This is a genomic window from Acidimicrobiales bacterium, from assembly GCA_016794585.1.
GTDB lineage: Bacteria > Actinomycetota > Acidimicrobiia > Acidimicrobiales > DATDAH01 > JAEUJM01.
Genome location: JAEUJM010000033.1, coordinates 1 through 56,834, shown reverse-complemented (window position 1 = coordinate 56,834; position 56,834 = coordinate 1). Strand labels below are relative to the sequence as shown.

57 protein-coding genes and 1 tRNA gene (1 of these 58 running past the window's edge) are annotated in these 56,834 nt (G+C 72.2%); 36 read left to right on the top strand and 22 right to left on the bottom strand.

Annotated features, from left to right (window positions below; genetic code table 11):
- Together JNK12_17650 and JNK12_17645 are read left to right on the top strand one after the other, a co-directional pair.
- On the top strand, positions 1-608 hold the 3' portion of the coding sequence (locus JNK12_17650) for a GGDEF domain-containing protein (protein MBL8777771.1). The gene continues 79 nt to the left of window position 1, outside the view; 608 of the gene's 687 nt are visible here — the last part of the coding sequence; its start codon lies off the left edge, out of view; it ends in the stop codon at positions 606-608.
- 38 nt (positions 609-646) lie between these two features.
- Positions 647-1,372, top strand: coding sequence for a class I SAM-dependent methyltransferase (locus JNK12_17645; GenBank protein MBL8777770.1), 726 nt, complete (start codon positions 647-649; stop codon positions 1,370-1,372).
- Here JNK12_17645 and JNK12_17640 read toward each other — a convergent pair.
- Positions 1,369-1,791 (bottom strand): ATP-binding protein, encoded by a 423-nt coding sequence (locus JNK12_17640; protein MBL8777769.1) that lies wholly within the window; start codon positions 1,789-1,791, stop codon positions 1,369-1,371. The two genes, JNK12_17645 and JNK12_17640, sit on opposite strands and share 4 nt — an antisense overlap.
- 32 nt (positions 1,792-1,823) lie before the next feature.
- Entirely contained in the window at positions 1,824-1,967 is a 144-nt protein-coding gene (locus JNK12_17635) for a hypothetical protein (GenBank protein ID MBL8777768.1), read from the bottom strand.
- Between the two features lie 353 nt (positions 1,968-2,320).
- Here JNK12_17635 and JNK12_17630 point away from each other — a divergent pair, with 353 nt between their 5' ends.
- The 5 genes from JNK12_17630 to JNK12_17610 all read left to right on the top strand — a co-directional run bounded on the left by JNK12_17630 (position 2,321) and on the right by JNK12_17610 (position 5,854).
- Positions 2,321-2,539, top strand: coding sequence for a hypothetical protein (locus tag JNK12_17630; GenBank protein ID MBL8777767.1), 219 nt, complete (start codon positions 2,321-2,323; stop codon positions 2,537-2,539).
- Positions 2,540-2,650: 111 nt separating this feature from the next.
- Positions 2,651-3,913 carry a SpoIIE family protein phosphatase gene (locus JNK12_17625; protein MBL8777766.1) on the top strand — a complete coding sequence of 421 codons (1,263 nt, stop codon included), beginning with the start codon at positions 2,651-2,653 and terminating at the stop codon, positions 3,911-3,913.
- A 48-nt stretch (positions 3,914-3,961) separates the two neighbouring features.
- Positions 3,962-4,402, top strand: coding sequence for a hypothetical protein (locus JNK12_17620; GenBank protein MBL8777765.1), 441 nt, complete (start codon positions 3,962-3,964; stop codon positions 4,400-4,402).
- Entirely contained in the window at positions 4,395-5,201 is an 807-nt protein-coding gene (locus tag JNK12_17615) for a SigB/SigF/SigG family RNA polymerase sigma factor (GenBank protein ID MBL8777764.1), read from the top strand. The genes JNK12_17620 and JNK12_17615 overlap by 8 nt, the downstream gene beginning before the upstream one ends.
- A gap of 275 nt (positions 5,202-5,476) precedes the next feature.
- Positions 5,477-5,854, top strand: a complete 378-nt coding sequence (locus JNK12_17610; GenBank protein ID MBL8777763.1) for an ATP-binding protein — start codon at positions 5,477-5,479, stop codon at positions 5,852-5,854.
- Positions 5,855-5,890: 36 nt separating this feature from the next.
- Here JNK12_17610 and JNK12_17605 read toward each other — a convergent pair whose 3' ends face one another.
- On the bottom strand, positions 5,891-6,226 hold the full coding sequence (locus tag JNK12_17605) for an STAS domain-containing protein (GenBank protein MBL8777762.1): 336 nt from the start codon (positions 6,224-6,226) through the stop codon (positions 5,891-5,893).
- A 196-nt stretch (positions 6,227-6,422) separates the two neighbouring features.
- On the opposite strand from JNK12_17605, the gene JNK12_17600 reads away from it, so the two are divergent.
- Both JNK12_17600 and JNK12_17595 read left to right on the top strand, forming a co-directional pair.
- Entirely contained in the window at positions 6,423-6,629 is a 207-nt protein-coding gene (locus tag JNK12_17600; GenBank protein MBL8777761.1) for a hypothetical protein, read from the top strand.
- Positions 6,630-6,659: 30 nt separating this feature from the next.
- Entirely contained in the window at positions 6,660-7,037 is a 378-nt protein-coding gene (locus JNK12_17595) for an STAS domain-containing protein (protein ID MBL8777760.1), read from the top strand.
- A gap of 6 nt (positions 7,038-7,043) precedes the next feature.
- Here JNK12_17595 and JNK12_17590 read toward each other — a convergent pair whose 3' ends face one another.
- Positions 7,044-8,600 carry an FAD-dependent oxidoreductase gene (locus JNK12_17590; GenBank protein MBL8777759.1) on the bottom strand — a complete coding sequence of 519 codons (1,557 nt, stop codon included), beginning with the start codon at positions 8,598-8,600 and terminating at the stop codon, positions 7,044-7,046.
- 121 nt (positions 8,601-8,721) lie between these two features.
- On the opposite strand from JNK12_17590, the gene JNK12_17585 reads away from it, so the two are divergent.
- From JNK12_17585 to JNK12_17570, 4 genes are all read left to right on the top strand, one after another.
- Positions 8,722-9,735 (top strand): iron-containing redox enzyme family protein, encoded by a 1,014-nt coding sequence (locus tag JNK12_17585; GenBank protein MBL8777758.1) that lies wholly within the window; start codon positions 8,722-8,724, stop codon positions 9,733-9,735.
- Between the two features lie 252 nt (positions 9,736-9,987).
- Positions 9,988-11,127: a YbdK family carboxylate-amine ligase gene (locus JNK12_17580; protein ID MBL8777757.1), complete on the top strand. Its 1,140-nt coding sequence runs from the start codon at positions 9,988-9,990 to the stop codon at positions 11,125-11,127.
- Between the two features lie 9 nt (positions 11,128-11,136).
- The gene (locus JNK12_17575) at positions 11,137-11,811 is read left to right on the top strand and encodes a methyltransferase (protein MBL8777756.1); all 675 of its coding nucleotides are present in this window, start codon (positions 11,137-11,139) and stop codon (positions 11,809-11,811) included.
- Entirely contained in the window at positions 11,808-12,284 is a 477-nt protein-coding gene (locus JNK12_17570; protein MBL8777755.1) for an SRPBCC family protein, read from the top strand. Before JNK12_17575 ends, JNK12_17570 begins: the two co-directional genes overlap by 4 nt.
- A gap of 147 nt (positions 12,285-12,431) precedes the next feature.
- Here JNK12_17570 and JNK12_17565 read toward each other — a convergent pair whose 3' ends face one another.
- The 6 genes from JNK12_17565 to JNK12_17540 all read right to left on the bottom strand — a co-directional run bounded on the left by JNK12_17565 (position 12,432) and on the right by JNK12_17540 (position 19,582).
- Complete coding sequence (locus tag JNK12_17565) at positions 12,432-13,613, bottom strand: glutathione-dependent formaldehyde dehydrogenase (GenBank protein ID MBL8777754.1); 1,182 nt, start codon at positions 13,611-13,613, stop codon at positions 12,432-12,434.
- A gap of 155 nt (positions 13,614-13,768) precedes the next feature.
- Positions 13,769-15,382: a DUF222 domain-containing protein gene (locus JNK12_17560; GenBank protein ID MBL8777753.1), complete on the bottom strand. Its 1,614-nt coding sequence runs from the start codon at positions 15,380-15,382 to the stop codon at positions 13,769-13,771.
- 143 nt (positions 15,383-15,525) lie between these two features.
- The gene (locus tag JNK12_17555; protein MBL8777752.1) at positions 15,526-16,530 is read right to left on the bottom strand and encodes a hypothetical protein; all 1,005 of its coding nucleotides are present in this window, start codon (positions 16,528-16,530) and stop codon (positions 15,526-15,528) included.
- Positions 16,527-16,994 carry a hypothetical protein gene (locus JNK12_17550; GenBank protein MBL8777751.1) on the bottom strand — a complete coding sequence of 156 codons (468 nt, stop codon included), beginning with the start codon at positions 16,992-16,994 and terminating at the stop codon, positions 16,527-16,529. Before JNK12_17550 ends, JNK12_17555 begins: the two co-directional genes overlap by 4 nt.
- Before the next feature lie 97 nt (positions 16,995-17,091).
- Entirely contained in the window at positions 17,092-18,501 is a 1,410-nt protein-coding gene (locus JNK12_17545) for a CCA tRNA nucleotidyltransferase (GenBank protein MBL8777750.1), read from the bottom strand.
- A 31-nt stretch (positions 18,502-18,532) separates the two neighbouring features.
- On the bottom strand, positions 18,533-19,582 hold the full coding sequence (locus JNK12_17540) for a histone deacetylase (protein ID MBL8777749.1): 1,050 nt from the start codon (positions 19,580-19,582) through the stop codon (positions 18,533-18,535).
- Positions 19,583-19,740: 158 nt separating this feature from the next.
- Between JNK12_17540 and JNK12_17535 the strand changes: the two genes are divergently transcribed.
- The 13 genes from JNK12_17535 (at position 19,741) to JNK12_17475 (ending at position 33,198) form a co-directional block, all read left to right on the top strand.
- Positions 19,741-20,541 (top strand): GNAT family N-acetyltransferase, encoded by an 801-nt coding sequence (locus JNK12_17535; protein ID MBL8777748.1) that lies wholly within the window; start codon positions 19,741-19,743, stop codon positions 20,539-20,541.
- The gene (locus JNK12_17530; GenBank protein ID MBL8777747.1) at positions 20,538-22,694 is read left to right on the top strand and encodes a hypothetical protein; all 2,157 of its coding nucleotides are present in this window, start codon (positions 20,538-20,540) and stop codon (positions 22,692-22,694) included. The genes JNK12_17535 and JNK12_17530 overlap by 4 nt, the downstream gene beginning before the upstream one ends.
- Positions 22,695-22,832: 138 nt before the next feature.
- Entirely contained in the window at positions 22,833-23,663 is an 831-nt protein-coding gene (locus JNK12_17525) for a DegV family protein (protein MBL8777746.1), read from the top strand.
- An 85-nt stretch (positions 23,664-23,748) separates the two neighbouring features.
- Positions 23,749-25,377 (top strand): serine/threonine protein kinase, encoded by a 1,629-nt coding sequence (locus JNK12_17520; GenBank protein ID MBL8777745.1) that lies wholly within the window; start codon positions 23,749-23,751, stop codon positions 25,375-25,377.
- Positions 25,378-25,402: 25 nt separating this feature from the next.
- Complete coding sequence (locus tag JNK12_17515) at positions 25,403-25,981, top strand: RNA polymerase sigma factor (GenBank protein ID MBL8777744.1); 579 nt, start codon at positions 25,403-25,405, stop codon at positions 25,979-25,981.
- Positions 25,982-25,998: 17 nt separating this feature from the next.
- Positions 25,999-26,898: a hypothetical protein gene (locus tag JNK12_17510; GenBank protein MBL8777743.1), complete on the top strand. Its 900-nt coding sequence runs from the start codon at positions 25,999-26,001 to the stop codon at positions 26,896-26,898.
- A gap of 64 nt (positions 26,899-26,962) precedes the next feature.
- On the top strand, positions 26,963-29,164 hold the full coding sequence (locus JNK12_17505; protein ID MBL8777742.1) for an MMPL family transporter: 2,202 nt from the start codon (positions 26,963-26,965) through the stop codon (positions 29,162-29,164).
- Between the two features lie 46 nt (positions 29,165-29,210).
- A complete protein-coding gene (locus JNK12_17500; GenBank protein ID MBL8777741.1) occupies positions 29,211-29,552 on the top strand; it encodes a hypothetical protein in 342 nt (113 codons plus the stop codon).
- Positions 29,553-29,616: 64 nt separating this feature from the next.
- The gene (gene trxB / locus JNK12_17495; GenBank protein MBL8777740.1) at positions 29,617-30,594 is read left to right on the top strand and encodes a thioredoxin-disulfide reductase; all 978 of its coding nucleotides are present in this window, start codon (positions 29,617-29,619) and stop codon (positions 30,592-30,594) included.
- A 140-nt stretch (positions 30,595-30,734) separates the two neighbouring features.
- Positions 30,735-30,890, top strand: a complete 156-nt coding sequence (locus JNK12_17490; GenBank protein ID MBL8777739.1) for a hypothetical protein — start codon at positions 30,735-30,737, stop codon at positions 30,888-30,890.
- 20 nt (positions 30,891-30,910) lie between these two features.
- A complete protein-coding gene (locus tag JNK12_17485) occupies positions 30,911-31,612 on the top strand; it encodes a PH domain-containing protein (protein ID MBL8777738.1) in 702 nt (233 codons plus the stop codon).
- A 129-nt stretch (positions 31,613-31,741) separates the two neighbouring features.
- The gene (gene trxA, locus JNK12_17480; GenBank protein ID MBL8777737.1) at positions 31,742-32,068 is read left to right on the top strand and encodes a thioredoxin; all 327 of its coding nucleotides are present in this window, start codon (positions 31,742-31,744) and stop codon (positions 32,066-32,068) included.
- A 125-nt stretch (positions 32,069-32,193) separates the two neighbouring features.
- A complete protein-coding gene (locus JNK12_17475) occupies positions 32,194-33,198 on the top strand; it encodes a peptidoglycan-binding protein (protein ID MBL8777736.1) in 1,005 nt (334 codons plus the stop codon).
- 194 nt (positions 33,199-33,392) lie between these two features.
- Here JNK12_17475 and JNK12_17470 read toward each other — a convergent pair whose 3' ends face one another.
- From JNK12_17470 to rpmH, 8 genes are all read right to left on the bottom strand, one after another.
- Positions 33,393-34,307, bottom strand: a complete 915-nt coding sequence (locus JNK12_17470) for a ParB/RepB/Spo0J family partition protein (GenBank protein ID MBL8777735.1) — start codon at positions 34,305-34,307, stop codon at positions 33,393-33,395.
- A gap of 34 nt (positions 34,308-34,341) precedes the next feature.
- Positions 34,342-35,115, bottom strand: coding sequence for a ParA family protein (locus JNK12_17465; GenBank protein ID MBL8777734.1), 774 nt, complete (start codon positions 35,113-35,115; stop codon positions 34,342-34,344).
- Between the two features lie 275 nt (positions 35,116-35,390).
- Positions 35,391-36,002: a class I SAM-dependent methyltransferase gene (locus JNK12_17460; GenBank protein ID MBL8777733.1), complete on the bottom strand. Its 612-nt coding sequence runs from the start codon at positions 36,000-36,002 to the stop codon at positions 35,391-35,393.
- A gap of 12 nt (positions 36,003-36,014) precedes the next feature.
- Positions 36,015-37,049, bottom strand: coding sequence for a Jag N-terminal domain-containing protein (locus JNK12_17455; protein MBL8777732.1), 1,035 nt, complete (start codon positions 37,047-37,049; stop codon positions 36,015-36,017).
- A 2-nt stretch (positions 37,050-37,051) separates the two neighbouring features.
- Positions 37,052-38,200, bottom strand: a complete 1,149-nt coding sequence (yidC, locus tag JNK12_17450; protein ID MBL8777731.1) for a membrane protein insertase YidC — start codon at positions 38,198-38,200, stop codon at positions 37,052-37,054.
- A gap of 38 nt (positions 38,201-38,238) precedes the next feature.
- On the bottom strand, positions 38,239-38,460 hold the full coding sequence (gene yidD / locus JNK12_17445) for a membrane protein insertion efficiency factor YidD (protein ID MBL8777730.1): 222 nt from the start codon (positions 38,458-38,460) through the stop codon (positions 38,239-38,241).
- Positions 38,460-38,795 carry a ribonuclease P protein component gene (rnpA, locus tag JNK12_17440; protein MBL8777729.1) on the bottom strand — a complete coding sequence of 112 codons (336 nt, stop codon included), beginning with the start codon at positions 38,793-38,795 and terminating at the stop codon, positions 38,460-38,462. The genes yidD and rnpA overlap by 1 nt, the downstream gene beginning before the upstream one ends.
- A gap of 9 nt (positions 38,796-38,804) precedes the next feature.
- The gene (gene rpmH, locus JNK12_17435; protein ID MBL8777728.1) at positions 38,805-38,939 is read right to left on the bottom strand and encodes a 50S ribosomal protein L34; all 135 of its coding nucleotides are present in this window, start codon (positions 38,937-38,939) and stop codon (positions 38,805-38,807) included.
- Positions 38,940-39,453: 514 nt separating this feature from the next.
- Between rpmH and dnaA the strand changes: the two genes are divergently transcribed.
- From dnaA to JNK12_17420, 3 genes are all read left to right on the top strand, one after another.
- A complete protein-coding gene (gene dnaA, locus JNK12_17430; protein ID MBL8777727.1) occupies positions 39,454-40,956 on the top strand; it encodes a chromosomal replication initiator protein DnaA in 1,503 nt (500 codons plus the stop codon).
- Positions 40,957-41,231: 275 nt separating this feature from the next.
- Positions 41,232-42,326, top strand: a complete 1,095-nt coding sequence (gene dnaN / locus JNK12_17425; protein MBL8777726.1) for a DNA polymerase III subunit beta — start codon at positions 41,232-41,234, stop codon at positions 42,324-42,326.
- A gap of 10 nt (positions 42,327-42,336) precedes the next feature.
- Positions 42,337-43,428 (top strand): DNA replication/repair protein RecF, encoded by a 1,092-nt coding sequence (locus JNK12_17420; GenBank protein ID MBL8777725.1) that lies wholly within the window; start codon positions 42,337-42,339, stop codon positions 43,426-43,428.
- Positions 43,429-43,485: 57 nt separating this feature from the next.
- Here the strand turns inward: JNK12_17420 and JNK12_17415 are convergent, their stop codons facing one another.
- Positions 43,486-44,145, bottom strand: coding sequence for a 1-acyl-sn-glycerol-3-phosphate acyltransferase (locus JNK12_17415; GenBank protein ID MBL8777724.1), 660 nt, complete (start codon positions 44,143-44,145; stop codon positions 43,486-43,488).
- 132 nt (positions 44,146-44,277) lie between these two features.
- Between JNK12_17415 and JNK12_17410 the strand changes: the two genes are divergently transcribed.
- Positions 44,278-46,533, top strand: a complete 2,256-nt coding sequence (locus tag JNK12_17410; protein MBL8777723.1) for a hypothetical protein — start codon at positions 44,278-44,280, stop codon at positions 46,531-46,533.
- 175 nt (positions 46,534-46,708) lie between these two features.
- Here JNK12_17410 and JNK12_17405 read toward each other — a convergent pair whose 3' ends face one another.
- The gene (locus tag JNK12_17405) at positions 46,709-48,313 is read right to left on the bottom strand and encodes a carboxypeptidase regulatory-like domain-containing protein (protein MBL8777722.1); all 1,605 of its coding nucleotides are present in this window, start codon (positions 48,311-48,313) and stop codon (positions 46,709-46,711) included.
- 108 nt (positions 48,314-48,421) lie between these two features.
- On the opposite strand from JNK12_17405, the gene JNK12_17400 reads away from it, so the two are divergent.
- The 6 genes from JNK12_17400 (at position 48,422) to JNK12_17375 (ending at position 55,060) form a co-directional block, all read left to right on the top strand.
- Positions 48,422-48,715, top strand: a complete 294-nt coding sequence (locus tag JNK12_17400; GenBank protein MBL8777721.1) for a DUF721 domain-containing protein — start codon at positions 48,422-48,424, stop codon at positions 48,713-48,715.
- A gap of 207 nt (positions 48,716-48,922) precedes the next feature.
- Positions 48,923-50,860 carry a type IIA DNA topoisomerase subunit B gene (locus JNK12_17395; GenBank protein MBL8777720.1) on the top strand — a complete coding sequence of 646 codons (1,938 nt, stop codon included), beginning with the start codon at positions 48,923-48,925 and terminating at the stop codon, positions 50,858-50,860.
- Positions 50,857-53,328: a DNA gyrase subunit A gene (gene gyrA / locus JNK12_17390; GenBank protein ID MBL8777719.1), complete on the top strand. Its 2,472-nt coding sequence runs from the start codon at positions 50,857-50,859 to the stop codon at positions 53,326-53,328. The genes JNK12_17395 and gyrA overlap by 4 nt, the downstream gene beginning before the upstream one ends.
- A gap of 130 nt (positions 53,329-53,458) precedes the next feature.
- Positions 53,459-54,130, top strand: a complete 672-nt coding sequence (locus JNK12_17385; GenBank protein MBL8777718.1) for a M15 family metallopeptidase — start codon at positions 53,459-53,461, stop codon at positions 54,128-54,130.
- The gene (locus tag JNK12_17380; protein ID MBL8777717.1) at positions 54,106-54,957 is read left to right on the top strand and encodes a DUF3566 domain-containing protein; all 852 of its coding nucleotides are present in this window, start codon (positions 54,106-54,108) and stop codon (positions 54,955-54,957) included. The genes JNK12_17385 and JNK12_17380 overlap by 25 nt, the downstream gene beginning before the upstream one ends.
- A 26-nt stretch (positions 54,958-54,983) precedes the next feature.
- Positions 54,984-55,060, top strand: a tRNA-Ile gene (locus tag JNK12_17375).
- Between the two features lie 62 nt (positions 55,061-55,122).
- Here the strand turns inward: JNK12_17375 and JNK12_17370 are convergent.
- On the bottom strand, positions 55,123-56,307 hold the full coding sequence (locus JNK12_17370; protein MBL8777716.1) for a hypothetical protein: 1,185 nt from the start codon (positions 56,305-56,307) through the stop codon (positions 55,123-55,125).
- 85 nt (positions 56,308-56,392) lie between these two features.
- The coding region (locus tag JNK12_17365) for an HNH endonuclease (GenBank protein MBL8777715.1) at positions 56,393-56,834 on the bottom strand (442 nt) is incomplete at its 5' end.

Below are 56,834 nucleotides of genomic sequence, written 5' to 3'. Positions count from 1 at the left end.
GCCGCCTCCTGCGCGCCCCGACGGTGGTCGAGGCCAACCGGGCCCTCGAGGACCCCCGTCTCGAGCGCTTCAGCGAGGACACCCGGTCGCTGATCGCCGAGGAGGCGGCGCTCGTGGTCGAGCGCCTGCGCGAGCGCACCCGTCTCGCCGCCGAGGCCGAGAGCGAGCCGCTGACCGGGCTGGCCAACCGCCGCAGCTTCACCCGGGCGCTGCACGCCGCGCAGCACGGCGACACGGTCGTGATGATCGACCTCGACGGCTTCAAGTCCGTCAACGACCGCTTCGGCCACCCGGTGGGCGACGACGTGCTGGTGGCGATGGCCGACTGCCTGCGCCGCACCTGCCGTGAGCGCGACTGCATCAGCCGCTTCGGCGGCGACGAGTTCGCGCTCGTGCTGCGGGGATGCGACGAAACCGCCGCCCGGGACATCGTCGAGCGCCTGTCGCGATGCTGGGCGGAGACCGAGCCGTTGATCGCGTTCTCGGCCGGCGTGGGTGCCTGCCTCCCCGACGAGGACCCCTACCGCGCCCTGGACCGGGCCGACGCCGACCTGTACCGCTCGAAGCGCGCCGGCCGCCCCGCCGTCCTCCTGCCCATCGAGCCGTAACCCCCGGAACGGGGCGGCCATCGGCCAGAATGCGGGGCATGGCCCCCGCGTCCGATCCCCCTCCCCCGCGCGAGGTCGTGCGCTACGGCCCCGAGATCCCCACCGAGGACGACCTGCGCCTCCTCGGCACCATGGCCGACAAGCGGGTCCTCGTCCTCGGGCTGCACAGCCCCTCGGCCTGCATCGCCCTCGCCCAGCAAGGCGCCAAGGTCGTGGCCGTCGACCCCGACCAGGCCAAGATCGAGCGGGGCCGGGCCGCCGCGGAGCAGGCCGAGGCCAAGGCCGAGTTCCGCCAGGCGGACCTGGCCGGGCTGGCCTTCCTGTCGGGGGACTCGTTCGACCTCGTGCTCAGCATCTACACCCTTGCCGGCGTCGACGACCTCAACCGCGTCTTCCGCCAGGTCCATCGGGTGCTCAAGGCCGGCGGCGCGCTCGTGCTCTCGCTGCCCCACCCCGCCTACGCCATGCTCGACCAGGCCGAGGCACCGCGCCTCCCGGGTGACCCCGTCGCGCTGGCGCGCCCTTACGCCGGGATCGACGGTGCCGCGACGAACGGCGGCGCCGGAGGTCTCGAAGGGGACGAAGCCCGCCGGACCCACCCTCCGAGCGACGCCTTCACCGCGATGCACCGCGCGAAGTTCCGCCTGGACGGCCTGCTCGAGCCGGCCGCGGCCACCACAGGCCCCCGGGGCCCGCAATGGAACGAGCTCATGCGCTGGGTCCCGCCCACCCTCATCCTCCGCGCCCGCAAAGAGGGGATCTAGCCCTCGGCGGCACCGTCCGCCGCCATCGTCTCCGGCGCCGCCGCAAGGGCGGGCACCTCGAACCAGACGGTCTTCCCTGTGGCCACCTGCTGCACCCCCCAGTCTGCGGCGAGGGCGTCGACGATGCGCAGGCCCCGGCCCGTCTCGGCGCCCAGCGCGTGGGGCCGAACCTCCACCGGCTGGTCGCTCCGATCGGTGACCTCGACCCGCAGGCAGCCGTCACGCACCGACACACTCACCAGCGCCTCCGTCCGGGCGTGGAGGCCCACGTTGGTGACCAACTCGCTCACCATCAAGGCGACGTCGTCCTCGTCGGTCTCCACGCCCCAGGCGCGGACCTGCTCGCGGACGAAGCGTCGAGCCAGCCCTGCGCTCTGTGGCGCAGGGGTGAGCTCGACCGTCGCCGCGCGCGTGGTCATCGCCGTCGTACCGCCGGGCCGCCGCTAGTGGCTCACGTGAAGATGCTCGCACCGCCAGGGCCGACCAACAGACCGACGATGATCAGCACGACGCCGTACAGCACCTGGCGCCTCACGATGGCGACGACGCCGGCCACCACGAGGATGACCGCCAAGAGCCACAGAAGGAAGTACATGAGGATTTCCGCTCCTTCACCCGACACGGGACGTTCGGATGTGGACGCTGCTCTACCCACGGGTACGGGCCTCAGAACCTCGAGCCCGGGAGGCCCGTCCGAATGTGCCCCGAACGTGCCCGGCCGGGGCCAAGGGACCCCATCGTGGGAAAATCCCCGCCGCGGGTTCTAGGCTCTGGGTCGGCGGGTACGAATGGAGCAGTACGGCTCCACCACCCGCCGGAGGCCGCCAGCGTTGTCAGGGGGCGGGACCGCTACCGCCCAGTGGTCCCGTCCCTTGAGAGCGCTGGCGGTCTCGGCGTTTTGGTGGCGCTGCGTCCCTGACCTCGACCCTCGACGCCCGGAGGCCCCCAATGGCCCCGTCCTCTCTCCGCCACCCCACCGCCACCGTGCTGCCCGACCCCCCGTCGGAGCCAGAGCCCACGACCATCATCCCGGACCCCAACCCGAACCCCGAGCCCGCGCCCGTCATCCCGGACCCCAACCCCAACCCGGAGCCGGCGCCCATCGTCCCCGATCCTTCCCCCGAGCCCTCGCCGGAGACCGAGCCGGCGCCGCTCGCCGTCGCCTGATCCCCACGATGCCACCGGGCGGCGCAGCGTGACCCACCGGGCGACGAGCAGGGCCCGGCACCGGGCGACGAGCAGGGCCAAGGGTGGGACGACGTCACTACCATCGTGCGAGTGGCGGAGTCCTTCGAGTCGGACAGCGACGGCACCCCGTCCCGGCGATCCGGGTCGACGGGCCGCCGTCAGGTGCTTCCCATGATGGCGAGCGTCCGCTGGGGGCGCCGGCGCATCGCCGGGATGTTCGTCGGCCTGGCTGGCACCCTGCTGCTCACCCTGGCCCTGTCCACCACCGACACCCCGGGGACGTACCGCCCGGCGGCGTGGTACCTCGTGATGGTGGCCGTCGCCGCCCTCGTCGGGGGGGTCGGCGCCTTGGCGGTGACCCTCGTCGCCTGCGTGGTGGGCATCTGGTACACGCTCGTCACCCCGGTCCACACCTTCGGTCCCCTCGGAGGGGACGACCTGGGGGGGATGTTGGGGTTCATCGTCGCCGCGGGCGCCATCGGTCTGCTCATCACCCGCATGGAGGCGGCCCTGCGCGAGCGGGACCTCGCCGTGCAGGCCCGTCTGAAGGTCGAGGCCGACGCACGGGCCCGGGCCGAGCTCGACGCCACCCGCGCCGAGCTCTACGTCAGCGAGCTGCAGCGCCTCCGGGCGTCCCGCATCGTGGACGCCCTGCAGGAGGCGATGCTCCCCCAGGAGCTGCCCGTCGTGGACGGCTTCGAGCTCGACGCCTCGTACACGCCCGCGACCCCCGACCTCGCCGTCGGTGGCGACTGGTTCGACGCCTTCCGCCTCGACGACCGCACGCTCGCGCTGGCCGTCGGGGACGTCTCCGGGCACGGCCTGAGCGCCGCGGCCCTGATGGCGCAGCTCCGCAACGCCAAGCGTGCCTTCATCTTCGAGGACCCGGCACCGGGTCACGTCCTCGGACGCCTCAACCACTACCTCTACCGCCTCGAGACGGGCGACTTCGCCACCGTCCTCTACGGGCTCCTGGATCTCCCCACCGGCGACTTCCGGTGGGCCGTCGCCGGGCACCCACCCCCGATCTTCTTCCGCGAGGGCTCGGCCACCGCGGTCGAGGAACCCGACGCCCGCGGCCCGCTCCTGGGTTTCCAGCCGGGCGCCACGTACGGCGAGACCGTCCGGCGCCTCGATCCGTCCGGTGGGGTGCTGCTGTACTCCGACGGCCTCGTCGAGCGCCGAGGAGGTCATCTCGACGACGGGATCACCCTCGTCGCCGATCTGCTGGCCGGTGCCGGCGGCGACCCGGTGGAAGGAATGTGCGAGCGGCTCGTGTCCCGACTCGACGGGGGCCACGAAGGCCGCGACGACGTCTGCCAGCTGCTGGTCCGGCGGACCGCCGCCGCCTGATCCCCTCCCGAAGGCATACTCCGATCACCAACGGGGTACAGAGAGGGCATGGCGCTGATCATGGGCGAGGGTCGAGTGTCGAGCGCGCGGTTGCAGGTGCCAGCGGTCCCATCGTCACTGCGACTGGCACGGCTGACGGCGTCGAGCCTCGCGGCCGACCTCGACTGGTCGTTGGACGACATCGAGGACCTCCGCATCGCGGTGGACGAGCTGACCGCGCTCCTGATCGCCGGCGCCGATGACGCCACCCTCGAGCTGGACTTCGCGCACGACGGCCGATCGCTCCTCGTGGCCGGCGCCTGTGCCTGCCCCGCCCCCCTCGGAGCACTCGACCCGCTGGCGCTCGAGCTCCTCGGCCTCACCACCGACCGCTACGCGGTGGAGAGCACCGACGGGCGCCGCCGCTTCGAGATCGAGAAGGGCCCGACGTCCGAGGGAGCGCCGATCGACGAGAGCGACGCCGCGCCCCGACCGCCGGACGATGCCTGACACCGAGACCCTTCGGGCCAACACCGCGATCTGGTTCGAGGAGTACCAGCGCACCGGTGACCGCGAGGTCCGCAACCGCATCGTCGAGGCGCATCGCCACATCGCCGACTACTACGTGCGACGCTACGAGCGTCGCGGTGTCCCCCACGACGACCTCCTCCAGGTGTCGCTGCTGAGCATCGTGCGGGCCGCCGAGCGCTACGACCCCGCCCGCGGTGTCGAGTTCTCCACCTTCGCCGGCCGCACCATCGAAGGTGAGCTGAAGCGCTTCTTCCGGGACCGCACGTGGTCGATCCGCCCACCCCGGCGGGTGCAGGAGCTCCACCTGGCGCTCCGGCGGGCGCAGGAGGAGATGGCCCAGACCCTCGGCCGCTCACCCACCGTCAAGGAGCTGGCCCGCTTCTGCGAGGTCTCCCAGGACGACGTCCTCGAGGCCCTCGAGGCCAGCGGTGCCCACCAGGCCGCCAGCCTCGACCGCTCGCGCACCGCGGAGCCCGACGACTCGGCCGGCTCGCTCGGCGACCGGGTGCTCGCCGCCGACGAGGCCGGCTTCGACCACGTCGACCGGCGTGACCTCGTCCAGGGCCTGCTGGCCGACCTGCCCGAGCGCGACCGCCAGATCATCGAGATGCGCTTCTTCGAGAACATGACCCAGCCCGAGATCGCCGAGCGGGTCGGGGTGAGCCAGTCCTACCTCTCCCGGGTGCTGCGCCGTACCCTGCTGGACCTCCGCGAGAAGCTCGCCCACCAGCTCCCCGACGAGGACCTGCTCGTCGAGCGGAGCCCTGACGTGGTCTGAGGACCAGCGGCAGTCCGGCCTTTCGGGCCACACGCGGCATCCGGGGAGGCAGGGGCGCCTGTCGGCGACCCGAGCAGGCGGGACAGGGAGGACCGACCGGTTCGGTTCACGCTGGCCGTGACGCGGGGTACGTAAACGGCCAACCACGAACCAGCCCAGACAGCCGAGGACGACCGACGCCACCCGCGCTGCTCCCGCCCCCGAGCCAACAGGTCCGATCCCCGATGAACTCCACGATCTCCGAAGCTCCCCCACCGGCCCCGCCCAGATCAGCGGTGACCAGGTTGCCCCCCGATCGTCAGAGCCCCCGCCTGGCCCGCCGCTTCGTCGCCGAGCGCCTTGCCGCGTGGGGGTGTGCCCACCTGGAGGAGGTGACCACCCTGCTGGTCAGCGAACTGGTCACCAACGGGGTGACCCACGCGGCCACCCCCGTGGCCATCGCCGTGGGAAGCGACGGCGACACCGTGGCCGTCGCCGTCACGGATGGAGTTGCCGGTGGTGTCGACCCCGAGGGGCACGGCCGGGCACGACCGAGGGGCGCGCCCTCGGGCCGAGGGCTGCACATCGTCGACGCCCTGGCCGACCGCTGGGGCGTGTCGGTCCACGAGGGCGGCAAGACCATCTGGTTCGAGGTGGCCGCCCGGCCGACCTGAACCGCCACCCTGCTCACCGGTGCGGCGAGAGGTTGTTCAGCCCGCGGAGTCGGACGCGGCCTCGATGGTCAACTCGTCCGTGAGCCCGGTGATCTCGAGCACGCGCAAGGTCGACGGGCGCGGTGCCCGCAGCACGAGCGATCCCGATGCCGCCTCGGCTTGTCGTTGCGCACGGATCAGCGAGCGCAGGCCGGCGGAGTCGATGAACGTGACACCGCCGAGGTCGAGGACCAGGCGGGAGTCGGCGGCGAGTGCGTCGTCCACGGCGGCGTCCAATTGCTCGGTGGTGTGCGGGTCCACCTCGCCGTCCAGGGTCAGCGTCGACCCGCCCTCGTCCGTGCTGGCCTCGATGGTGAGGCGGCCGTCGGTCATCGTTCGTGCCTCCCGGCAGTCGTTGACGTGGCCCCGTCCCGCCGTGGCGACGGGCAGGGGATCACAAGGTCTCTTCCCCGCTCCGACGTGGGGCAGAACCACCCAGCGGGGTCTCGCCCGCACTCCCCGAGGGTAGAGCCGTGGTCCGGGCCTGCGGCTCCTCGCCGCTGGCATCCCCCACCGAAGGAGCACTCCCATGGCCGATCCCACCGAGGACCAGGTGACCGACGACACCGTGCGCGCCGACGAGGCCGACGCCGCCGCGGCGCACGACGCCGACCGCCCGCCCACCCCCGAGGAGGAGGCCGCCGCTCCCACCGAGGTCGACCCCCAGGTGGCCGAGGCCTACGAAGCGGCCATGGAGCGCGGCGCCGCGGTCAAGGGCGAGGGCCAGATCGACTGACGTCGACGCCCCCTGGGTAGAGGGCCGTCCATGTCCCCGCACCCCGAGCCGCACCCCGAGCTGAAGGTGGTCTGTGCCTGGTCCGACGAGGACTTCCTCGCCTCGCTCCAGGGTTCGTTCGCAGGCGAGGCCGCCGTGCACTTCGGCGAGATCCTGCTGCTCGAGTCCTGGCGGGGGCTCGCTCGCATCGCGCTCGATCTGGCCGCCGTCGACGAGATCGACCTCCTCGGGCTCACCGCGCTCTGGCGCGTGGCGGAGTCCATCCAGGACCTCGGCGGGGTCCTGGAGGTGCAGGGCGTCCCCGACCCCGTGGGACGTCGACTCACCACCTTCGGCATCACCGAGCGGGTGCTGACCGGCCCCGACGGCGAGGTCCGCTCGCTCCTCGGGACCGGCCCGCTCGGCTAGTCCCCGCTAGTCCTCCCTAGGGGGGCGGGCCTCGAGATCGTTGACGGCCGGCCCCTGGAGCAAACGGCCCTCGGCCGAGAAGCGCGAGCCGTGGAGGGGGCAGTCCCACGACCGCTCGAGCGGATTCCACGCCAGCACCCCCCCGAGGTGGGGACAGATCCCCGAGACCCGACAGGTCCGACCGTCGACCCGGGCCGTCGCCGTCCCCCGCACGACCCGTCCTTCCTGCTCCGCGGCGCCGCTCCGGGCCAGGGCCGAGGAGGCATGCCCGGCCACGAGACGCCCCGCGACCTCGCTGTTGAGGGTGACGAAGCGCCGGGCCGACCGGGTGAGGTCGACTCGGCCCGCGTCCAGCGCCCCCGCCCAGCGAGGGTGCGGCCGGCCGAGCACGTCGTCGGCGAGCAGCCGGCCGGCCAGGGTGGCGTTCGTCATCCCCCACTTCGCGAAGCCGGTGGCGACCCGGACCCCGTCGGGCAGTCCCCGAGCGCCTCCGACGTACGGCAGCCCGTCGAGGGTGGCGTAATCCTGGGCCGACCACCCCGCGACGCGCCGGCACGCCCCGAACGCGGCGTCGACCCACGTCAGGAGCTCGGCCTCCCGTCCGCGGGTGTCGCCGCCCCGACCCACCGGATGGCCGGCGCCGCCGACCAGCAACAGCTCCGCACCCTCGGGACCTGGCGCGGTGCGGAGGGAGCGCACCGGTTCGTCGACGCTGATCGACATGGAGCGGGGCAGGGCCCCCTCCACCTCGACCGCCACCAGGTACGCCCGCAGCGGTTCGAGCCGAGCGAAGAAGAAGCCCCGGTCGACGAACGGCGTCGCCGTGCACACGAGCACATGGTCGGCACGGACCGGCCCCTGGTCGGTCTCGACGACGAGCCGCCGGCCGCCGGCGCCGAGGCCCAGGGCCCGGGTTCCCTGGTGGACCGTGGCGCCGGCCGCGATGGCGGCGGCCGCCAGCGCCTCCAGGTAGCGCAGAGGGTCGAACTGGAACTGCCCCTCCTCGAGGACGACCGCCGCGGCGATCGGGAAGGGGACGTCGAGGGAATCGGTCAGACGCGCGGGGAGGCCGGCGGCCACGGCGGCCGCGTGTTCCTCGACGATCACGTGACGGTGGCGCTCGTCGCGCGTGTAGGTGACCGCCGGGCGGTGCTCCAACGCCACGTCGACGCCGAGGTCGGCGATGCACTGCTCCATCCACGCTCGGGCCGCCTCGTTGCCGGCGGCGTAGGCGGCAGCCGTCTCGGTCCCGTGCCGGCGCACGAGCGCCCGGTAGGTGGCGCCATGGAGGGAGGTCACCTTCGCGGTCGTCGCGCCGGTTGCTCCCGCACCCACGGCCCGGTGCTCGAGAACCCGCACGGACCTCCCGGCGCGGCTGAGCTCGAGGGCCGCGGTCAGTCCGGCGAGGCCGGCCCCGACCACGACCACCTCCACGTCACCCTCCACACCCGCCACACCCGCCTCCGGCGAGCTGGTCGCCGCCGCAGGGTCATCGGGGAGCCGGCCCGTCATCCAGAGAGGACGGCGGTCGTCGGGTCGGTCGTCGGTCGGGGATGGGGTCACGGGCCCGCTCCTACCCCGCTGCTGCCCGGGTGCGCTCGGCCACCACGCACGGTCCCGGCCCCGCAGCTGGGATTCCCGGACCCGAGGACCGGTGGACCCGCCGAAGGGGTAGGGAGCCAGGATGCGAGCGGACGCCCCACCTCCCCTGCCGACTGCCCGCGGTCCCCTCACGACCGCTCTCTTCGCCCTGCTCCGCGGCGAGGACCGACACCTGCTCGTGCCGTCCCTCGATGCCGATCCGCTCACCGACGACGACCGGCAACTGGCGCTCTACGCCTGCTACGAGCTGCACTACCGCGGCTTCGCCGGCGTCGACGACCGCTGGGAGCGCGACCCCGCGGTGCTGCGCCTGACCGCCGCACTCGAGGACTCCTTCGAGCGCGCCCTCCGAGACGAGACCGGGCTTCTCCCCGTCCGCCCGGACACGGTCCATCAGTGCCTGCGCGAGCTGACCGAGGCCGAGGGTGGCCCGTCGCTGTCGCGCTTCGTCGCCGAGCAGGCCGACCGCGAACAGGTGCGCGAGCTGGCCATCCACCGGTCGCTCTACCAGCGCAAGGAGGCCGACCCGCACAGCTGGGCCTTCCCACGACTGAGCGGGCGGGCCAAGTCCGCACTGGTCGAGATCCAGATGGACGAGTACGGCGAGGGTCGACCCGGTGCGTCGCACGCCGAGCTCTTTTCCGACACGATGCGGGCGCTCGACCTCGATCCGACCTACGGCGCCTACCTCGACGTCGTCCCCGGCCTCACCCTCGCCACGGTCAACCTGATCAGCCTCTTCGGCCGCCAGCGGCGCCTCCGCGGGGCGCTCGTCGGCCACCTGGCGCTGTTCGAGATGACCTCGGTCGGGCCCATGGGCCGCTACGCGGCCGGGATGCGCCGGCTGGGTCTCGACGCCGCCGCGCCGTTCTACGACATCCACGTCGAGGCGGACGCCCACCACGAGGTGGTGGCCGGTCGCGACCTCGCGCAGGGGCTGGCCGACGACGAGCCGGCCCTGGCCGGTGAGATCCTCTTCGGTGCGCAGGCCCTGATGGCAGTCGAGGGCCGGTTCGCCGCGATGGTCCTCAGCGCCTGGGAGCGCGACGAGTCCTCGCTCCGGCACGGGGCTCCATCGTTCGCCGTGGCCTCCTGACGACACCTCCTGATCGAACCGGTCGGGGGCCGGCGCGTCTGCCGCGGTGACCGACGGGTAGGGGTGCGTCATGCGAATCCTGCTCCTGCTCCTGATCGTCCTCGTCGTGCTGCTGGTCGTGGGCGGAGTCGGTTTCCGCGGCCGCGGTCGGCTCTGACGAGCGGCGGCGGTCGGCCGGCTCGGGCGGAACCGTTGCGGCACGCGCCGGGAGGGACCACGGCGGTGGTGGACCCGCCGCACGCGGACGGTCGGGTGGAGTGGTCCGCGGAAGCGCTGCGGGAACGGTTCGACGCCAACGAGCCCTTCACCGTCGGTCTCGAGGAGGAGGCGCTGCTCGTCGACGCCACGAGCGGTCGGTTGGCGCCGGTGGCGGCGCAGGTCGTCGCCTCGGCGGGAGTCCCCGCCATCAAGACCGAGCTCCCCGCCTGTCAGGTCGAGGTGCTCACCACACCCCACCGCACGGTCGCCGGAGCGGCGGCCGATCTGGTGGAGGGCCGGCGGGCACTACTCGGCGCGTGCGGGGACGGCGTCCGGCCGGTGGCGGCCGCCGTCCATCCCTTCGACCAGGCCCGCGATCACCCCGAAGCGCCGGTCGCCTGCTCGGATCGCGCCGCGAGTCTCTTCGAGGAGTACGGCCACGTCGCGCGCCGCCAGCTCGTGAGCGCACTCCAGGTGCACGTCGCCGTGGGTCACGCCGAAGCCACCCTCGCCGTGTTCAACGCCCTGCGCGGGTACCTCCCCGAGCTCGCCGCTCTGGCCGCGGCCGCGCCCTTCCACGAGGGTCGGGACACCGGTCTCGCTTCGGTGCGGCCGCTCATCGCCGGGCAGCTGCCCCGCCAAGGGGTGCCCCCGATCATCCCCAGCTGGGAGGCGCTCGCCGATGACCTCTCTTGGGGAGCGCGGTGCGGCGCGGTGCGGGACCCGGGCCGCTGGTGGTGGGAGCTACGCCCCCACCTGGCCCACGGAACCCTGGAGGTGCGAGTGCCCGACGTCCAACCGACGGTCACCGCCGCGGCGGCGGTCGCGTCGGTCATCCAGGCCCTTGTCGTCCACCTGACCAGGCGGGCGATCGCCGGCGAGCCCCTCGGGGCGCCGCCGACCTGGCGGATCGCCGAGAACCGCTGGGCCGCGCTGCGCGGCGGCGTCCACGGGGACCTGGCCGACCTCGAGACCGGCGAGCGCCGACCCACCGCCCGGCGCCTGCACGAGCTGCTCGACGAGATCGAGGCGTGCTCGCTCGGCGGACTCGACGCGGCCAGGCCGCTGATCCACCACAACGCCGCCGACGAGCTCCGTTCGGTCGGCCTCGAAGGCGCCGTCGCCTGGTTGACCGAGGCCTATCGAGAGGGAATTCCGGTCCCCCCGGTGCCGACGGCCGCTCGCCAGGGGTAGGGCACGCCCGTGCTCACGCTCCCTGGGGTCTTCGCCCCGATCTCCGACTCCTGGCAGCTCGCCGACGCCGTCCGACGCGAGCCTCTGCTCGCAGGGTCCACCGCACTCGACCTGTGCACGGGCAGCGGCGTCGTCGCCGTCGCCGCCGCCGAGCGCGGCGCCTCGGTCACCGCCGTGGACGTCAGCCGTCGAGCCCTGCTCGCGACCTGGTGGAACGCCCGCCGCAACGGCACACGGGTGCGCCTCCGACGCGGTCGGCTCTTCGCGCCGGTGGCGGGAGAGCGCTTCGACCTCATCAGCGCGAACCCCCCGTATGTCCCTGCCGATGGGGAGGCCCTGCCCACGCACGGTCCCGAGCGGGCGTGGGCAGCCGGCCCTGACGGCCGCGCCGTGCTCGACCGCATCTGTGACGAGGCCCCAGGTCACCTTTGGCCGGGGGGCGTGCTCCTCGTCGTGCACTCGTCGCTGATCGACGTCGACGCCACCGTCGAGCGGATGGTCGCCGCCGGGCTCGTCGGCGTCCGCGTGACGGACCGTCGCGTCGGCCCGCTCGGCCCGCTCATGCGGGAACAGCAGCGAGCGGGCAGGATCGACCCCGACGTCACCGAGGAGGCCGTCGTGGTCGTCCGCGGCGTCAACCCCAGCCGCAGCTCCTCCTCCGCCCCACACCGGACCCGGCGATGAGCGGCGCTTCGGGCACCGCGGCCGCCGGCGGGGTGGTCTCGGAGGTCGACCTCGCCGTCGCTCCCGACCGGGTCTTCGACGTGCTCCTCGACCCGGTGACCTATCCCGACTGGCTGCGCGGGGCGAAGCGGATCCGCGCCGTCGACGACTCCTGGCCCCTCCCGGGCGCGGCGTTCCACCACGTCGTCGGAGCCGGTCCCCTGACCCTCGCCGACAAGACCACGGTGGTCTCGCACGATCGGCCCCACCACCTCGAGCTCCGCGCCGGCGCTCGACCGCTGGGCGTCGCCGCGGTCGTCTTCACCCTGACGCCCGTCGGGACCGGCACCCACCTGACCATCACCGAGCAGCCGCACGCCGGCCCGATGCGCTTCCTCTGGGACCACGGCGGGCGGCCCCTCCTCGCCCCCGCGCTCCGTGCCCGCAACGACGATTCGCTGCGCCTGCTCGAGGAGCTGGTCGAGCGCACCTAAGACCCCCGCACCGTCCCGCCGCCCCCGGACTGACCCCGCCCGGACGCGCCGCGGGACCGCCCGCCCGGGCGGTCCCGCCGGATGGTCGAGTCGTGTCGCCCGCCAGGGCCCCGCTGGGGACCGGCCGAGATGGCCTCGACGGGACCGTCAGGGCCGGAACACGACCTTGACGGCGCCGTCGCGCTTCTCCTGGAACATGGCGTAGGCCTCGGGCGCCTCGGCGAGGGGCAGGTGGTGGGTGGCCAGGTCGTCGACGCCGAGGGGGTCGTCGTCGGTGAGGAGCGGGAGCAGGTCGTCGACCCAACGGCGGACGTTCGCCTGCCCCATCCGCACCGTGAGCTGCTTGTCGAACATCTGGAGCATCGGCAGCGGGTCGACCATGCCGCCGTAGACCCCGCTGATGGACAGCGTGCCGCCGCGGCGCACGATCTCGATGGCGGCCAGGAGGGCGGCCAGCCGGTCGAGGCCCGCGGTCTCCATGGCCTTCGCCGCGAGGGGGTCGGGCAGCAGGCCCACCAGCGCCTGGGCCGTCTTGGCCGGACCGGACCCGTGGGCCTCCATGCCGACGGCGTCGATCACCGCGTCCGGGCCACGGCCGGCGGTCCGGCCACGCAGCTCCTCGGCCAGGTCGTCGGTGGCGTTCAGATCGATCACGTGCACCCCGTGGGCGGCCGCCGCGGCGAGGCGCTCGGGCACGAGGTCGACACCGAAGACGCCGCCGGCGCCCCGGTGCAGGGCGATGCGGGCCGCCATCTGCCCGATGGGGCCGAGGCCGAGGACGGCGACGGTCCCGCCCGGGGGCACGGCGGCGTACTCGACCGCCTGCCATGCCGTGGGCAGCACGTCGGAGAGGTAGAGGAAGCGGTCGTCGGCCGGCCCCTCGGGCACCTTGATCGGCCCGTAGTGCGCCTGGGGCACCCGCAGCAGCTCGGCCTGGCCTCCCGCCACCTGGCCATAGAGCTTCGTGTACCCGAGGAGCGAGGCGCCGGTGCCCTGCTCGTGCACCTGGGTGGTCTCGCACTGCGACTGGAGGCCGTGGTCGCACATCCAGCAGTGGCCACACGACACGTTGAACGGCACCACCACCCGGTCGCCCGGTGCGATGTGGGTGACCTCCGGGCCCACCGCTTCGACGATCCCCATCGGCTCGTGACCGAGGATGTCGCCCTCGTCGAGGAACGGCCCGAACAGCTCGTAGAGGTGCAGGTCCGACCCGCACAGCCCGGTCGAGGTGACCCGGATGATCGCGTCGGTCGGCGCCTCGATGGTCGGATCCGGCACCGTGTCGATGCGGACGTCGCGCTTGCCGTGCCAGGTGAGTGCTTTCATCCCCGCGACCTGCCCGATCGCCGGGCGGCGCAGAACCCCGGGCCACGGCGGCCCGGCGCACCGCGGCGCCGCCGAGGCACCTCGCGACCGGTTGGACGTACGAGACGATGGTGCCGAGCGTCGGGTCGGCGATGGCGGGCCGCGGGCGGTGCCCGCTACGGCATTCGGTCGCCCTTGAGGCGGTTGGCGGTGCCGCACTTGCACTCGCCGTTGGTGGCGGCGGTGGGGCCCCCTCTGCTGCGGGGGACGCGATGGTCGATCTGGCAGTCGCGGCCGGGGAGGCCGCAGCCGTCGTCGCGGCAGAACCGGTCTCGGATGATGATCGCTTCTCGGAGGGGGCCGTGGAAGTAGTCGACGGCTTGTCCGAAGTCGAGGATCTGGCTGTCGGGGCCGAAGACGATGCGGCGGATGGTGCCGGCGAGGCCGAGCGAGATGGCGGTGCGGGCCGCGAGGGGGGTGCAGTCCTCGAGCTCGCACATGGTGTCGTAGAAGCGGGTGTCGACGAGGCCGGCGCCGGGGCGCAGGTCGATCGACTTCCACCAGTCCGGCAGCGGCCGCGGCGCAACGGGCCCGGCGGCGGTGTCCTGTTCGTCGTGGTCGAGCGCGTCGGGAGCGTCGACGTCGGTCGAGGCGGTCGGGTCGCTCGCGCCCGGGGCGCCGACGTCGGCGCTCCCTTGGTCTCCGAGGTCGGTGTCACGATCGTCGGCGTCCAGATCGTCGAGATCGAGGTCTGGGTGGGCGCCGAGGTCGTCGGTGTCGAGGGCCTCGGTGTCGAGGTCGTCGAGGTCATCGTCGTGGGCGTCCTCGTCGTCTGCGTCCGCAGCGGCGTCGTCGGGGCCGCGGTGGCCGCCGCAGCAGGGGCAGTGGTGGTCGCCGGTCTCGCCGGCGAGGGCGGCGAGCTCGTTCCAGAAGGTGGCGTAGCCGACCATCACGTTGAGGACCCACTTGGGGGGTTGGCCGGGGGTGTCACAGGTGGCGGAGCGCCGGGCCATCTCGACGAGGGCATCGGCGCGGCGTTGCTCGGCGGTGCGGACCAGGTCGGACGCCTTGGCGTGGTCGCCGAGGCGGGCGCGGGCCTCGGCCCAGTCCGCGGCGAACAGCTCCTTTTCGAGGCGGCGGAGCTCGGCGAGGAACTCGGTGCCGCCGATGGCGTCGAGCCAGGCGTCGATGCGGACCATCCCGTCGAAGGTCCGCGACGCGTGGGCGCGGCGTCGTTCGTCGGCCTTGCGGGCGCGTTCCTCGGCGCCGTCGGGGTCCACGAAGTCCATCCAGGCGCGCACCGCCCGGACGAACAGATCGAAGTCCAGGGTGCGGGCCGCGGCGACGAGCTCGGCTTCGGCCTCGGCGAAGAACTCGGCGGTGTCCGCGTTGACGGCCCGGCTGAGGGTGGCGACGTGCTCGAAGCCGATGGTGCCCTGCCGGTAGGCGTCCTCGGTGAGGGGCATGGTGCGGGCCTGGCGGGCCACGCCGATCTGGTGACGGACCCGCCGGCGGTCGGCTTTGGTGTTCGCCGCCATCCAGGTGGCGGCCGACGGTTGGCCGTCGAAACGGTACTGCCCGGACGCGTCGAACGCCGCCAGCGCGCCAAGCTTGGCCGCGCCGACCATCCGCTCGATGCGCGACAGCTGCACCAGGTCGTCCCCGAGACCGGACTTCGCCCGGTTCGCCCACGCGGTCCGGGCCACCCCCGCGGCGATCACCTCGAGCCGATCCAACTCGGACTCCGATGCGAACCCCGGGGCGACGAGGTCGTCGAGGACAACAGACACGCGCTTCCACTCCCAACCCGCACCCACCAACGGGGTGCGAACACGAACGATCAGATTGGCTTTGGGGAAGCGACAGCCGGCGTGCTCAACAGGGCTGCGATCTGTTGTCCGTCACCGTAGTCGAACTGGTGTTCGTGTGCAAGTCACGGTGCGTACCGCGGTACCGGCACGCAATTCGGCGTCTCGTCGCCGGCGAGCAGGCGGAAGGTGGCCACCTTGGTCTCCGCGAAGTCGCCGACGAAGGTCCCGGTCGACAGCGAGTCGAGGGTGAAGGTGCCACCCTCGAAGCGCTCGTCGGCGGGCTGCCAGCTGCGGGGGTCGCCATCGACGAGCACCCAGATACCCGACAGCTCGAAGGCGAGGCAGTCGAGGTCGACATCCACGTAATACCCGACACCCGCCGCCAATGAGGCGATCGACGTGGTCGTCATCGGCGCCTCGGTGACGGGCCCCACCGAGGTGGTGGTGAGCGGCATCGTCGTGGTCGGCGCCTGGCTCGTGTTCGTCGTGGTGGGCGGGTCGGTCAAGCGGCGCAGGCAGTCATCGGCCTCGTCGAAGAGGACCTCGACGGCCACGGTCTCGTCGGGTGCCACCTCGACCTCGAGCGAGCAGGCGAGGTCGCCTTCGAGGTCCGGGGGCACCGGAGGGGGGCCGGCCCCGATGGACACCTCCGCCCGAACCACGACGGGGCCGGCCTGCACCTCCTGGGTGAGGACCGAGTCGTAGTAGGCGCCCATCGAGTCGTCACCGGACGCCTCCACGAAGTCCGACCAGAGCGTGGACCCGATGACCTCGCCGTCCGCCGTCTCGAAGCGCAGCCCCACCTCGAAGCCCTCCCTGAAGCAGCAGACGTCCGGCTCGAGCTGCACCGTGATGCTCCCGGGTCCGTCCTCGCTGCCGGCGGCGGGTCCGGTCTGGACCACGACGTCGTCGCCGCCGCTGCGGGCCAGGATCGCCGCGCCCAACGCCACCGCGACGAACACGCACGCGGCGGCAAGGACCCAGCCCCGACGACCACTGTCGGCGGCGGCGACGTGAACTCCGCCGCTCGCAGCCCGGGCGCGCACCTCGGCGCCGCCGATCGGGTCGCGGCCGGGATCGGTGGACCGGGCCCAACGGCCGACCAGGTCCTGCGCATCGTCGCTCACAGGGTCACCTCCATCTGTCGCCGGAGCTTGGCCAGCCCCCGGTCGGCGTGGTTGCGGACGCTCGACACCGAGATCCCGAGCAGATCGGCGACCTCGGGTACCGGCCAGCGACACCCGTGCACCAGGTAGACCGCCACGCGCTGTCGCTTGGTGAGCGACGCCAGCAGCTTCACGAGCGCCGGTTCCACCGAAGGTTCGACGTCCGGCCCGGCGAGGTCTTCGGTCAGGCGGTCACCGAGGGGACGGTCGAAGCGCACCCGGCTCCGGGCGACCGTGTAGAGGTAGCCGGCCGGGTTCTCCATGGCCGCCACCCGGTCCCAGTGCTGCCAGAGGTAGACGAGGCCGTCGGTGGTCGCCTGACGAGCGGCATCGGCGCCGGCCAGTGGGGTCAGGGCCCGCCGCACACGGTCCTGCGCGTCGGCCACGAACGCGTCGAACTCCCGTGCCGCCGCATCCGTCGTCACTGCCTCTCCCCGCGTGTCGATGCCCGGTAAAGGGTGCCGCACCCGCGGATCCGCCACATCGGATCTCGGCCGGGGTCAGGAACCCCCCGCCGTGGCCTCAGCCCTCGCGGGCGGCCCACCACTGGTCGAGGCGGCGGTAGGCCTCCTCCTCGCCGAGGGGGCCCTCGTCGAGGCGCAGCTGCAGCAGGTGGTCGAGGGCCTCGCCGACCCAACGACCGGGCTCGACGCCGAGGTGGTCCATCACCTGGCGCCCGTCGAGGTCGGGGCGCATGGCGTCGAGCGCCTCCTGCTCCTGGAGCTTCGCGATGCGCTCCTCGAGCTCGTCCATGCGGCGGGACAGGCGCTCGGCCTTGCGCTGGTTGCGCGTGGTGCAGTCGCAGCGGGTCAGCTCGATGAGCTCGGGCAGCAGGTCGCCGGCGTCGCGCACGAAGCGGCGCACCGCGGCGTCGGTCCAGCCCATGGCGTAGGTGTGGAAGCGCAGGTGCAGGTAGACGAGTTGGACGATGTCGTCGGTCTCGTCGTTGGGGTAGCGCAGCGCCTGGAGCCGCTCGCGGGCCATGCGGGCACCGACCACCTCGTGGTGGTGGAAGCTCACGCCACCGTTGGCGAACGACCGGGTCTTTGGCTTGCCCACGTCGTGGAGCAGCGCGGCGAGGCGCACGCGCTTGTTGGGACGGCCCTCGGCGTCGAGGCGGCGAGTCTTGGCCACCACCGCGATGGTGTGGGCCAGCACGTCCTTGTGGTGGTGGATGGGGTCCTGCTCGAGGCGCATGGCCGGCAGCTCGGGCAGGAACTCCTGGGCGAGGCCCGTGTCGACCAGGAACCAGAGCCCCGCAGACGGGTCGTCCACCACCATGAGCTTGTCGAGCTCGAGGCGGATCCGCTCGGGCGCCACGATCTCGAGCCGGGGGGCCAGCGCCTTGACCGCGGCGATGAGGTCGCCGTCGGGCATCAGGCCATAGCCGGCGAGGAAGCGGGCGGCCCGGAGCATGCGAAGGGGGTCGTCGCTGAACGACTCCTCTGGCGCGAGTGGGGTGCGCAGGCGCCGGTGCACCAGCAGGTCGACCATCCCGTCGAAGGGGTCGACGAGGGCGAGGTCGGGCAGCGACAGGGCCATCGCGTTGACGGTGAAGTCGCGGCGGGAGAGGTCGGCCTCGATGGCGTCGCTGAACTCGACCTCGGGCTTGCGGGAGTCCGGGCGGTAGGCCTCGGCCCGGTGGGTGGTGATCTCGAACTCGCGGTCGCCCTTCTTGGCGCCGATGGTGCCGAAGCGCTCGCCCTGGGTCCACACCGCGTCGGCCCAGCCGTTGAGGATGGCCTTGGTCTGCTCGGGACGGGCGTCGGTGGTCAGGTCGATGTCGACGTCCGGGAGCGGCGAGCCCAGGAGCAGGTCGCGCACGACGCCGCCCACGAGGTAGAGCCGGTGGCCGGCGGCGGTGAAGCGCTCGGCCAAGGGCGCGACGTCGTCGAGGACCGGTTGGAGGGCGGGCCGAAGGGGCTCGGGGATGGTGGTCGGTGGGTTGCTCACGAACGGGAGCTCACGGGACGTCGGGGCGGTCGAGGGGCGCGGAGAGGTCGGCCTCGATGGCGCGCCGCTCGGCCACGGCGCGCACCACGGTGCCGCCGGGCCCGCCGGACGTGGCGGGCTCGGGGCGGAGGTCGACGCCGGCCATGGCGCCGAGGCAGGCGGTGGTCGAGCGCGACAGGGCGCCGAGGTCGTAGCCGCCCTCGAGGAACACGAGGCGCCGGCCGGCGGGCACGAACGCGAGGAGGTCGGCGGTCAGGTCGGCGAAGTCGCCCGAGGCCAGCGACAGCCCGGCGAGGGGGTCGTCGCGGTGGGCGTCGAAGCCGGCCGAGAGCAGCACCCAGGTGGGCGCCCACGTGTCGACGAGGGGCGCGAGCACCTCGTCCACGCCGAGGCGCAGGACATCGCCCGTGGCCCCCGTCGGCAGAGGGAAGTTGATGGTGGCGCCCGCCCCGTCGCCGGCGCCGGTCTCGTCGAGGCCGCCGGTGCCCGGGTACAGCGGCCACTCGTGGAACGACACGTACACGACGCGCGGATCGCGGTAGAAGATGTCCTGGGTGCCGTTGCCGTGGTGCACGTCGTAGTCGACCACCAGCACCCGCTCGCCCCGGTCGGCCAGGGCGGCGGCGGCCACGGCCACGTTGTTGAACAGGCAGAAGCCCATGGCCTGGGCCGGGCGGGCGTGGTGGCCGGGCGGGCGCACCGCGCAGAACGCGCTGTCCGCGCCGGTGTCCCCCCGGTCGAGCGCTTCGATGGCGGTGAGGCCGGCGCCCGCGGCCAACAGCGCCGCGTCCCACGACTCGGCCACGGCGACGGTGTCCCCGTCGATGTAGCCGCCGCCCTTGGCGCAGAACGCCTCGATGCGGTCGATGAACGCCGCTGGATGGACGCGCTCGAGGTCGGCACGGGTGGCCGGGCGAGGGTCGAGGTCGACCAGGGCCTCGCCCAGCCCGGCCGCCTCGGCGCCGTCGAGGACGGCCTGGAGCCGCTGCGGGCGCTCGGGGTGGCCCGGGCCGGTGTCGTGGCGCGCGAAGGCCGGATGCGTCGCGAACAGGACGGTCATGGTGGCGCCCACGGTACCGCCCGGCCTCTCCCCCACCCTCTCCCCGACCCCCACGCTCACCCTGGCCTCCAGCGGTCGAGGACCACGGGGCGATGCGCGGACGGCGCCGCCGTCCCGCGCCGCAGAGGGCCTCGGGCGGGCCGTATCCTCGGGGGGTCGTGCCCCGTCCCCCGTCCCGCCCCGTCGCGCCCCGGCTCCGGGCCGGCCTGGTGCGGGACGGCCGCGGTGGGGTGGTGCTCCACGGCGAGGGCTCGCCGCTGCGCCTCGGCCCGTGGCAGGGCCACCCCGAGGTCGCCTACGTCGTGCCCGTGCACGGAGGCTCGCCGAGCGCGGTCACCGACGTGCGCCGCGCCCTCGAGTTGGCCGGCGAGCAGGGCTACCGGTCGGTGGTCACCGCCGCCCTGGCCCCCCTCGACCAGGCGGCCTTCCTCACCGTCGGCTTCGAGGTGCACGAGCGTCTGCACCTGCTGGCCCGCGCCCTGCCGGTGGCGCCGCCGCGGGCTCCCGGTGCACCCGCCGGCGTCGTGCTGCGCCGGGGCCACACGAACGACCGCGACTCGGTGCTGCGCCTCGATCACCAGGCCTTCGAGCCGTTCTGGCGCCTGGACCACCGGGGCCTGGCCGACGCCATCGCCGCGACCCCGTCGGCGCGCTTTCGCGTGGCGGTCGCCGACCGGGGGACCACCGCCGAGGTGGTCGGCTACTCGGTGATCGGTCGCGCCTCGCACCGCGGTTACGTCCAGCGCCTCGCGGTGGCGCCCGACCGCCACCGCGGCGGCGTGGGTCGGTCCCTCCTCGTCGACGGGTTGCGCTGGCTCGAGCGGCGACGCGTCCGCCGCGTGATGGTCAACACCCAGGAGCGCAACGCCGCCGCCCTCGCGCTCTACGAGCGCGAGGGCTTCGAGCGCCAGCCAGGCGGCCTGGCCGTGCTCTCGCTCCCCCTCCGCGGGGCGACGTGAACGCGACGGGCGCCACGCGCCTGCTCGCCGCCCTCGCCGTCGCCGCGGGGCTCGCCGCCACGACGGTGACCGTCTCCGCCGCCGGCGCCCAGGAGGAGCCGGCGACGACGGCCTCCACCACCACCACCCCCACCACCGCCGCCGCCACACCTGCCACCACGACGACCGGTGCCCCCGACCCGGACGCGCCGACGCTCCTCCTCGAGCGCCAGACCACCTGGGTGGCCCCCGGCGACTCGTACCGCGTGCGGGTCCGGGCCACCGGCGAGGTCCCCGACGGCGCCGTCATCGAGGCCGACGTCCACGAGGTCACGGCCTCCCGCTCCGATTTCGCCGCGCAGGCGGCGGGAGGCGAGCTCGGCGACGTGATCGGTGACGTCGGCACCCGTCCGCTGTCGTCCGACGACCCACCCGAGGCCGCGATCCGCTTCGCCACCGACGGCGACGCCGATCCCGCGGCCGGCGAGTTCGATGCCGAGATCGACGAGTCGGGGGTGTACCCCGTCGAGGTCCGCCTGGTGCACGAGGGCGCCGTCCTCGACCGTCTCGTCACCCACCTCGTCCGCCTGCCCGGCTCGACGAGCGAGGCCCCGCCGCTGCAGGTCGCCGTGGTGCTCCCCGTCGACGCCGGCCCCGGCATCGCCCCCAGCGGTCGCCGCCGCGTCGACCCGGTCGGCGAGGACCGGCTGACCGCGTTGCTCGACGCGCTCCTCGACCATCCCGACCTGCCCCTCACGGTCGTGCCCACCCCCGACACGGTCGCCGGGCTGTCCGGCTCCCCGTCGCTCGCCCGCCTGCGCCGGGCCATCGACGGCCGCCAGGTGATGTCGTCCCAGTACGTACCCGTCGACCTCTCGGCCTGGGTCAGCGCCGGCCTCGACGAGGACATCGCCCGCCAGACCACCGCGGGGGACGCCGCCCTTGCCGAGCACCTCGTCGAGCGACCTGACCGGCGCACCGCGGTGGCCGACGCCACCTTGTCGCCCGATGCCCTGACCCGGCTCGAGGAGCTGGGCGCCGACCAGATCGTCATCCCCTCGAACGCCCTGGCGCCCGTCGACCCCGCCGCCTTCCCCACCACGGTCGCCCAGCCCTTCGGCGTCCTCGACGGCGACGGCAGCGTGGCCCGGGCCGTCGCCGCCGACGCGGCCCTCGCCGCGCACGTCGACTCGACCGGCGACCCGGTGCTCGACGCCACCAACCTCCTCACCGACCTCGCCGTGCTCTGGTTCGACCGGCCGACGCAGCAGCGGGGCGTGGCCGTGACGCTGCCCCGACGGTGGGACCCGTCGCCGGCCTTCCTCGAGACCCTGCTCTCGGGGCTCGGCGCCTCCACCATCGTCACCCCGGCCACCGTGGACGAGCTTTTCACCCGGGTCCCGGACGCCACCGCGGGCGGCGCCGGCGACCCGGACGGGCCCCTGCTCGTGCGCACCCTCGCGCCCCAGCCCGCCCCGTCGCTCGGCAGCTATCCCGAGGTGCTGCCCCTCACCCGCCTCACCGCCGAGGGCTTCGCCAGCATGGCGGGCCGGGACAACCCCGTCGTCGCGTCGATGCAGCGCCGCCTGCTGGTCTCGGGATCGGCGGACTTCGGCCGCGCCCAGCGACGGGCCTACCTCGACGCCATCAGCCGCCAGATCGACCGGGCGTCGGCGGCCGTCGTGGCGCCCGAGAGCGGCAACGTCACCCTCACCTCCCGCGACGGCAGCATCCCGCTCAACCTGAGCAACGAGAACCTCTACGACGTCACCGTCCGCCTGCGCTTCGACAGCGACAAGCTCACCTTCCCCGACGGGGACACCGTGATCGTGCACCTGCCCGCCAGCACGGTGACCTCCCTCGACATCGCCGTCCGCGCCCGGAGCTCCGGCACGTTCCCACTCCGCCTGGTGGTCACCTCACCCGACGAGATCGTCGTGGTGTCGCGCTCGCGCTTCACCGTCCGGTCCACCGCGGTCTCGGGCGTCGGCCTCGTGCTGTCGGTCGGCGCCGGGCTCTTCCTCGCCCTCTGGTGGGCCAGCCACTTCCGACGCGTCCGCCGGGCCCGCAAGCTGGTCGCCGCCGACGAGGCCGCCGACGCCATCGCCGAGGCCGACCGGGACAACGACCGGGACAGCGACGGGGACAGCGACGGGCACGGGGCCGGGAAGTAACCTTCCGGTCTCTGCGACGGTCGAAGCACCCGCTGCCCACGCAGCATCGACCCAGCGGGTCAACCAGCACGTCCCAGCAGGACAACCAGCACGTGTCGACGCCCACCCGGGGCACGACCGAGGAGGCGCAACGCAGACATGAGCATCCGGATCGTCACCGACAGCGCCTGCGACCTGCCCGACGACGTCGTCGAGCGGTACGGCATCGAGATCGTGCCGCTCAACATCCGCTTCGGCGACGACGAGTACGTCGACCGCTTCGAGCTCGACGTCGAGTCGTTCTACGACAAGCTGGCCAGCCACGACGCCCTGCCCGAGACCTCCGCCCCGGCGCCGGGCCGCTTCCAGGAGGCCTTCGAGAAGCAGGCGGCCGCCGGCGCCGACACCGTGCTCTGCATCAACCTGGCCTCCGGGCTGTCCGCCACCATGGAATCGGCCCAGCAGGCCGCCAAGAACGTCGACATCGACGTCCGGGTCATCGACACCCAGACAGTGAGCGGCGCCATCGGGCTGGCCTGCATCGAGGCCGCCCAGGCCGCCGAGGCGGGCAAGAGCGCCGACGAGATCGTGGCCGACCTCACCGAGAAGGCCGAGCGCACGCGCATCTTCGGCGCGTTGAACACCCTCGACAACCTGAAGAAGGGCGGCCGCATCGGCGGCGCCCAGGCGCTCGTCGGCAACATGTTGGCCATCAAGCCCATCCTCGAGATCAGCCACGGCCACGTCGAGGAGGCCTCCAAGCAGCGCACCCGCAAGAAGGCCATCGGCTGGCTGCGCGACCGGGCCCTCGCCGACGACGTCGAGGACCTCTGCGTGTTGAACGGCCTCGCCGCCGACTTCGACGAGTTCGTGGACATGTTGGCGCCCAAGTACACGCGCGAGGACCTCTTCGTGGGCACCATCGGCCCCGTCATCGGCACCCACGCCGGCCCCGGCGTCATCGGCATCGGCTTCCGCACGAAGAAGTAGCCGTCCGTCCGCACCGACGGGTCACGGTCACCCTCGGCGGCCGTCCCGAGGGAGGCGAAGGCCACTAGCTAGCCTCAGGGGCGTCGTGTCCGACTCCCCTCCCCCCTCGCGCCCCGGCGGACGCGCCGACCTGGTCGGCACGCTGCTGGCCGGTCGCTACCGCTTCGAGCGGCTCATCGCCACCGGGGGGATGGCGCAGGTGTGGGAGGCCACGGACCTCGTGCTCGACCGCCGGGTGGCGGTCAAGCTGCTCCACGCCCACCTGACCGACGACACCACCTTCGTCGAGCGCTTCCGTCGGGAGGCGATCGCCGCCGCCCGCCTCGCCCACCCCTCGATCGTGTCCATCTTCGACACGTACTCGGGCGACGGCATGGAAGCGATCGTCATGGAGCTGGTGGACGGGGTCACCCTGCGCCAAGAGCTCGACCGGCGCCACAGCCTGCCGCCGGCCGAGGCCGTGCGCATCGGCGTGGCCGTGGCCGATGCGCTGGCGGTCGCCCACCAGTCCCGCCTGGTGCACCGGGACATCAAGCCGGCCAACATCCTGCTCTGCCAGGACGAGCGGGTGATGGTGGCCGACTTCGGCATCGCCAAGCTGGACGAGGGCGGCGACCACACGAAGGAGGGCACCATGCTCGGGACGGCCAAGTACCTGGCCCCCGAACAGGTCGAGGGCCGCCCCGTCGACGCCCGCACCGACGTCTACGCCCTCGGCATCGTCCTCTACGAGATGCTCAGCGGCCGGCCCCCCTTCGACGCCGACACGGACGCGGCCACCGCTCTGGCGCGCCTCACCACGAACCCGCCGCGACCCCGCCAGATCAAGGCCGACCTGCCCCGGGAACTCGACGACGTGGTGATGCGGGCGATGGCCCGGGACCCCGATCAGCGCTTCGACGGCGCCGCGGAGCTTCGGGCGGCGCTCCAGGCCGCAAACCTCGGGCCGTCCGAGCCCGTCAGCTACGCCGACAACACCGCGGTCACGACCCGCACCCCGCCGGCGGGCACCCCGGCGGTGGCCTCGGCGGGCGCCGGGGCGAGCGGTGCGGGCGCCGGCGGCGCCGCGGGCGCCGCCAAGGGCACCGGGGCCGCCCCGACCGGCGACTTCGTCAAGCGTGAGCGGGGGTTCCTCTTCCCGGCGCTGATCATCGTCTTCGTGGCCATCGCCCTCGCCGTCGCCGGCGTGCTGATCGGCAACACCCTGTCGGAGGACGGGCTCTTCGGTGGGGCGGACGGCACCACCACGACCACGGCGCCGGCGGCGCCCGACGGCGCCGCGCCCGTCACCATCACCACCGCCACCCCCTTCGACCCCGAGGTGGGTGACGGTGAGAACGACGAGGCGGCGCCTCGGGCCATCGACGACGACCCCGCCAGCGCGTGGGTCACCTCCACCTACAACTCCGCGGACTTCGGCGGCCTGAAGGAAGGGGTCGGCCTCATCCTCACCCTCGACCAGGCGGTCGCGCTCGACACCCTCACCGTGAGCTCCACCACCGGCGGGTGGACCGCGGACGTGTACGTCGGCGAGGAGGCCGCGGCCGACCTGGCCGGGTGGGGCGAGCCCGTCGTGGCCGCCCAGCCCTTCGCCGAGGGCGAGACCGTGGTCGATCTCGGTGGCGCGACGGGCGACCAGGTCCTGATCTGGATCACCGCGCTGCCCGACGGCGGCAACGTCGCCATCGCCGACGTGTCGGTGGCGGCGTCGTGAGGGGCACGGGCGACCGGGCGCCGGCGTGACCCCGGAGGCCGACGACGGCACCCTCGTGGCGGCGGCGCAGCGGGGCGACACCGCCGCCCTCGACGCGCTGCTGCGACGCCACTACGACCGGGTCCACGCCATCTGCCGGCGGCTCGCCGGCAACGCCGCCGACGCCGACGACGCCACCCAGGAGGCCGTCATGGCCATCGTGCGGGGCCTCCCCCGCTTCGACGGCCGGGCCGCGTTCAGCACCTGGTCCTACCGGGTGGCCACCAACGCCTGCCTCGACGAGCTCCGCCGGCGGGGCCGGCGGCCCGTGCCCGTGGAGCCCGACCCCCCCGACCGCGGCGACGCCCACACCCCGGTGGACGTCGCTCCCGCCGTGGCCGACGCCATCGCCGACCGCCTCGAGGTTGACGCCGCCCTGGCCACGCTGCCCCCCGAGTTCCGGGCCGCGGTGGTGCTCCGGGACCTCTGCCAGCTCGACTACGCCGAGATCGCCGAGACCCTCGGCATCCCCCCGGGCACCGTGCGCTCACGCATCGCCCGGGGCCGGGCCGCCCTCGCCGAGCACCTCGCGACGACGGCCGGGAACCAGGAGGGTCCCTCGTGACGTCAGAGGAGGGAGCCATGAACCAGCCTGAACCGACGCCGGACGACCTGCTCGTCTCCGCCGTGCTCGACGGCGTGGCCTCGCCCGACGACGTGGCGAGGGTCACCGGCGACCCTGGGCTCACGGCCCGACTCGAGCAGTTCCGTTCCGTGGCCCGTGCCGTGGGCGGGCCCGTGCCCCTCGTGGACCCCGTCGTGCGCGACGCCCACCTGGCCCGTGCGGTCGCCGCACTGGGATCCGACGGTAGGGCGACGACTGCGCCGGCGGCCGCCGCCGCGCCCCCCGAGCCCCGTGTGGTGCCGACGCCCCCTCCCCCACCGTCCGAGCTCTCCGCAGCTCGCGCCCGGCGCCAGCGCCGCCTCGGACCCGTGATCCTCTCCGTCGCCGCCGCACTGGTGCTGGTCGCCGCCGCCGGCGCGCTGGTGCTGCGTCTCGGCGACACCACCGGCAGCTCCTCGAGCGACGAGGCCGCCACCGCCACGGCGCCCGACGCACCCGCGGAGTCGGGCGACGACGGCGGTGATGCCAGCGCCGGCGCCGCCGACAGCGAGCAGTTCACCCCCGGTGTCCCCAGCACGACGGCACCCGACGGGGCGGGGACCGCGGCCACCGAGGCCGGCATCGACCCCGCGCTGCCGACTCTCGGCACCTTCGCCAAGGGCGAGGACCTCGCCGCCCGGGTCCGGGGCGAACTGGTCCTCGATCCGTCCCCCACCCAGCGCGCCACCGACGAGGCCTGCCTCGACGACTTCGGCGTCGAGGTCGTGCTGCTCGGGCGGGCCACGGTCGACGGCGAGGAGGGGCTCGTCTACGTCGAGAGCGACCCGTCGGCTTCCCGCCGCCTCTGGTTCGTCGACCCCGCCACCATCGCCGCCGACGGCACCTGTCGGGAGGTCGTCCCGGTGCAGCGGCTCTGAGCGCGGCCCCCAGCCGACGGGCCGGGTTGTCGTATACCCCCGGGGGTATCTAGGATGAATCCCCGTGACCCTCCTCGACGACCCCACCGCCGCCGGCGATCCCACGCCGGCGGCCCCCCACCCCTCCCCCGCCGGTGACCACGGCGACGCGAAGGCCGGCTGGCTGGCCCGCATCGCCCGGTTCTCCGTCAAGCGCCGCAAGGGTGTCCTGATCACCTGGCTCGCCGTCGTGCTCCTGGCCGCGCCCCTCGCCCTCGGCCTGTCCGGCGCGCTGTCCGGTGCCGGCTGGGAGGCACAGGGCTCGACCGCCCAGGAGGTGCGCGACGAGCTGCGCGCCGACTTCCCCGCCCTGGGCGCCGAGTCGGCCGTGGTCGTGTACCGCCAGGAGACGCCCATCGCCGACGACCCCGCCGGGTTGGAGGCCGTGGTGGCGGATCTCCAGGGCGCGCCCGGCGCCGCCCGGGTGGCCGACCCGCTGACCCTGCCCGCCGAGGCGGGGCTGCTCGCCCCGGACGGTCGCACCGCCCTCATCCCCGTCGCCCTCGAAGGGGACGTGGACGCCGACCTCCCCGAATCCGCCGGCGAGCTCATCGACCACGTGAGCGAGCTCGGGGTGCCCGACGGCGCCAGGGTCGAGGTCACCGGCGAGTGGCCGGTCTGGAGCGACTTCAACGAGACCAACGAGGAGGCGCTCCACCTCGCCGAGCTGGTCTCGGGCCTGCCCACCGTCATCTTGTTGTTCATCGCCTTCGGCTCGGCCATCGCCGCCGGCCTCCCCCTGCTCCTGGCCCTCGCCGGGATCGCCGTGGGCTTCGCCGCCCTGCACCTGCTCACCGGGCTCACCCCGATGTCGGTGTGGTCCATGAACTTCTCGATGATGATCGGCCTCGCCGTCGGCATCGACTACAGCCTCTTCATCGTCTCCCGCTACCGAGAGGAACGCGAGGACGGCCTCGACACCGCCGACGCCATGGCCGCCACGCTCTCCAGCTCGGGCAAGGCCGTGTTCCTGTCCGCCCTCACCGTCGTGCTGTCCCTCGCCGCCGTGCTCGTCGTGCCGGTCATGGTCTTCCGGGCCATGTCGCTCGGCATGATGCTGTCGGTCACCGCCACCGCACTGGCGTCGCTCACCCTGCTGCCCGCCGTCCTGGCCGTCATGGGTGATCGGGTGCTCGTCACCAAGGGCCACGAGGACCCCGATCGGGCCGCCGAGGGCCGCTGGGCCCGCTGGACCGGTCGTGCCCTGAAGCGCCCCGGTCTCACCCTCGCCCTCGGCCTGTTCCTGCTCCTCGCCCTGGCCGCGCCCGCCCTCGGCCTGCGTCTCGGCATGCCCGGAGCCCGGGTGGTGGACGAGGGACGCTCCAGCCGCGACGGCTACGAGCTCCTCGTGGAGTCGTTCGGTCCCGGCGCCGCCGCGCCGCTGTTCGTCACGGTCCCGGCCGAGGACGCCGAGCAGGTCGTCGCCATCGCCACCGCTGACGAGGGCGTGGCCGACGCCCGCATCGTCGCCGAGCCCGCGGCCAGCGGTCGAACCGTGGTGCGGGTCACGCCCACCACGGCGGTCGACGACCAGGCCACCTCCGACCTGGTGGCCCGACTGCGCACCGAGGTGGGCGACGCCGTGCCGGCCGCTCTCGTCGGCGGTCCCGCGGCGCAGAACCACGACCTCACCGAGGTGCTCCTCGGCCGGGCGCCCTTGGCCGTGGGGCTCATCATGGCGGTCGCGTTCCTCCTGCTGTTGATCGTGTTCCGCAGCCTGACCGTGGCCCTGTCGTCGATCGTGTTGAACCTCATCAGCGTCGGCGCCAGCTTCGGCTTCGCCGCCATCGTGTTCCAGCACGGCATCGGCGCCGGCCTCATCGGCATCGACCACCAGGGCTTCGTCGACGCCTGGGCACCGCTGTTCTTCTTCGCCCTGCTCTTCGGACTCTCGATGGACTACCAGCTCTTCCTGCTGGCCGCGATCCGCGAGCGCTACGAGGAGACCGGTGACACCCAGGTGGCCATCCGCGAGGGCATCGCCCGCACCGGACGGCCCATCACCAACGCCGCCCTCATCATGATCGTGGTGTTCGTGGCCTTCGGGGTCACCGGCCCCATCCCCCCGACGGAGCTGGGCGTCACCCTGGCGGTGGCGGTGCTGCTCGATGCCACCATCGTGCGCATGATGCTCGTGCCGTCCCTCATGGGCCTCCTCGGGGAGCGGAACTGGTGGCTGCCCTCGTGGCTCGACCGGCTGCTGCCCCGGGTGAGCTTCAACCACTGAGGCCGCCTGCTCCCCCGCTGGTCGCGTCTGGGTAGGGTTGGCGCCCATGACGGACACGACCAGCGGGGGACCCGGCCCCGGCCCCTCGGGACCGGCCGAGGACTGGCCCGCCAAGGCCACCGACCAGATCGTCAACCTGGTCGACCAGATCCGGGACAAGACCACCGGGCCCGCCATCCGGGCCGCCCGAGCCATGGTGTTCGGGTTCCTGGCCACCATGCTCGGCACCGCAGCCCTCATCCTGCTGGTCATCGGCCTGGTGCGCTTCGTGAACGTCTACGCCCCCGGCGGCGTCTGGGTCGCCCACGGGATCGTGGGCCTGCTCTTCGTGGGCTGCGGGCTGCTGCTCTGGTCGAAGCGCTACGCGCCGGCCGACGCGCCCGACTGAGGGCCCCCGTCCCACCACGCCCCACCCACGGAATAGCCCACCCTCCCACGGAGTTCGAGCGGACATGAGCGACACCGACGTGCGCAACGTCATCATCATCGGATCGGGCCCTGCCGGGCTCACCGCGGCCATCTACACGGCCCGGGCCAACCTCGGGCCGCTGGTCATCGAGGGCGAGCCGTCCTCCACCAGCGACCAGCCCGGCGGTCAGCTCATGCTCACCACCGACGTGGAGAACTTCCCCGGCTTCCCCGAGGGGATCATGGGGCCCGACCTCATGGCCCGCTTCCGCGAGCAGGCCGTGCGGTTCGGGGCCGACATCCTCACCGAGAAGGTCACCAAGGTCGACTTCTCCGCCCGACCCTTCGGCGTGTGGGTGGGCGATCCCGAGGCCGCCGAGCCCACCTACCGGTCCCACGCCATCATCGTGTCCACGGGTGCCCGCTCCCTGATGCTGGGCCTCGAGGCCGAACAGCGCCTGCTCGGCCACGGCCTGTCCACCTGCGCCACCTGCGACGGGTTCTTCTTCCGCGAGCACGAGATCGCGGTGGTCGGCGGCGGCGACTCGGCGGTGGAGGAGGCGCTCTTCCTCACCAAGTTCGCGAGCAAGGTGACGCTGATCCACCGCCGCGACGAGCTGCGGGCCTCGAAGATCATGCAGGAACGGGCCTTCGCCAACCCCAAGATCGAGTTCCTCTGGAACCACACCGTCGAGGAGATCCACGGCGAGCACGCCGTCGAGGGCATCGACGTGCGCAACGTCCTCACGGGCGAGACCTCCACCCTGCCCGTGTCCGGCGTGTTCGTGGCCATCGGCCACCAGCCCAACACGGACCTGTTCAAGGGTCAGCTCCACATGGAGGACACCGGCTACCTCGTCACCGGTCCCGGCACCTACACCAACGTCGACGGCGTGTTCGCCTGCGGCGACGTGCAGGACCACACCTATCGCCAGGCCATCACCGCGGCCGGCTCGGGCTGCCAGGCGGCCATCGACGCCGAGCGCTGGCTCGAGGCCGCGGCCCACGCCGCCCTCTCCTGAAGATCCCGCCGCCGCTCGGCCGCTCCCCGACCATCCCCGCTCCCGGGGAGGGGCACCACTAGGGTCGAACGCGTCCGTCGTGCCCGCGTACGCGCCCGAGGATCACTGAGGCCCCCGGCGCCGACCCTGAAGAGTCGACCATGAAGAAGCTGCTGCCAGGCATCGTCGTGGGCGTCGGCCTGTTCCTGCTCGTCACCCAGCCCGAGGCCTCCGCCGAGTGGGTGGACTCCGCCCTCACCGTGGTCGGCGACATCTGGAGCGGCGTGATCGAGTTCCTGAAGCAACTGCTCGACTGAGCCATGGGTGCCGGCGCGCCATGACCAGCGCGACGTCCGAGCGGTTCCTGCTCGAGGGCGAGACGGTGCAGTACGAGACCCACCGCCACTGGGCCATCCTGCTACGGCCCGCGATGTGGGCGGGCGGCAGCCTGTTGCTGTTGTCCATCTTCTTCGGCATGACCGGTTCGACCGAGGTCACGGGGCTCCTGGGCCTCGGGGTGATGTTCCTCTGGCTGCGGGTGTCGTGGAAGATCGCCGACTGGCGGGTGGACGCCCTGTACGTGACCGACTGGCGGGTCTTCTCGGTCTCCGGGATCGTCACCCGGCGCCTCGCGGCCATGCCGCTGCGCAAGATCACCGACCTCACGTACGAGACACCGCCGCTCGGGCGCGTGCTCGGCTACGGCCGCTTCGTCATCGAGACCGCCGGCCAGGACCAGGCGCTGTCCCGGCTCGACTACGTGCCCGACCCCCACCGCATGTACTCGATCCTGTCGCACCTCACCCTGCACGGCGCCACCCCGGACACCGCCGCGTCGACGGCCCGTCCGTCGGTGTCCATCGACGTGACCTCGCCGGGCACCCCCGGAGGACCGCCCTCACCCTCCTCCCCCTCACCCTCCTCCCCCTCACTGTCCTCACCGTCACCCTCCCCCTCCCCCACCGCCACCGACCCCTCGACGAGGTCGTCCGCTGCGGGCTGGGTCGGTCGCCTGTTCGGGGGCGACTACGACGACTGAGCAGGGCCCGGAGGGAATGCCCATGGGGCGCGCGTGGTTGTGGGTACGCGATCATCGCCACGCAGCGTCGTGGCGCTACGTTCGCCTCGTTCGACCCAACCAGTGACCCACCCAGCAAGGAAGGCTCCCATGGCCGCAGGCATCTCCACCCTCTCCGACGCCACCTTCACCGAGGAGATCGGCTCCGCCGACGGCCCTGTCCTGGTGGACTTCTGGGCCGAGTGGTGCGGTCCGTGCAAGATGATCGCCCCCATCCTGGAGGAGATCGCCGCCGAGCACGGCGACAAGCTGGCCATCGCCAAGCTGAACGTGGACGACAGCCCGGGTGCCGCCCGGAACTACCAGGTGATGAGCATCCCCACCCTGATCGTGTTCAAGGACGGCGAACCCGTGAAGCGCCTCGTGGGTGCCAAGGGCAAGGGCCAACTGCTCGAGGAGCTCAGCGAGTTCATCTGAGCTCGGCCCGGCGGGACCGCCGGGCGCCGACCAGCACGCTTCGACAGGTCCCCCCACCTCGGGGGGACCTGTTCGCGTCCGGGTCCCAGGGGGGACCTGCCTGCGGTCGCCAGTAACCTCCGGCCGTGGTCGAAGGTCTTCCTCTGTCCCCGGGCGAGTCGGGCGAACCGGTGCGCGACCTCCAGGCGCGCCTGGCCTCGGTGGGCCACGACTGCAGCGACGACACCCTCGGGACCTACGGCCCCGCCACCGAAGGGGCCGTGCGTCGCTTCCAGGATCAGCGGGGACTCCACGTGGACGGGGTGTGCGGCCAGCAGACCTGGTCGTCGCTGGTCGAGGCGGGGTACCGCCTCGGCGACCGCCTGCTCTACCACCGGACCCCGCTGTTGCGGGGCGACGACGTGCACGAACTGCAGCAGCGTCTCGGCTCACTGGGCTTCGACGCCGGCCGGGTGGACGGATTCTTCGGCGTCGACAGCGCCAAGGCCCTCAAGGACTTCCAGCAGAACGTCGGCCTCACCTGTGACGGCATCTGCGGGCCGGACACCCTCGAGGCCCTGCGCCGCCTGGGCGCCTCGGCCGGCGGGGTGGCGGCGGGCGGCAGCGAGGCGACCACCGAAGCCGAGGTGCGCGAACGCGACCGGCTGCGCCGCGCTCGGCGCAGCCTCGCCGGCCAGCGGGTGGTCGTGGCCGAGTTCGGCGGCCTCGACGCGCTCGCCACCGCACTCGCCCGTGCCCTCCAGGACGAGGGGGCCGTGGTGGCAGCACTCCATCACCCCGACGGCTCGGCCCTCGCCGCCGACGCCAATGCGTTCGAGGCGGTGGCCTACGTGGGACTGTCCTTGCGCCCCGGCCCCGACTGCACCCTCTCCTACTACGCCTCCCCCGGGTTCGAGTCCGTGGGTGGCCGCCGCCTGGCCGAGCGCGCCGGCGACGAGCTGCGTTCCACGTTCGGGGCCCAGGCCGCCGAGGTTCGCGGCATGCGCCTGCCGGTCCTGCGCGAGACGGTGATGCCGGCCGTCCAGCTCGAGATCGGCCAGCCCCGCCTCGCCGTCGAGGGCGCCGCCGACCTCGTCGGTGCGCTGGTGCGAGCCGTGGTGGCGTGGATCGACGATCCACTGGACCCCTGACTCCCACTTCCGAGCCGATGTACACCGCTGTCCAGTGAGGCCCCGCCGCGACCGTGAATCAGCGGTTCATGCCCTCTGACCAGGGGAAACACTGCCGGACAGGCAGGTCCTCCGACGGTTGACCACAGGGTTTGCCACAGGTGTGGAAAACCCTCACGCGCGGGACGCGTCTTGCCGCTGTCAAGTCTCAACTACTACTTGAGAGTTTCGTCCTCGTCGGTGGGTCGGCCGTTCACCATGGCGCGGTAGATGCGCTCGAGGTCCTCCAAGGTGGCGAAGTCGATGACGACGCGCCCCTTCCGCGCTCCCATGGAGACCGCCACCCGGGTGTCGAGGTGTTGTGCGAGGAGCTCCTCGAGCTCGAGGAGGCCGGCCGGTCGGAGCGCCGGTGCCGTGGCCTTCTCCGCGTTCTCGTCCTCGCCCGCCCCCCCGCCGCCCTCGCGGCGACGCACCGCTTCCTCGACCTCACGAACCGAGAGCCCTGCCGACACCGCCCGCCGGGCCAGTCCCTCCTGGAAGGCACGATCCGGGGTGCCCAACAGGGCCCGGGCGTGGCCCGCGGTGAGCTGGTTCTCGGCCACCATCTTCTGGATCGAGGGGGGCAACTGGAACAGCCGCAGGGTGTTGGCCACCGCAGACCGGCTCTTGCCCACCCGCTCGGCCAAGCGCTCCTGGGTGAGGTTGAAGTCCTCCATCAGCTGCTGATAGGCCGCCGCCTCTTCCAAGGGGTTGAGGTCCTGACGGTGCAGGTTCTCGACCACGGCTTGCTCGAGGGAATCGAGATCGTCGACTTCCCGGACGATGGCGGGCACCGACGGCAGCCCCGCCCGCTTTGCCGCCCGCCAACGACGCTCGCCGGCGATCAGCTCGTAGCGATCGGGATCGTCGGTCGGGCGCACGAGGATGGGCTGCAGGACCCCCAGGGCCCGGACCGAGGCGGTCAGTGAGGCCAACGACTCCTCGTCGAAGTGCTCACGGGGCTGGAACTGGTTCGGCTCGATCTGGCCCGTGGGGATCTCGCGCAACGCGGTGCCGTCACCGGTGGCGGCCACGTCGGTGGGGATGAGGGCACCCAGACCACGGCCCAGGCCGCCTTTGCGAGTGGACACCGATTCTCCTCTTCCTCTTCTTCTGGCGCTGTGCTCAGGCCCGCGCGGGCTCGAGGCCGGAGACCTCGGCCGCCAGCAGGCGATACTTCCGGGCCCCCTTGGAGCCCGGGTCGAACGAGGTGATGGGCAGCCCGTACGACGGCGCCTCGGACAGCCGCACCGTGCGAGGGATCATCACCTTGGCCACCTTGTCCCCGAAGTGGCTGCGCACCTCCTTGGCCACGTCGGCGGCCAGGGTGGTGCGCCCGTCGTACATCACCAACACGATGGTGCTGACCTCGAGCTTCGGGTTCAGGTTTCGCTGCACCAGCTCCACGTTGCGCAGGAGCTGGCCCAGACCCTCCAAGGCGTAGTACTCGCACTGGATGGGAACGAGGACCTCGCTGGCCGCGGCCAGGCCGTTGACGGTGAGCAGACCGAGCGAGGGAGGACAGTCGATGAGTACGTAGTCGAAGTCGTCGATCACCTGGGCGATGGCGTTGGCCAGCCGCTGCTCCCGACTCATCACCGAGACGAGCTCGATCTCGGCGCCGGCCAGGTCCAGGCTCGACGGTGCCACGAACAGGTTCTTCACCGAGGTGGCTTCGAGGCAGTCCTCCATACGGGCATCAGCCAGCAGGACCTCGTACATGGAGAGGTCGAGGTCACGGATGTTGATCCCCAAGCCCGTACTGGCGTTGCCCTGGGGATCCAGGTCCACCACCAGCGTGCGCAAGCCGAGCTCGGCCAGGCAAGCGCCCAGGTTGATGGCCGTGGTGGTCTTGCCCACGCCACCCTTCTGATTGGCCACAGCGATGATGCGCGGCAGGGTCGGGGGCTTCATAGCGCGCCCATCCTGCTGGCTGTCGGCGGCTGGGTCAAGGACCCTCCGAGTTCCACGTGAAACATCGAGGGCGGCGAAGGGCCGGGTCGCCAGTCCCAGGACGGTGCGCACGAGGAAGGCTGCGTTCATCCCCAGAGTGTTCCACGTGAAACAGCGGGACGCGAATCACGACGATGTTCCCGTGGAGCCATTGGCGTCCTCGTCCCGGTGTTCCACGTGAAACACCTGCTCCCGAACGAGGGGTCGGGCGGCGTGCCCAATCAGGACCAGAGGGGACGGCGCTTGGCGCGCCCACTCTCCCGTGGGAAGGCCGTCGGACACGGTGTCACCAGGCGGAGGACCTGCAGTCGTGGTGGACCCTCACTGGTGGCCTCCGGCTCCAGGCCGAGCTGGGCCAGCGGGGCACGGGGCCAGCGGTTGCTGGTGGCCACCGGGGGTTCGCTCACCACGAGCCGTCCACCCACCCGCAACAGGCCGGCGGCGCACTCGGCGGTCACGGGGGGAGCGCCGAAGGACCGGGCCGTCACCAGGTCGCAGCCGGCACGGTGCTGCGGGTCGTTGCCCACGTCCTCGGCCCGCTGGTGCAGCACCGTGATGCGATCCGAGGCCTCGAGGGCCGTGACCGCCTCCACCAGGAACGCGGCCCGACGCTCCCGCGACTCGATGAGCCACCAGAGCGAGTCCGGCCACTCCTCGATGGCCAGGACGAGCGCGGGCACACCGCCCCCGCTGCCCAGATCCGCCGCCTGCGCCGGGGGAGCGGGCACTGCACGCGCAAAGGCCCGGGCATGGTCGACGTGGGGGTCGACCGGGCCCGGGCCCAGGAAGCCGAGCCGGTGGGCCCGCTCCAGCACGTCCTGGAGGGGCGTCACCGGTGACTCACGTCAGTCCGCCGGGACGATGACCACGCGTCGGCGGGGCTCTTCGCCCTCCGAGGTGGTCGAGATGCCGTCCATCTCGTTGACGGTGTCGTGCACGATCTTGCGGTCCGCAGCGCCCATGGGCTCGAGCGACCGGGCCACACCCGACTCCTGCACCTCGGCAGCGAGCTGACGGGTGAAGCGCTCGAGGGCCTCCTTGCGACGCTGGCGGTACCCGCCGACGTCGACACGGACCCGGCCGTGGTGGGTGCCACTGGCCTGGCGCTGCACGACGGTGCGGGACAGCTCCTGGATGGCCCACAGCGTGCGTCCCTTGGGGCCGATGAGCAGCCCGAGGTCCTCGCCCACCAGGTCGAGCTCGATGGTCTCGTCGTCGACCTTCTCCTTGCGGATCTCGGCCTCGACCCCGAAGGCCTCCACGAGACCATCGAGGAAGCCCTCGATGATCTCCGCCTGCTCGTCGACGGTCACGTCCTCGGTCATCGCCTGCTCCTTGGTGGTTGCGGTGGTGGTCGCCCGGTCCGGGCTGCGTTCTTGGTTGGCGTCGTCGTGCGGCGCGCGATCGCTTCCGCCCCGGCCGCCGCGTCCACGCCCGCCACGGGATCGGGGCGGGCGAGGCTCGTCGGCCCCGCCGGCAGCAGGCGCGGGGGAGGCGCCGGCCACCGCAGCGGCGGGAGCGGGAGCATCGTCACGGTCGGACGACTGGCCCTTTGGCGCCTTGGAGGCCGCCCCGGACGTGTCGGCGCCACTCTTGGCACCCTTGTCGTTGCCGCCACGGCCCTTTCGACCGCCACGGCTGCTGCGGTTGCCCTCGTTGCCCTGGCGGCGCCGGCGGCTCCCCCGCTCGGTCTTGGCCCGGGGCTGGCGGGGCTTCACCCGCGCCCGCACTCGGGCCTCGCCTCGGGTCCGGCCGAACAGTCCCGTGCGAGGCTCCTCCAGGAGCTCGAACTCGGCTTCCTGCTCATCGACACCGAGCTGATCCAGCGCGGCGTCCTTGGCTTGTTCCACCGTACGTCCGGTGGTCTCGACCCATTCCACGACTACCTCTTCTTCTTCTTGCGGGGCTTCGGCTGGGGGAGGGAGGCCCCGGTGGAGGCCGGCTTGTCGCTGGCGCCCTTCGCGGCGGCCGTCGGCTTGCCGTTGGTGCGGCTGGAGCCTCGACCATTGGTCGAGCCCGCGCCCCCCTTGGGCTTGGCGGCCGGCTTGTTCGCCGACTTGGCACCGGACGACTTGGCCGACGCGCCGGTCTCCTTCTTGGCCTTGGCGTCCTTGGCCTCGTCCCGGGCCTTGCGGGTCGCCGCGACCTGGTCGGTGAAGACCGACACGATGCCGAGGCCCTTGGGCTTGTCCTCGTCCGGGACCTTCTCGCGGGCGGTCACCTCGATGGGATTGCCGTCCTCGTCCTTGCCGTAGATGTGACGGCCGATGAACCACTGCTGGCCCACCCGCCAGAAGTTCGACACCACGAAGTACAGCACCAGGGCGCCCTGGAGGGTGAAGGAGAAGAACGCCATCATCAGCGGCATCAGCTTGAGCAGCATCTGCTGTTGCTGGTTGACCTCGGCCCCGGGGTTGCGGCCCGACACCTGCTTCTGCTGGATGTAGCTCGAGGCCACCACCAGCACGATCATCACCAGGTAGGGGAGGGCGGTGACGAAGTTGTCCTTCAGCGCCGTCAGCGCGCTCTGCGCCAGGTCGACCCCGAACCAGAGCATCTCGTCGGTGGCGTTGAGGGCCTTGAACAGTGCGGTGTCCTCGCCCAGGTGCTTGGGCACGAAGCACTCCCCGCCGACGGGGACCGACGGCTGGCAGGGGCTGTTGACCTCGGTGGCGGTGGTGGTGGAGCCCACGAGGCCCTGGAGCGTGCGGAACAACACGATGAACACCGGCATCTGCACCAAGAGGGGCAGACAGCCGCCCAACGGGTTGATGTTGTTCTCCTTGTAGAACTTCATCAGCTCTTCGTTGAGCTTCTGGCGGTCGTCCTTGAACTCCTTCTGGAGCCGCTTCATCTCCGGCTGGAGCTGCTGCATCCGCATCATCGAGCGGGTGCTCTTGAGGGTCAGCGGAGTGAGAATGATCATCACACTCAAAGTGAGGAGGATGATGGCCCCGCCGTAGGACTCGCCCGTCAGCTCGAAGAAGAAGTTGAGGACGTTGGCAAAGGCGTCGAAGAACGCGTCGAACATCTAGCTGGCCTTCCAGGTGTCGTAGCCGGATGGGAGCATTACGTGGCCTTCCTTGGAGGGACGGGGTCGTAGCCGTGGCTGGCGAAGGGATGGCACCGCAGCAGTCGCCGGGTGGCCAACCACGAACCACGTGCCGCACCGTGGGCCTCGATGGCCTCGAGCGCGTAGGTGGAGCAGGTGGGGACGTAGCGACAGGGCGAAGGACGCCCTGCGAAGAGGGTCTGGTAGGCCCGGATCAACCGGGACAGGAGCGAGGCCATCAGGCGGCGAGGCGCTCGAGGGCGCCACGGAGCGCCCGATCGAGGTCGGCGTAGGAGCAGTCGGCCGCTTGGGGCCGAGCGCTCACGAGATAGGCACCCGGGCCGGGAGGCAGCGTGCTCTCCGGGCCGGCCACGTCGGCGAGCACGGCCCGCAGCCGGCGCTTCACGCGGTTGCGCACCACGGCGGGCCCCACACGACGCCCGATCGAATACGCGACGCGCGGAGGCATCGAGCCGTCGGGGAGGTGGGTGACGGTCACCGGACCCTCGCGGGCCCGCCGACCTCGCCGTCCCAGTTCGACGAACGTGGTCCGGTCACGGATGCGGTGGAGCAGCGCGCTGGCTCAGGCCGACAGGCGGGCCCGGCCCTTGCGGCGCCGAGCCGAGATGATCCGACGACCGGCCTTCGTCGACATGCGGTGGCGGAAGCCGTGGCGCTTGGCCCGCTTCCTGACGTTGGGCTGGTAGGTCCTCTTCACTGGGCACCTTCTTTTCGGGCGATCAGGCAGGAGGCCTGACGATGGGGAAGATCGGGGGAAATCCGGGTCGCGCCGGGGACGAACGTCCGAGACGGCCCGTGTCACCACCGGCCGCGGGCCCGACGGGGCCCCGAGGTCGGAGACGACACACGTTTTCCCCACGCTAGAGGCGCGCGGGCGCGAACGGCAAGCCATCGACTTCGCTCCGGGCCCCCTCGGCGCCGTCCACAGGCGTCGCGGTCGGCACTGACTCCCCGGAAAGTGCCCCTGACCAGGGGCAACACCCACGATTCCGGTCCCGTTCGCAGAGGCCAGGGACCGGTGCTAGGTTGCCGAGACGCCCACGCCACCGCTCGCCGCGGCGCCTGGTCGACAGCCGAACAAGCAGTGCCCGGCACCCCGGTGCCCTCCGAAAATCCCCTCGGGCGGGGAACATCCACCGTTGTTTTCCACAGGTGTGGATGGTCTTGTGGACGTCGAGTGAGATCGCGGACCGCGTTCAGTGAGAGGTTTGATGGTGGGAGCAGTCGCAGACGGGGAGCACGACGAGACCACCGGGCACTCGGTCTGGGACCGCTGTGCGGAGATGCTCCGTCCCCAGGTCTCCGGCGCCGTGTGGTCCATGGCGTTCCAGGACGCCCACCAGGTGCAACTGACCGACGAGTGCCTCGTGCTGTCGGTGCCGAGCACCGTCGCCAAGGAGCGCATCGAGGCCCGGTACCTGTCGCTGGTGCACGACGCACTCGCCGACGCCGGCCTCCCGCCCTACGAGGTCGAGATCCTCGTGGACGAGCAGGCCGCCACCGTCGTGGACCTCCCCGCCGCGGAGTCCGACGGTACGGGCGGGCTCGACCTCTCACGCGCCGCCGGTGACCTTCTCGGGGGCGAGGCACCGCTGCCCGACCCCGTCGATCCCGCCGCAAGCCGCATCGCGGGGACCGCCGGTGCCGGCACCCACGACAGCGACGGGCACGCACCCCGCCTCCAGCGCGACCGGGTCAACCCCCGCTACACCTTCGACGCTTTCGTCACGGGCTCGTCGAACCGCTTCTCCCACGCCGCCGCGTTCAAGGTGGCCGAGACCCCCGGGCTGTCCTACAACCCCCTGTTCATCTACGGCGAGAGCGGCCTCGGCAAGACCCACCTCCTGCACGCCATCGCGAACTACGTCCGCACGCACTACCCCACCTATCGCGTGCGCTACGTCTCCACCGAGACCTTCCTCAACCAGTTCGTGTACTCGATCCGCTCGGGCTCCGCCGACGAGTTCAAGCGCCGCTACCGCGAGATCGAGGTCCTCCTCGTCGACGACATCCAGTTCATGGAGGGCAAGGAGCAGCTCCAGGAGGAGTTCTTCCACACCTTCAACCAGCTCCACGAGAGCGGTAACCAGATCGTCCTGTCGTCGGACCGGCCGCCGGACGCCATCTCCACCCTCGAGGTCCGTCTCCGCAGCCGCTTCAAGATGGGGCTCATCACCGACATCCAGCCCCCCGAGCTCGAGACCCGCCTCGCCATCCTCGGCAAGAAGGCCGAGCAGGAGAGCGTGCACATCCCCGACGACGTGCTCGAGTTCATCGCCACGAACATCACCGCCAACATCCGCGAGCTCGAGGGTGCGCTCAACCGGGTCGCCGCCTTCTCCACCCTGAACGACGAGCCCCTGTCGGCGGCACTGGCCGAGCGGGTCCTCGCCCCCATCCTCGGCGATCGCGAGCAGCGGGCCATCACCCCCGTGGCCATCCTCGAGGCCACGTCCACGATGTTCGACTTCACGGTCGAGGACATCTGCGGCCAGAGCCGACGCCGGCCCCTCGTCACCGCTCGTCAGATCGGCATGTACGTGTGCCGCGAGCTCACCGACCTCAGCTACCCCGCCATCGCCGACGTCTTCGGCGGGCGGGACCACACCACGGTCATCCACGCCGTCCGCAAGATCGAGACGCTCATGAAGGAGCGGCGCCAGATCTACGACCAGGTGACGGAATTGATCGAGACCATCAAGGCGGGGGAGTGACGCGGTCCCGACCGCGGAACCCCACCACCAGAAGGTCCACCGCCCCTGTGGGCAGCGCGGGGACGGCCGGTGGATGACCACCGGGTTTCCCCCAGGCCACCACTCGGAGCCTCGGCTCCTCCGCAGGGCGTCCCCATCGCTGGGGACAGCCCGCGCGGCCCGATAGCGTCGCTGACCTGCGACGACGCGGCATCATCCACAATCCACATGCCTTACTACTGTCATCGCGTAGATATCTCTGAACCACCGCCAACGTTGCGATGGGAGGACCAACTGTGAAGTTTCGTTGTGAGCGTGACGTCCTCACCGAGGCCGTCAGCACCGCCGGGCGGGCTGCCGCCAGTCGGGGTGGCGCGCTCCCGGTGCTGTCCGGGGTGCGGGTCGAGCTGGCGGACAACCGCCTCACCCTGACCGGGAGCGACCTCGACCTGACCATCTCGGTGTCGGTCACCGTCAACGGCGAGACCGACGGCCTCGCCGTCATCCCCGCCAAGCTCGCGTCCGACATCGTGCGCTCGCTCGAGCCGGGGGCCGTGAGCTTCGAGGTGGTCGACGACGAGGTCCGGATCACCTCGGGCCGATCCGACTTCTCGCTGCGGCTCATCCCCGCCGACGAGTTCCCGCACCTCGCCGAGCCGGCGGGCGACGCCGTCACCCTGTCAGCGGCCGACTTCTCCGCCGCCCTCCACCAGGTCGTCCCGGCGGCCTCCGCCGACGACTCCCGTCCCATCCTCACCGGCGTGCTGCTCGCCGCCGAGGAGACCGGGCTGCGCCTGGTGGCCACCGACTCGTACCGCCTCGCGGTCCGCGACCTGCCCGGCACGTCGGTTCTGGCCGAGGGCCAGAGCGTGCTGGTCCCGTCGCGCGCCCTCGGCGAGCTCGGCCGTCTCCTCGGCGACGCCGAGTCCGTCACCTTGCGCCTCGGAGAGCGAGACGCCTCCTTCGAGATCGACGACGCGCGGCTCAGCACCCGCCTCATCGAGGGCGAGTTCCCCAACTACCGCGGCCTCATCCCGGCCAGCCACCCCAACCGGCTCACCGTCGGGCGTGAGGTGCTGCTGGACGCGGTGCGGCGGGTGCGCCTGATGGCGCGGGAGTCCACGCCGGTCCGCATGGTCATGAAGGCCGACTCGCTCGAGCTGCTGGCCGTCACCCAGGACGTGGGCCAGGCCCACGAGGAGCTCGACGCCTCCTTCGACGGCACCGAGCTCACGGTCGCCTTCAACCCCGAGTTCCTCATCCAGGGCGCGGAGGTCACGCCCGGCGACGAGATCACCCTCGAGACCATCGACGCCCTGAAGCCGGCGCTCCTGCGCTCGCCCGACAGCCCGGACTTCCTGTACCTGCTGATGCCCGTCCGGGTGTCCTAGCCCGGTCGGGGTGCAGCTCCGCCGCCTCTGGCTCACCGACTTCCGCAGCTACGAGGCTGCGGACGTCGCCCTCGCCCCGGGGTTGACCGCGGTCGTCGGGGACAACGGCCAGGGCAAGTCCAACCTGCTCGAGGCGGTCGCCTACCTCGCCACCCTGTCGTCCTTCCGGAGCGCGCCCACCGAGGCGCTCGTGCGCCAGGGAGCGTCGACCGCGGTGGTGCGTGCCGAGATCGCCCGTGACGACCGCGAGCTGCTGGTCGAGGCCGAGATCGTGCCGGGGGGACGCTCGCGGCTCCAGGTCAACCGTCAACGGGTGCAGCGGAGCCGCGACCTGCTCGGCGCGCTGCGGGTGTCGGTCTTCGCGCCGGACGACCTGGCCCTGGTCAAGGCCGGGCCCGCCGGGCGACGCCGGTTCCTCGACGATGCCCTGGTGGCGCTGTCGCCCAAGAACGACGACCTGCGTACCGAGGTCGACCGGGTGCTGCGCCAACGCAACGCGCTCCTGAAGCAGGCGGCCGGGCGGTTGAGCCCCGAGGTCGAGCTCACCCTCGACGTCTGGGACGACAAGCTGGTCACGGCGGGCTCGTTGCTGGGAGAGCGGCGGGCCGCGCTCCTCGAGGACCTCGACCCGTACCTGCGGACGGCCTACGCCGACCTCGCGGGCGCGCCCGTCGCGGTGGGCGCCCGGTACGAGTCGGCGTGGTGGGGGAGCGAGGGTGGGCTGGCCGCCGCGCTCGCCGCGGCCCGCGACGAGGAGCTGCGCCGGCGCCTCACCCTCGTCGGGCCCCACCGCGACGAGGTGGGATTCACCATCGACGGCCTGCCCGCCCGCACCCATGCCTCACAGGGCGAGCAGCGCTCGCTGGCGCTCGCGCTGCGCCTCGCCGCCCACCGCCTGGTGGCCGACGCCACGGAGACGCCCCCGGTGCTGTTGCTCGACGACGTCTTCTCCGAGCTCGACCCGGCCCGCTGCGACGCGCTGGTGACCCACCTGCTCGCCACCGGCGCACAGACCATCGTCACCACCGCGGGCGCGCTGCCCCCGACCGCCGCGCCGGACGCCGTCCTGCGCATCGCCGGCGGCGTGCTCTCGCCGGGCTGAGCAGGGGACCGCCTACGCCGGCGGCGTGCTCTCGCCTGGCTGAGCGATGCGGGTGGGTCAGGTCGGGGGGAGGAGGGCCTCGCCGACGGTCATGAGGCGGCGGATCTCGGCCATGACCGCCTCGGCGTTGGCGGCGTGGTCGTCGCCGTGCAGCCACATCGGCTCGTCGGCCACCTCGACCACCACGAGGCGCCGGCGGAACGGGTTCATGCGGGGGAGTGGTCGGTGCGCGGGCCAGACGTGTTGGGTGCCGACCAGGCCCGCGGGCAGTACCGGCACGTCCGCGCCGGTGGCGAGGCGGGAGATGCCCGTCTTGGCCGGACCGGTCGAGAGGGGGTGGTCGGGATCCCAGTGCAACCGACCCTCCGGCATGATCAGCAGCGGGATGCCGTCACGCAGGGCGGCGATGGCCGCGTCGAGGGCGTGCCCGGCGTCGCCCCGGTCCACGGGGATGGCCCCGATGGCCCGGCACAGCAGGCCCATGAGCCGCTTCTCGAAGTACTCCCGGGCGATGAGCACCCGGACGTAGCGCCGGAAGTGGTGCAGGGCGATCAGGCCGGCCACGACGTCGAACAGGCTGCGGTGGTTGGCGGCCACGATGCCGACCTCGAGGGTGGGCGCACACGCACCGCCCCGGACGTCGTAGCGGACGAACGGTGCGGTGACCACCTTGCAGACGCGCGCGATCCAGCGCAGCCGCGACTCGGGGGTCCTCATCGCGCGGATCGGTCGTGGTTCGGGCCGCCCATGCCCGACACGTTGCCCCAGCGACGCCGCGCTCGCCAGCGGACGCCCGGCAGCGGCACGCGAGTAGCGTCGCGCCGCGAAGCGCCAAGGGGGATGACGATCGTGAAGCGACCCATGCCGGCGAGAGCCCGCAAACCGCTCGAGGCGGTCATGGCGGTCCTCGTCGCGCTGGCCGCCCTCGCGGTCCTGCCGGCTGGGGTGCCCGCCGCAGCGGCCGAGGAGCCGTCACCGCCGTCGATCACCATCGTGTTGGACTCGATCCCGAACTCGGCGCAGGACGTCACCTTCACGAGTTGCCTCGGCTCGGGCTGCGGACAGTTCGTCCTCGACGACGACGACGATCCCGCCCGACCCTCCTTCATCTCGGCCGGCGCGCTGGCGCCGGGCACCTACACGGTGCAGCAGTCACCGGTGGCGGGCTGGACCCTGGTCGACATCGACTGCGACACCGGCGAGAACGTGGACCTGTCGTCGGGCACCGCGACCATCGTGTTGGAGCCTGACGAGCATGTGACCTGCACGTTCTACGACCGCGCTCCGGCCATTCGCATCGTCGAGGAATCCGGCTCCGGTCACGACCTGGGCTTCACCGGCTGCGGGCCGGGAGGCTGCGGCCCGTTCACCCTGGACGACGACGAGGACCCGACCCACCCGGACCGGGTGCTCTCGGTGCCCCTCCCCACCGGCGAATACACGATCACCCAGGACGCCGACGCCAGCTGGCCGTTGACGGGCCTGTCGTGCTCGACGGGGGAGACCGTCGACCTCGCCGCCCGTCGGGTGACGATCGACCTCGGCCCGACCGAGGTCGCCACCTGCACGTTCACCAACGTCACCCAGCGCCTGACCATCGTCCAGGACACCGAGCCCGACGCCGCCGACGACTTCACCTATACGAGTTGCCTGGGCTCGGGCTGTGGCCAGTTCGCGCTCGACGACGATGCCGATCCGACCCTGCCGTCGTCGGTGACCGGGGAAGGCCTGGCGCCCGGCACCTACACCGTCACCCAGGACGACACCGGTGACTACGACCTGACCAGCCTGGCTTGCTCGCCGACGGAGACGACCAGCCTCGCGACGAGGACGGCGACGGTGACGCTCGGCGCCGGCGAGCACGTGGTCTGCACCTTCCGGGCCGAGCCCGGCGGCCCCGTCGTACCCGTCACGTCGTTGGCGGCCGGCCACGAGCAGGCGTGTGCCGTGGTCGCCGGGGAACAGGCGCGCTGTTGGGGGGAGAACGGGAGCGGCGCACTGGGTGACGGGACGACGACCGATCGTGCGCGACCGGTGGCCGTGTCGGATCCCGCCGGGGTGGGCCCACTGACCGGGGTGACCCAGATCGACACCGCCGGCAGAGGCTTCGCCCCGGGGGCCAACACGGCACGGAGCTGTGCCCGTCTGACCAACGGCCAGGCACGATGCTGGGGTGGCGGCAACGGTCCCCTCGGCGACGCCGCGGGCTCGACCTCGTCGACCCGCCCACTGGTGGTGTCCAACGCAGCCGGAACGGGTCCGCTCCTCGCCGTGGCCGAGGTGGGCACGGGGAGCGGGTTCACCTGCGCACGCGTGGGTCGACAGGTCCGCTGTTGGGGCGCAGCCGGGAGCGCGCTGGGTGACGGGAGCGGCTCCGCCGCCCGGACCCGACCGACCAGTGTCGTGGACGTCGACGGCGAGGGCCCGCTCACGGGCGTCACCCAACTCTCGGTTGGGTTCGACCACGCGTGCGCCCTGTTGACGACCGGTCAGGTGCGGTGCTGGGGCGGGAACAACCGTGGCCAGCTGGGCAACGGCACTTCGACCAGCGCGCCTCGAGCGGTCGTGGTGTCGAACCCGGCCGGCACCGGGCCCCTCACCGGAGTGGCCGAGATCAGCGCCGGCAGTGGGTTGACGTGCGCGCGCCTGGACTCGGGTGAGGCGCGCTGCTGGGGCCAGCACACGGGCGACGGGACCAGCTCGAACCGATCACGACCCGTGGCGGTCCTCGATCCGAGCGGGTCGGCGCCCCTGTCCGGGGTGGCGGAGGTCTCTGCCGGCGGAGGCTTCGGCTACACCTCGAGCTCGGGCGAGTCGCTGATGAGGAGCGCATGCGCGGTCCTGACCACCGGGGAGGCGCGGTGCTGGGGTACGAACGCGCGGGGTCAACTCGGCGACGGCACCACCACGACGCGACTGCTCCCGGTCGTGGTGTCGTCGCCGTCGGGGTCCGGCGCGTTGACGGGTGTGGCCCGGGTGGTGGTCGGCGGGTTCAACGCCTGTGCGCTCCTGGACGACGGTGCCGCCCGCTGCTGGGGCGGCGCGGCGCCCGGCGACGGCACGGGCGGCTCGCTCCGGCCCGCGGGGCCGGTGCTCGTCCACTAGCGGCGGCGGGGAAGGCGCCCGCTCCGGGATCCAGCGAGGCGTCTGCGACCGCCTGGTCGCCCTGGGTGACGACGACGGGGACCGGCGAATTCCGGGTCGAGCGGGTCGTCGTAGCACTCGGTCGCGTCGACGTCCGAAGCTCGCTGGACATCAGACGGGAAGTCAGGTGGGGACGTCAGGGAGGTGGCGCGAGGGTGGCGTCGGCCTGGACGGGAGGGCCACCCGAGGTGACGGCGAGCACGTCCGCCTGCGCGGGGTCGACGTGGTCGTCGAAGAACTCGGTGGCGTTCACCCCCCGGGGGTCGATGTACACGACGAGGTAGTTGCCGGTGGCGAGCCCGCCGATCTCGAACTGGCCGGCCGGGTCCGCCTGGACGGCCCGCTTCAGGGTCCCGGTGTTGGCGTCGACCGCGAACACCCAGGTCCGGGCCGCCGGCCCAGCGGCCTCCTCGACGGTGCCGACGATGGTCCCGGTGACCGGGACCGGGCTGATGGCGTTGACCGAGAGCACGATGTCGGCGCGGGTGACGGTGTTGGCCTGCACAGGCACGGGCTGGGCGTCGGCGAAGTCGGTCGCGTCGGGGTAGTACTCGGGTCGGTGCCCGCCGTCGGGGTCGAAGTAGGTCAGCAGGTAGTCGCCCGGCGGGAGGGGGAGCTGGTAGTTGCCGTCGCGGTCGGTCTCGGCGGCGACCACGGTGTCGAAGGTGGTGGCGTCCTGGGCGATCACCCCGATGCCGTTGACCGCGACGCCGAAGGTGTTCGTGACCCGACCGAACACCCCGGGGGGGCCCGAGGGGTCGAGGAGGGCCAGCCGGTCGTTGCCGGAGTCGATCACGTACCGCCGGAGGTCGTCACCGATGAAAACGTTGCGCGGCGCCTCGAGCTCCTCGTTCCGGGCGCCGGTGCGTCCGAAGGTGGCCTCCCAGGTCGCCACGTTCGAGCCGTCGTTGAAGCGCCAGACCGAGATGCGGTCGTTGCCCGTGTCGGCGATGAACATCGAGTTCGTGGGCGGCAGGTTCACGCCCTCCCAGATGCCGGCCGGCGCCTCGAAGCGCCGGTTGCCCGACCCCGTCGAGCCGAAGGAGCTCACGTAGTGGCCCGACGAGTCCCACACGGAGATCCGGTCGTTGCCGGTGTCGGCCACGAAGACCCGGTCGTTGATGTTGGCCGCGATGTCCCGTGGGCCCCGCAACTGCCACGGACCGCTGCCGGTCGAGCCGAAGCGCTCGATGAAGATGCCGTCGGGCTCGAACTTCTGGATCCGATTGTTGCCCGTGTCAGCGACGTAGACGTCGCCGGCAGAGTCGACGGTGATGCCGCGAGGGGAGTTGAACTGGGCGTTGAGGGTCCCGGTCGAGCCCCAGTCCCGGATCGGGAGCGCGGTGTCGGTGTTGTAGACCACGACGCGGTCGTTGCCGGTGTCGGCGACGTAGAGCCCGGTGTTGCTCGGGCTGAGCGCCACGTCCCAGGGCTGGTCGAGCGTGAGGCCATCGACGGTGCTGTTGCGAAGGGCCCGCAGGAAGCGGCCGTCGGCGTCGTACTGCACGATCCGGTCGTTGCCGGTGTCGGCGACGTAGATGTCGCCGTTGTCCCGGTTCACGGCGACGCCGCGGGGGTTCTCGAGCTCGCCGTCGCCGTCGCCGGCGATGCCCAACGTGTCGAAGAACTGCGGTTGGCTCGACCCGCGGGAGTCGGCGCCGGCGGCGCCGCCGAACGCCGCCGCCGCAGCCAACGCGGCGAGCACCAGCGCCACTGGTAGCAACCCGGACCGAAATCGCATCTCGCCCTCCTGCGTCGTGCATCCGCTCCCGCTGGAACGCCACGAGCGTAGGGGACCGGGGCGCCACCCGCCGGGTCGGCGTCACTCCCCCTCGGTAGCGTGGGGGACGTGAGCTCGCCCCGACCGCTGGCCGCCGGGATCGACCACGTCCTCGCCGGTCTGGGGGCGCCGTCGGTCGACGCGTCCGCCACGGTGTTCGAGGCGTGGCCCGAGGCCGTCGGCGCCGATCTCGCCGCCCACTGCGCGGCGCGCTCCATCGAGCGGGGCACGCTCGTCGTCGTGGCCGACGACCCCGCCTTCGCCGAGCGCCTGGCGTGGTCCGAGGCCCAGGTGGTCGCCCGCCTCGAGGCCCTCACCGGCGCCGCCGTGGTCGCCCGCCTCGACGTGCGCGTCCGGCGCTGACGCCCGCGTCAGAAAGCCGTCACCGGCCCCGTCCGGACGGGGCGCGCGAGGGCGCCGCCGGGGGCTTGACCATCAGCCGATCCGGGGGGTCCCGCTGGTAGAATCAGGGGTCCGTGGACGCCTCTTTTCCGACCTGCGCTCCCGCCGCGGTCGACGTCGGCGCCCCCTTCCCCCGCCTCTCGTCCCTCCGACGCGAAAGGGCCCCGCGTGGCCGATAGCACCGCAACAACGTCGTCGTACTCCGCCAAGGACATCACCGTCCTCGAAGGTCTCGAGGCCGTCCGCAAGCGCCCGGGCATGTACATCGGCTCGACCGGCCCGAGCGGCCTGCACCACCTCGTCTACGAGGTGGTCGACAACGCGGTCGACGAGGCCATGGCCGGCTACTGCGACCGCATCGACGTCACCATCCTCGCCGACGGTGGGTGCGAGGTCCGTGACAACGGGCGCGGCATCCCCGTCGACAGCAGCCCGAAGTTCAAGGGCAAGTCGGCCGCCGAGGTCGTGCTCACCGTGCTGCACGCCGGCGGCAAGTTCGGCGACGGCGGCTACAAGGTGTCCGGTGGCCTGCACGGCGTCGGCATCTCGGTGGTCAACGCCCTGTCCGAGCGCCTCGAGCTCGAGATCGACGTCAACGGCAAGCACCACTTCATGGACTTCGCCAAGGGCGGCAAGGTGCAGACCAAGCTCACGGTCAAGGGCGACGCCCCCCGCAACCGCACGGGCACCACGGTTCGCTTCTGGCCCGACCCCACGATCTTCGAAGAGGTCGAGTTCCGCACCCAGACCCTCCTCGAGCGCTTCCAGATGATGGCGTTCCTCAACAAGGGCCTCGAGATCCGGGTGAAGGACGAGCGCCCGGACGCCACCTTGGAGCCGACCACCTTCAAGTACGCCGGCGGCATCATCGACTTCGTCAAGCACAACAACCGGTCCAAGGACGCCCTGTTCACCAAGGTCGGCTACTTCGAGCAGTCCGAGGAGGACCAGGAGGTCGAGATCGCCTTCCAGTGGAACACCGGGTACAACACCGACGGGATCCACAGCTTCGCCAACGGCATCAACACCATCGAGGGCGGTATGCACGAGGAGGGCTTCAAGAAGGCCCTCACCAACGTGGTCAACCGCTACGGCGAGGCCAAGGGCCTGGTGAAGGAGAAGGACGGCCGCCTCCAGGGCGAGGACATCCGCGAGGGCCTCACCGCCATCATCTCGGTGCGCCTACGCGAGCCCCAGTTCGAGGGACAGACCAAGGGCAAGCTCGGCAACGTGTCGATGCGCTCGCTGGTCGAGCGGGCCACCAACGAGAAGCTCACCGACTTCTTCGAGGAGCACCCCACCGAGGCCAACAAGATCGTCAAGAAGGCGTCGGCCGCGGCCACCGCCCGCCGTGCCGCCCAGGAGGCCCGCAAGGCCACCCGCCGCAAGTCCGCCCTCGAGGGCGCGGGCATGCCCGACAAGCTCCGCGACTGCTCGTCGCGCAACCGCGACGAGACCGAGCTGTTCATCGTCGAGGGCGACTCCGCCGGCGGCCCCGCCACCCAGGCCCGTGACCCCCGCACCCAGGCGGTGCTGCCCATCCGGGGCAAGATCCTCAACGTCGAGCGGGCCCGCATCGACCGCATGCTGAAGAACAACGAGATCCAGGCGCTGATCTCGGCCATCGGCGCCGGCGTGGGCGAGGAGTTCGACGCCGACAAGATCCGCTACGACAAGGTCATCATCCTCTGCGACGCCGACGTCGACGGCAGCCACATCCGCACCCTGTTGCTCACCTTCTTCTTCCGCCAGATGAAGCCGCTGGTGGAGGAGGGCCACGTCTACATCGGCCAGCCCCCGCTCTACTCCACGGTGGTGGGCAAGGAGAAGGTGTACCTGAAAGACGACGCGGCCAAGACCCAGTTCCAGGCCGACAACCCCACCCACAAGAAGGACTTCCAGCGCCTCAAGGGCCTGGGCGAGATGGACTGGGACGAGCTCCAGGAGACCACCATCGACCCGCAGAAGCGCACCCTGTTGAAGGTGGGCGTCGAGCAGGCGGCCATCGCCGACGAGGTGTTCTCGGTGCTCATGGGCGACGACGTGGAGAGCCGCAAGCACTTCATCCAGACCAACGCCACGGACGTGAGGTTCCTCGACATATGACCCCGCCACCGGACGGCTCGGACGACCTGGCGGCGTTCGAAGAGCAGTTCCAGCCCATCGAGATCCAAGAGGAGATGGAGCGGTCGTTCCTCGACTACTCCATGTCGGTCATCGTGTCGCGGGCCCTGCCCGACGCCCGCGACGGCCTCAAGCCGGTGCACCGCCGGATCCTCTGGGGCATGTACGACCTCGGGGCGCGCCCCGACCGCCCGACCATGAAGTGCGCCCGGGTCACCGGTGAAGTCATGGGCAAGTACCACCCCCACGGCGACAGCGCGATCTACGACGCGCTGGTGCGCATGGGCCAGTGGTTCTCCCTGCGCCACCCGCTCGTCCACCCCAAGGGCAACTTCGGCACTCCCGACGACCCCCCGGCCGCCGCCCGCTACACGGAGTGCCGCCTCGCTCCCATCGCCATGGACATGCTGGCGGGGATCGAGGAGGACACGGTCGACTTCGTCGACAACTACTCGGGTGAGTTCACCGAGCCCGTCCTGTTGCCCTCGCGCTTCCCCAACCTGTTGGTCAACGGCAGCCAGGGCATCGCCGTGGGCATGGCCACCAACATCCCGCCCCACAACCTGGGCGAGGTGATCGACGCCACCGTCCACCTGCTGGCCAACCCCGACGCCACCCCCGACGACCTCATGGAGTTCGTCAAGGGCCCCGACTTCCCGACCGGCGGCATCATGATGGGCCGACAGGGGATCATCGACGCCTACCGCACCGGCCGTGGATCGATCCGCATCCGGGCCGTGGCCGAGATCGAAGAGGGTCGCACCAACGACCACATCATCGTCACGAAGCTGCCGTACCAGGTCAGCCCCAGCTCGGTGCTGTTGAAGATCAAGGAGCTCGTCGACGCCGGCGAGCTCGACGGCATCGCCGCCATCAACAACGCCTCCTCGGGCGACGAGATCCGTCTCGAGATCAAGCTCAAGCGCGACGCGCCGGCGCTCGTGGTGCTCAACAACCTCTACAAGCGCACCCCGCTCCAGACCAGCTTCGGCGTGAACACCGTCGCGCTGATCGACGGCGTGCCCCGCACCCTCAACCTGCGAGACGCCCTGCTCGCCTACGTGGACCACCAGGTCGACGTCATCCGCCGGCGCTCCGAGTTCCGCCTGGCCGAGGCCAAGCGCCGCGAGCACATCGTCGAGGGCCTGGTGAAGGCGCTCGACATGATCGACGCCATCATCGCCCTCATCCGGGGGTCGGCCGACCGTCCGGAGGCCCGCGCCGGCCTGATGGGCGAGGGCTTCGAGTTCAGCGAGATCCAGGCCAACCACATCCTCGACATGACCCTCGGCCGCCTCACCCGGCTGGGTCGCGCCGAGCTCGAAGAGGAGCTGGCCAAGCTGCGCGAGACCATCGCCGAGCTCGAGGCCATCCTGAGCGACGAGGGCAAGCTCCGGGCCGTCATCCGCGACGAGCTGGGCGAGGTCCGCGAGGCCCACGCCACCCCCCGCCAGACCGACATCACCTACGACGTCGGCGACATCGACATCGAGGACCTCATCGACGACGAGGAGCTCGTCGTCACCATGACGGCCAAGGGCTACATCAAGACGGTGGCCGCCGGCGCCTTCCGCACCCAGGGCCGGGGCGGGCGGGGTGTGGCCGGCACCAAGCTGCGCGACGAGGACTACGTCACCCACGTGATCCACACCACCGCGCACGCCTACCTGCTGCTGTTCTCCAACCGGGGCAAGGTGTACCGCCTCAAGACCCACGAGATCCCCATGAAGGAGCGCACCGCCCGCGGCACCGCGGTGGTGAACCTCCTCCCGCTCCAGCCGGGCGAGACCATCCAGGCCATCATCGACACCCGGGACTACGAGACCAGCCGGTTCCTCTTCTTCGCCACCAAGCAGGGCCAGGTGAAGAAGACCAAGTTCACCGAGTACGACTCGTCGCGCCGTGACGGCATCATCGCCATCAACCTGCGCGACGACGACGAGCTGGTGAAGGTCATCCAGACCGACGGTGAGACCGACATCTTCCTCGTGTCCAAGGCGGGCCAGACCATCCGCTTCAAGGAGTCCGAGGTCCGACCCATGGGTCGTTCGGCCGCCGGCGTGCGGGGCATGAAGCTGCGCGAGGGCGACGAGGTGATGTCCGTGGACGTGGCCCGCGAGGGCGCGGCGCTGCTCACCGTCACCGACTCGGGATTCGGCAAGCGCACCATGCTCGACAAGTTCCCGGCCAAGGGCCGCGGCACCATGGGCGTCAAGGGCATGAAGATCACCCAGCGCCGCGGCACGGTGATCTCGGCGCTGATGGTCACCCTCGACGACGACATCATCTTGATCTCGTCGGTGGGCACGGTGATCCGCATGTCCGTGCGCGACATCTCGGCTCAGGGCCGCGACGCCTCCGGCGTCAACGTCATGAAGGTCGGCCCCGACGAGTCCGTCGCCGCCGTGGCCCTCGTGCAGGAGCAGGAAGAGGCCGACGACGCCTCGTAGGCGTCTGGCCACCTCTCCGCACCTCCGCACCCACCCCCTGAACTCGACGCAGTAGCTGTCGGAATCCGACAGGCATTGCGTCGAGTTCGAACCGACTTCCCCCGCCAACCGTCTCCTCAGGGGAAGTCCCATGCCATGCCACCCGTCGTCACCGCCCATCCACGTTCATCGACCGGACCGACGTGAGCGGGGCCAGGCCCTGCCCCTGGTGCTGGTCGCCCTGGCCCTCGCCGTCGCCGTGATGATGGCCACCGGGGGACTGGCGCAGCGGGCCGTCGCCGCTGCCCAGGCCCGCACGGCGGCCGACGCCGCCGCGTTGGCCGGCGCGGCCCGGGGCGAGGAGGAGGCGCGAGCCGTCGCCGCGGACAACGACGCCGAAGTGGTGGCCTACGCCGAGGCCGGCCCCCGGGTCCGGGTCGAGGTGGTGGTTCGCGGTCGCCACGCCGTGGCCGCCGCTGAGCGCCTCACCCCGCCGCCGTCTTCGTCGGGCGCCCAGGGCCTCACCCCGGAGATGCAGGCCGCCGTCGCGCGAGCGGAGGCGCTGCTCGGTCAGCCGGTGCCCATCACCTCGGGCTGGCGCAGCCCCGACCAGCAGCAGTGGCTCTGGGACCACCGGGACACCAATCCGTACCCCGTCGCTCGTCCGGGGACCTCGATGCACGAGCGTGGCCTGGCCATCGACGTGCCGTCGTGGTTCGTGGCGCCGCTGCGCTCGGTGGCGTCCGAGGCCGGACTCTGCTTTCCGCTGCCCGAGAGCGATCCCATACACTTCGAGCTGTGTCGACCGCCCGGACTCCCGTAGGCGGAGACGCGCCCGACGACGGGTCGGACGAGCCCCTCGCCGACGCCGCCGACGTAGAGGTCGCGGACGAGGCAGACCTCGCCGAGGAGGCGGACGACGTAGAGTCCGGTCAAGGCCTGAGTGACGATCGACCGAGCGCCTCCGACGTCGACGAGAACCCTGCCGGGGACACCCTCGTGGTCGAGCTCGACGACGAGGCGGAGGAGCGGGCCGAGGGGGACGACCCCGACACCGACGTCGACGGCCGCCCGCTGGGCAACGAGCTCGACGCCGAGCTCGAGGCCGAGGCCGCCGAGATGGCCCCCCTCGTGGAGCTCCCGGATCGCCCCCACTTCGCCGCGGACGAGCCGCCGGCGACCGACGGGTCCCGCCCGACGCCCTACCGGGGCGACGAGGTCAGCGTCCGGGTGCGCGGCCACGGCCGGGTCCCCGCCCGCCGCGTGCGCCGGGTCATCCGGCGCGTCGACCCGCTGTCGGTGCTCAAGCTGGCGTTCTTCTTCAACGTGTGCGTCTTCGCCATGTTCCTCGTGGCCGCGGTGCTGCTGTGGTCCGCCGCCATCGGCTCCGGGTCGACCGACAACATCGAGAGCTTCCTCGTCGACATCGGCTTCGAGGACTTCCGCCTCGTGGGCACCGACCTCTTCCGCGGGTTCTTCGTCTTCGGCGGCGGCATGGTCATCGCCTTCACCGTCCTGGCCGTGCTGCTCGCCCTGCTGTTCAACCTGATCAGCGACGTGGTGGGGGGCATCCGCCTCACCGTCATCGAGCCGCTCGTGGCCGGCGTCGACGCCGAGGCCGACGGATCTCAGGGTGCTCAGGCCGAGTGACCGGTGGTACCCTCACCCGTTCCCACGGGGCTATAGCTCAGTCGGTTAGAGCGCATCCCTGATAAGGATGAGGTCGCTGGTTCGAATCCAGCTAGCCCCACCAGCACCGTGGTCAGAGGCCCCTCCGGGGGCCTCTCGCCGTTCTCGGCGCCGGACCACGCTCGACTAGGGCGAGCGGGGGGCGAAGGTGATGGGGACGACGGCGGTGGGGGGCAGGTCGGCGTTGAAGGTGAAGGGGGTGAGGGAGAGGGCGCCGATGGCGCAGCGCTCGAGGCGGCAGTTCCGGGTGGTGCCCCTCGGGAGGTAGTACCAGCGGGGCCGGACCTGGAAGGCGACGTCGAAGCTGCCGCTCGGTCCGACTTCGACCTGTGCGCCCGGGGACTGGCGGTTGTAGATGCTGCACCCGAACACCGTGACGGCTCGGGGTTTGCACTCGAAGAGGAAGGCGCTCTGGAAGGGGGTGAAGTGGTCGCCGTGGACCGTCACGGTCTGGCCGCCGATCAGGCCGGTGGCCGGGGTGACGGTGATGGACGGCGGCGGATCGAGGGCGCCGGCCGGGTCGAAGGTGACCGGCGCCGTCGCGGTCGTACGGGTATCGAAGCCGTGGGTCGAGGAGGCGACGAACATGCAGTCCGAGGTGCGGCAGTCGGCTTCGACCGACCCACCGTCGATGAGTGTGCTCGTGGCCACGGGGATCGAGAAGGACCCGGCGCCATCGGAGTCGGCCTGGAAGAACGCGTTCGAGTCACACGCGTCGATGGCCTGGGCGTTGGCCGGGCACTCGGTCACGAGGACGGTGCTGTCGGGGGCGAAGCCCGTTCCTTCAGCGGTGAGGGTCTGGTGATCGACGAGGTCCGTCGAGGGGGTGACGGTCAGCGTCGGCGGCTTGGCGAAGGGGGCGTCGGGATCGAACGTGAGGGCGAACGTCCGGCGGAGGAAGCCGCCGGTGAAGTCGTAGAGACGCACCCGCAGCTCGCAGCGACCCGCAGCGGGGCGGCAGTCGTACGGGCCCTTCAGGAGGTCCAGCAAGGCCGACGCAGGCACGGTCAGATCGAATGCGCCGTTCTCGAAGTACAGGCCGAACCCCTCGGTCTCGCCACAGGCGAACTCGCCGGTTCGACGCGTGCGGCACTGCTGCACCTCGACGACGCCCGGCCCCCCGTTGGCCACGCCGCGGCCCGAGACGGTGAGGACCTCGCCGTCGAAGAGACCGGTGGTCGGCGCGACGGTGATGGTGCCAGCCGCCTCCGGTTCCTGCGCCGGCGCCGCGACGGCACCGGTGGGGGCCAGGGCGAGCGCGCTCAGCACCAGGCACACCGCCAGTGCCGCGACACGTCGTGATCGAGTCATGTGGGTCTCCTCCCCTTGCCCGCCGGGCGGACCCTAGTGACCATTCCGGTGTACGGGTCTGTACATCGAGACTCGTGCCGCTGCGTCAGCAGCGGCTGGGTTGTCGTTGGCCGGGTGGGGTGCCGGCCGTCCATGGGCCCTCGGCCTGTTCGGTGGGGGGCCGCGGTCGGGGTGGGGCTTGTCGCCGGCGGGGGTTGTTGGTGAAGGTGCGGCCGTCGGGGGCGGTGGCGGTGAAGATCCCGGTGATGATGTCGCGGTCGAGGGTCCAGCCGCGCTTGTGGAGCAGGTTGTGGTGACGTCGACACAGCAGACAACCGCGGTCGAGGTCGGTGAGGCCGTGCTCCGCGTCCCAGTAGTCGAGGTGGTGGGCGTCGCACCACTCAGGGGGGCGGTCGCAGCCGGGGAACGCGCAGCCGCCGTCGCGGCGGGCCATGGCCCGGCGTTGGGCCCGGTTGAACTGGCGGGCTTGGCGGCCGGCGTCGAGGACTTCGCCTTCCGCGTCGAGGACGAGCCGCCCCACCGCGCTG

What these genes read in the sequence shown, in the direction of transcription:
- JNK12_17645 (MBL8777770.1), top strand. Translation starts at nt 647, where the DNA reads ATGGCCCCCGCGTCCGATCCCCCTCCCCCGCGCGAGGTCGTGCGCTAC.
- JNK12_17640 (MBL8777769.1), bottom strand. Translation starts at nt 1,791, where the DNA reads ATGACCACGCGCGCGGCGACGGTCGAGCTCACCCCTGCGCCACAGAGC.
- JNK12_17635 (MBL8777768.1), bottom strand. Translation starts at nt 1,967, where the DNA reads ATGTACTTCCTTCTGTGGCTCTTGGCGGTCATCCTCGTGGTGGCCGGC.
- JNK12_17630 (MBL8777767.1), top strand. Translation starts at nt 2,321, where the DNA reads ATGGCCCCGTCCTCTCTCCGCCACCCCACCGCCACCGTGCTGCCCGAC.
- JNK12_17620 (MBL8777765.1), top strand. Translation starts at nt 3,962, where the DNA reads ATGGCGCTGATCATGGGCGAGGGTCGAGTGTCGAGCGCGCGGTTGCAG.
- JNK12_17615 (MBL8777764.1), top strand. Translation starts at nt 4,395, where the DNA reads ATGCCTGACACCGAGACCCTTCGGGCCAACACCGCGATCTGGTTCGAG.
- JNK12_17605 (MBL8777762.1), bottom strand. Translation starts at nt 6,226, where the DNA reads ATGACCGACGGCCGCCTCACCATCGAGGCCAGCACGGACGAGGGCGGG.
- JNK12_17600 (MBL8777761.1), top strand. Translation starts at nt 6,423, where the DNA reads ATGGCCGATCCCACCGAGGACCAGGTGACCGACGACACCGTGCGCGCC.
- JNK12_17595 (MBL8777760.1), top strand. Translation starts at nt 6,660, where the DNA reads ATGTCCCCGCACCCCGAGCCGCACCCCGAGCTGAAGGTGGTCTGTGCC.
- JNK12_17585 (MBL8777758.1), top strand. Translation starts at nt 8,722, where the DNA reads ATGCGAGCGGACGCCCCACCTCCCCTGCCGACTGCCCGCGGTCCCCTC.
- JNK12_17570 (MBL8777755.1), top strand. Translation starts at nt 11,808, where the DNA reads ATGAGCGGCGCTTCGGGCACCGCGGCCGCCGGCGGGGTGGTCTCGGAG.
- JNK12_17565 (MBL8777754.1), bottom strand. Translation starts at nt 13,613, where the DNA reads ATGAAAGCACTCACCTGGCACGGCAAGCGCGACGTCCGCATCGACACG.
- JNK12_17540 (MBL8777749.1), bottom strand. Translation starts at nt 19,582, where the DNA reads ATGACCGTCCTGTTCGCGACGCATCCGGCCTTCGCGCGCCACGACACC.
- JNK12_17525 (MBL8777746.1), top strand. Translation starts at nt 22,833, where the DNA reads ATGAGCATCCGGATCGTCACCGACAGCGCCTGCGACCTGCCCGACGAC.
- JNK12_17510 (MBL8777743.1), top strand. Translation starts at nt 25,999, where the DNA reads ATGAACCAGCCTGAACCGACGCCGGACGACCTGCTCGTCTCCGCCGTG.
- JNK12_17500 (MBL8777741.1), top strand. Translation starts at nt 29,211, where the DNA reads ATGACGGACACGACCAGCGGGGGACCCGGCCCCGGCCCCTCGGGACCG.
- trxB (MBL8777740.1), top strand. Translation starts at nt 29,617, where the DNA reads ATGAGCGACACCGACGTGCGCAACGTCATCATCATCGGATCGGGCCCT.
- JNK12_17490 (MBL8777739.1), top strand. Translation starts at nt 30,735, where the DNA reads ATGAAGAAGCTGCTGCCAGGCATCGTCGTGGGCGTCGGCCTGTTCCTG.
- JNK12_17485 (MBL8777738.1), top strand. Translation starts at nt 30,911, where the DNA reads ATGACCAGCGCGACGTCCGAGCGGTTCCTGCTCGAGGGCGAGACGGTG.
- trxA (MBL8777737.1), top strand. Translation starts at nt 31,742, where the DNA reads ATGGCCGCAGGCATCTCCACCCTCTCCGACGCCACCTTCACCGAGGAG.
- yidC (MBL8777731.1), bottom strand. Translation starts at nt 38,200, where the DNA reads ATGTTCGACGCGTTCTTCGACGCCTTTGCCAACGTCCTCAACTTCTTC.
- yidD (MBL8777730.1), bottom strand. Translation starts at nt 38,460, where the DNA reads ATGGCCTCGCTCCTGTCCCGGTTGATCCGGGCCTACCAGACCCTCTTC.
- dnaA (MBL8777727.1), top strand. Translation starts at nt 39,454, where the DNA reads ATGGTGGGAGCAGTCGCAGACGGGGAGCACGACGAGACCACCGGGCAC.
- JNK12_17415 (MBL8777724.1), bottom strand. Translation starts at nt 44,145, where the DNA reads ATGAGGACCCCCGAGTCGCGGCTGCGCTGGATCGCGCGCGTCTGCAAG.
- JNK12_17405 (MBL8777722.1), bottom strand. Translation starts at nt 48,313, where the DNA reads ATGCGATTTCGGTCCGGGTTGCTACCAGTGGCGCTGGTGCTCGCCGCG.
- gyrA (MBL8777719.1), top strand. Translation starts at nt 50,857, where the DNA reads ATGACCCCGCCACCGGACGGCTCGGACGACCTGGCGGCGTTCGAAGAG.
- JNK12_17385 (MBL8777718.1), top strand. Translation starts at nt 53,459, where the DNA reads ATGCCATGCCACCCGTCGTCACCGCCCATCCACGTTCATCGACCGGAC.
- JNK12_17370 (MBL8777716.1), bottom strand. Translation starts at nt 56,307, where the DNA reads ATGACTCGATCACGACGTGTCGCGGCACTGGCGGTGTGCCTGGTGCTG.